Annotated in this window: 50 protein-coding genes (1 of these 50 running past the window's edge); 32 read left to right on the forward strand and 18 right to left on the reverse strand. The window is 72.2% G+C overall.

What is annotated here, in order from left to right; all coding sequences use genetic code 11:
* Window positions 1–452 precede the first annotated feature (452 nt).
* A complete protein-coding gene (gene pcrA / locus ABT297_RS16120) occupies window positions 453–2852 on the forward strand; it encodes a DNA helicase PcrA (RefSeq protein WP_350549510.1) in 2400 nt (799 codons plus the stop codon).
* Window positions 2853–2868: 16 nt separating this feature from the next.
* Here the strand turns inward: pcrA and ABT297_RS16125 are convergent, their stop codons facing one another.
* The gene (locus ABT297_RS16125; protein WP_350549513.1) at window positions 2869–3474 is read right to left on the reverse strand and encodes a M23 family metallopeptidase; all 606 of its coding nucleotides are present in this window, start codon (window positions 3472–3474) and stop codon (window positions 2869–2871) included.
* A 364-nt stretch (window positions 3475–3838) separates the two neighbouring features.
* Here ABT297_RS16125 and icmB point away from each other — a divergent pair, with 364 nt between their 5' ends.
* From icmB to ABT297_RS16145, 4 genes are all read left to right on the forward strand, one after another.
* Window positions 3839–4234 (forward strand): coenzyme B12-dependent isobutyryl CoA mutase small subunit, encoded by a 396-nt coding sequence (gene icmB / locus ABT297_RS16130; protein ID WP_350549516.1) that lies wholly within the window; start codon window positions 3839–3841, stop codon window positions 4232–4234.
* A 369-nt stretch (window positions 4235–4603) separates the two neighbouring features.
* The gene (sucC, locus tag ABT297_RS16135; RefSeq protein WP_350549518.1) at window positions 4604–5779 is read left to right on the forward strand and encodes an ADP-forming succinate--CoA ligase subunit beta; all 1176 of its coding nucleotides are present in this window, start codon (window positions 4604–4606) and stop codon (window positions 5777–5779) included.
* Window positions 5780–5784: 5 nt separating this feature from the next.
* A complete protein-coding gene (sucD, locus tag ABT297_RS16140) occupies window positions 5785–6672 on the forward strand; it encodes a succinate--CoA ligase subunit alpha (RefSeq protein ID WP_350549521.1) in 888 nt (295 codons plus the stop codon).
* A gap of 62 nt (window positions 6673–6734) precedes the next feature.
* Window positions 6735–8036, forward strand: a complete 1302-nt coding sequence (locus ABT297_RS16145; protein WP_350549523.1) for a cell division protein PerM — start codon at window positions 6735–6737, stop codon at window positions 8034–8036.
* A gap of 33 nt (window positions 8037–8069) precedes the next feature.
* Here ABT297_RS16145 and ABT297_RS16150 read toward each other — a convergent pair whose 3' ends face one another.
* Complete coding sequence (locus ABT297_RS16150) at window positions 8070–8663, reverse strand: DUF4190 domain-containing protein (RefSeq protein WP_350549526.1); 594 nt, start codon at window positions 8661–8663, stop codon at window positions 8070–8072.
* Window positions 8664–8895: 232 nt separating this feature from the next.
* Here ABT297_RS16150 and purN point away from each other — a divergent pair, with 232 nt between their 5' ends.
* The gene (gene purN, locus ABT297_RS16155; RefSeq protein WP_350549529.1) at window positions 8896–9510 is read left to right on the forward strand and encodes a phosphoribosylglycinamide formyltransferase; all 615 of its coding nucleotides are present in this window, start codon (window positions 8896–8898) and stop codon (window positions 9508–9510) included.
* Window positions 9503–11035 carry a bifunctional phosphoribosylaminoimidazolecarboxamide formyltransferase/IMP cyclohydrolase gene (gene purH, locus ABT297_RS16160; protein WP_350549532.1) on the forward strand — a complete coding sequence of 511 codons (1533 nt, stop codon included), beginning with the start codon at window positions 9503–9505 and terminating at the stop codon, window positions 11033–11035. Before purN ends, purH begins: the two co-directional genes overlap by 8 nt.
* Before the next feature lie 25 nt (window positions 11036–11060).
* Here purH and ABT297_RS16165 read toward each other — a convergent pair whose 3' ends face one another.
* On the reverse strand, window positions 11061–11981 hold the full coding sequence (locus tag ABT297_RS16165) for a serine hydrolase (protein WP_350549535.1): 921 nt from the start codon (window positions 11979–11981) through the stop codon (window positions 11061–11063).
* A 31-nt stretch (window positions 11982–12012) separates the two neighbouring features.
* On the opposite strand from ABT297_RS16165, the gene ABT297_RS16170 reads away from it, so the two are divergent.
* Entirely contained in the window at window positions 12013–12882 is an 870-nt protein-coding gene (locus tag ABT297_RS16170; RefSeq protein ID WP_350549537.1) for a bifunctional methylenetetrahydrofolate dehydrogenase/methenyltetrahydrofolate cyclohydrolase, read from the forward strand.
* Window positions 12883–13007: 125 nt separating this feature from the next.
* Here the strand turns inward: ABT297_RS16170 and ABT297_RS16175 are convergent, their stop codons facing one another.
* Window positions 13008–14570: a PQQ-binding-like beta-propeller repeat protein gene (locus ABT297_RS16175; protein WP_350549540.1), complete on the reverse strand. Its 1563-nt coding sequence runs from the start codon at window positions 14568–14570 to the stop codon at window positions 13008–13010.
* A 229-nt stretch (window positions 14571–14799) separates the two neighbouring features.
* On the opposite strand from ABT297_RS16175, the gene ABT297_RS16180 reads away from it, so the two are divergent.
* On the forward strand, window positions 14800–16248 hold the full coding sequence (locus ABT297_RS16180) for an MFS transporter (protein WP_350549542.1): 1449 nt from the start codon (window positions 14800–14802) through the stop codon (window positions 16246–16248).
* A gap of 81 nt (window positions 16249–16329) precedes the next feature.
* Here ABT297_RS16180 and ABT297_RS16185 read toward each other — a convergent pair whose 3' ends face one another.
* The 3 genes from ABT297_RS16185 to ABT297_RS16195 all read right to left on the reverse strand — a co-directional run bounded on the left by ABT297_RS16185 (window position 16330) and on the right by ABT297_RS16195 (window position 19715).
* Window positions 16330–17547 carry an NADP-dependent isocitrate dehydrogenase gene (locus tag ABT297_RS16185; RefSeq protein ID WP_350549545.1) on the reverse strand — a complete coding sequence of 406 codons (1218 nt, stop codon included), beginning with the start codon at window positions 17545–17547 and terminating at the stop codon, window positions 16330–16332.
* Window positions 17548–17868: 321 nt separating this feature from the next.
* A complete protein-coding gene (locus ABT297_RS16190; RefSeq protein WP_350549547.1) occupies window positions 17869–18795 on the reverse strand; it encodes a glycosyltransferase family 2 protein in 927 nt (308 codons plus the stop codon).
* The gene (locus tag ABT297_RS16195; RefSeq protein WP_350549550.1) at window positions 18792–19715 is read right to left on the reverse strand and encodes a sulfotransferase; all 924 of its coding nucleotides are present in this window, start codon (window positions 19713–19715) and stop codon (window positions 18792–18794) included. The genes ABT297_RS16190 and ABT297_RS16195 overlap by 4 nt, the downstream gene beginning before the upstream one ends.
* Before the next feature lie 80 nt (window positions 19716–19795).
* Between ABT297_RS16195 and ABT297_RS16200 the strand changes: the two genes are divergently transcribed.
* Window positions 19796–20611, forward strand: a complete 816-nt coding sequence (locus ABT297_RS16200) for a WecB/TagA/CpsF family glycosyltransferase (RefSeq protein ID WP_350549553.1) — start codon at window positions 19796–19798, stop codon at window positions 20609–20611.
* 37 nt (window positions 20612–20648) lie between these two features.
* On the forward strand, window positions 20649–21764 hold the full coding sequence (locus tag ABT297_RS16205; protein ID WP_350549555.1) for a Fic family protein: 1116 nt from the start codon (window positions 20649–20651) through the stop codon (window positions 21762–21764).
* On the opposite strand, the gene ABT297_RS16210 is transcribed toward ABT297_RS16205, so the two are convergent.
* From ABT297_RS16210 to mfd, 3 genes are read right to left on the reverse strand one after another with little or no spacing between them, the layout of a single operon-like run.
* Complete coding sequence (locus ABT297_RS16210) at window positions 21756–22703, reverse strand: nucleoside triphosphate pyrophosphohydrolase (protein WP_350549558.1); 948 nt, start codon at window positions 22701–22703, stop codon at window positions 21756–21758. The two genes, ABT297_RS16205 and ABT297_RS16210, sit on opposite strands and share 9 nt — an antisense overlap.
* Before the next feature lies 1 nt (window position 22704).
* Window positions 22705–22947, reverse strand: coding sequence for a hypothetical protein (locus ABT297_RS16215; protein WP_350549560.1), 243 nt, complete (start codon window positions 22945–22947; stop codon window positions 22705–22707).
* Window positions 22944–26534 carry a transcription-repair coupling factor gene (gene mfd / locus ABT297_RS16220; protein ID WP_502885576.1) on the reverse strand — a complete coding sequence of 1197 codons (3591 nt, stop codon included), beginning with the start codon at window positions 26532–26534 and terminating at the stop codon, window positions 22944–22946. The genes ABT297_RS16215 and mfd overlap by 4 nt, the downstream gene beginning before the upstream one ends.
* Before the next feature lie 294 nt (window positions 26535–26828).
* Here mfd and ppc point away from each other — a divergent pair, with 294 nt between their 5' ends.
* The 9 genes from ppc (at window position 26829) to ABT297_RS16265 (ending at window position 40646) form a co-directional block, all read left to right on the forward strand.
* A complete protein-coding gene (gene ppc, locus ABT297_RS16225; protein WP_350549566.1) occupies window positions 26829–29654 on the forward strand; it encodes a phosphoenolpyruvate carboxylase in 2826 nt (941 codons plus the stop codon).
* Between the two features lie 28 nt (window positions 29655–29682).
* Window positions 29683–31227: an adenylyl-sulfate kinase gene (gene cysC / locus ABT297_RS16230; protein WP_350549569.1), complete on the forward strand. Its 1545-nt coding sequence runs from the start codon at window positions 29683–29685 to the stop codon at window positions 31225–31227.
* Window positions 31228–31684: 457 nt separating this feature from the next.
* Window positions 31685–33592 carry a Wzz/FepE/Etk N-terminal domain-containing protein gene (locus ABT297_RS16235; RefSeq protein WP_350549572.1) on the forward strand — a complete coding sequence of 636 codons (1908 nt, stop codon included), beginning with the start codon at window positions 31685–31687 and terminating at the stop codon, window positions 33590–33592.
* Window positions 33589–34965 carry an O-antigen ligase family protein gene (locus ABT297_RS16240; RefSeq protein WP_350549575.1) on the forward strand — a complete coding sequence of 459 codons (1377 nt, stop codon included), beginning with the start codon at window positions 33589–33591 and terminating at the stop codon, window positions 34963–34965. The genes ABT297_RS16235 and ABT297_RS16240 overlap by 4 nt, the downstream gene beginning before the upstream one ends.
* Entirely contained in the window at window positions 34962–36170 is a 1209-nt protein-coding gene (locus ABT297_RS16245) for a hypothetical protein (protein ID WP_350549578.1), read from the forward strand. Before ABT297_RS16240 ends, ABT297_RS16245 begins: the two co-directional genes overlap by 4 nt.
* Window positions 36171–36172: 2 nt before the next feature.
* Window positions 36173–37045 (forward strand): sulfotransferase domain-containing protein, encoded by an 873-nt coding sequence (locus tag ABT297_RS16250; protein ID WP_350549580.1) that lies wholly within the window; start codon window positions 36173–36175, stop codon window positions 37043–37045.
* A 263-nt stretch (window positions 37046–37308) separates the two neighbouring features.
* Window positions 37309–38784 carry a lipopolysaccharide biosynthesis protein gene (locus tag ABT297_RS16255; protein ID WP_350549582.1) on the forward strand — a complete coding sequence of 492 codons (1476 nt, stop codon included), beginning with the start codon at window positions 37309–37311 and terminating at the stop codon, window positions 38782–38784.
* 14 nt (window positions 38785–38798) lie between these two features.
* Complete coding sequence (locus ABT297_RS16260) at window positions 38799–39545, forward strand: class I SAM-dependent methyltransferase (protein WP_350549585.1); 747 nt, start codon at window positions 38799–38801, stop codon at window positions 39543–39545.
* A 6-nt stretch (window positions 39546–39551) separates the two neighbouring features.
* Window positions 39552–40646, forward strand: a complete 1095-nt coding sequence (locus ABT297_RS16265; RefSeq protein ID WP_502885577.1) for a glycoside hydrolase family 26 protein — start codon at window positions 39552–39554, stop codon at window positions 40644–40646.
* A gap of 21 nt (window positions 40647–40667) precedes the next feature.
* Here the strand turns inward: ABT297_RS16265 and ABT297_RS16270 are convergent, their stop codons facing one another.
* Genes ABT297_RS16270 through ABT297_RS16290 form a run of 5 tightly spaced genes read right to left on the reverse strand, consistent with a single transcriptional unit; the run spans window position 40668 to window position 45172 of the window.
* Window positions 40668–42809 carry a peptidase domain-containing ABC transporter gene (locus ABT297_RS16270; protein ID WP_350549590.1) on the reverse strand — a complete coding sequence of 714 codons (2142 nt, stop codon included), beginning with the start codon at window positions 42807–42809 and terminating at the stop codon, window positions 40668–40670.
* Window positions 42806–42994 carry a hypothetical protein gene (locus ABT297_RS16275; protein ID WP_350549593.1) on the reverse strand — a complete coding sequence of 63 codons (189 nt, stop codon included), beginning with the start codon at window positions 42992–42994 and terminating at the stop codon, window positions 42806–42808. The genes ABT297_RS16270 and ABT297_RS16275 overlap by 4 nt, the downstream gene beginning before the upstream one ends.
* Window positions 42987–43973: a TIGR04500 family putative peptide maturation system protein gene (locus ABT297_RS16280; protein ID WP_350549596.1), complete on the reverse strand. Its 987-nt coding sequence runs from the start codon at window positions 43971–43973 to the stop codon at window positions 42987–42989. Before ABT297_RS16280 ends, ABT297_RS16275 begins: the two co-directional genes overlap by 8 nt.
* Window positions 43970–44971: an MvdC/MvdD family ATP grasp protein gene (locus ABT297_RS16285; RefSeq protein WP_350549599.1), complete on the reverse strand. Its 1002-nt coding sequence runs from the start codon at window positions 44969–44971 to the stop codon at window positions 43970–43972. Before ABT297_RS16285 ends, ABT297_RS16280 begins: the two co-directional genes overlap by 4 nt.
* A gap of 36 nt (window positions 44972–45007) precedes the next feature.
* The gene (locus ABT297_RS16290) at window positions 45008–45172 is read right to left on the reverse strand and encodes a hypothetical protein (protein WP_350549601.1); all 165 of its coding nucleotides are present in this window, start codon (window positions 45170–45172) and stop codon (window positions 45008–45010) included.
* 240 nt (window positions 45173–45412) lie between these two features.
* Between ABT297_RS16290 and ABT297_RS16295 the strand changes: the two genes are divergently transcribed.
* From ABT297_RS16295 to ABT297_RS16310, 4 genes are all read left to right on the forward strand, one after another.
* Complete coding sequence (locus ABT297_RS16295; RefSeq protein ID WP_350549604.1) at window positions 45413–47038, forward strand: DUF885 domain-containing protein; 1626 nt, start codon at window positions 45413–45415, stop codon at window positions 47036–47038.
* Window positions 47039–47133: 95 nt separating this feature from the next.
* Window positions 47134–48411 (forward strand): phosphopyruvate hydratase, encoded by a 1278-nt coding sequence (gene eno, locus ABT297_RS16300; RefSeq protein WP_350549606.1) that lies wholly within the window; start codon window positions 47134–47136, stop codon window positions 48409–48411.
* A 198-nt stretch (window positions 48412–48609) separates the two neighbouring features.
* The gene (locus tag ABT297_RS16305) at window positions 48610–49044 is read left to right on the forward strand and encodes an FtsB family cell division protein (protein ID WP_350549609.1); all 435 of its coding nucleotides are present in this window, start codon (window positions 48610–48612) and stop codon (window positions 49042–49044) included.
* Window positions 49041–49598: a DUF501 domain-containing protein gene (locus ABT297_RS16310; protein WP_350549612.1), complete on the forward strand. Its 558-nt coding sequence runs from the start codon at window positions 49041–49043 to the stop codon at window positions 49596–49598. The genes ABT297_RS16305 and ABT297_RS16310 overlap by 4 nt, the downstream gene beginning before the upstream one ends.
* A 55-nt stretch (window positions 49599–49653) precedes the next feature.
* On the opposite strand, the gene ABT297_RS16315 is transcribed toward ABT297_RS16310, so the two are convergent.
* Together ABT297_RS16315 and ABT297_RS16320 are read right to left on the reverse strand one after the other, a co-directional pair.
* Entirely contained in the window at window positions 49654–50406 is a 753-nt protein-coding gene (locus ABT297_RS16315; RefSeq protein WP_350549615.1) for a hypothetical protein, read from the reverse strand.
* 44 nt (window positions 50407–50450) lie between these two features.
* A complete protein-coding gene (locus ABT297_RS16320) occupies window positions 50451–50945 on the reverse strand; it encodes a cellulose binding domain-containing protein (protein ID WP_350549618.1) in 495 nt (164 codons plus the stop codon).
* 24 nt (window positions 50946–50969) lie between these two features.
* Between ABT297_RS16320 and ABT297_RS16325 the strand changes: the two genes are divergently transcribed.
* Both ABT297_RS16325 and ABT297_RS16330 read left to right on the forward strand, forming a co-directional pair.
* Window positions 50970–51473, forward strand: coding sequence for an amino-acid N-acetyltransferase (locus ABT297_RS16325; RefSeq protein WP_350549621.1), 504 nt, complete (start codon window positions 50970–50972; stop codon window positions 51471–51473).
* An 8-nt stretch (window positions 51474–51481) separates the two neighbouring features.
* Complete coding sequence (locus ABT297_RS16330; protein WP_350549758.1) at window positions 51482–52408, forward strand: Ppx/GppA phosphatase family protein; 927 nt, start codon at window positions 51482–51484, stop codon at window positions 52406–52408.
* 39 nt (window positions 52409–52447) lie between these two features.
* Here ABT297_RS16330 and ABT297_RS16335 read toward each other — a convergent pair whose 3' ends face one another.
* Window positions 52448–52870, reverse strand: a complete 423-nt coding sequence (locus ABT297_RS16335; protein ID WP_350549624.1) for a hypothetical protein — start codon at window positions 52868–52870, stop codon at window positions 52448–52450.
* Between the two features lie 156 nt (window positions 52871–53026).
* On the opposite strand from ABT297_RS16335, the gene ABT297_RS16340 reads away from it, so the two are divergent.
* The 6 genes from ABT297_RS16340 to ABT297_RS16365 all read left to right on the forward strand — a co-directional run.
* Complete coding sequence (locus ABT297_RS16340; protein ID WP_350549627.1) at window positions 53027–53671, forward strand: LppU/SCO3897 family protein; 645 nt, start codon at window positions 53027–53029, stop codon at window positions 53669–53671.
* 103 nt (window positions 53672–53774) lie between these two features.
* Window positions 53775–54098 (forward strand): PadR family transcriptional regulator, encoded by a 324-nt coding sequence (locus tag ABT297_RS16345; protein WP_350549630.1) that lies wholly within the window; start codon window positions 53775–53777, stop codon window positions 54096–54098.
* Window positions 54099–54306: 208 nt separating this feature from the next.
* Complete coding sequence (locus ABT297_RS16350; protein ID WP_350549633.1) at window positions 54307–55212, forward strand: HAAS signaling domain-containing protein; 906 nt, start codon at window positions 54307–54309, stop codon at window positions 55210–55212.
* 10 nt (window positions 55213–55222) lie between these two features.
* Window positions 55223–55924 carry a uracil-DNA glycosylase gene (locus ABT297_RS16355; protein ID WP_350549636.1) on the forward strand — a complete coding sequence of 234 codons (702 nt, stop codon included), beginning with the start codon at window positions 55223–55225 and terminating at the stop codon, window positions 55922–55924.
* A 23-nt stretch (window positions 55925–55947) separates the two neighbouring features.
* Window positions 55948–56682 carry a DUF4129 domain-containing protein gene (locus tag ABT297_RS16360; protein ID WP_350549638.1) on the forward strand — a complete coding sequence of 245 codons (735 nt, stop codon included), beginning with the start codon at window positions 55948–55950 and terminating at the stop codon, window positions 56680–56682.
* On the forward strand, window positions 56672–57209 hold the 5' portion of the coding sequence (locus ABT297_RS16365) for a hypothetical protein (protein ID WP_350549640.1). Its footprint extends 116 nt past the window's final position; the window shows 538 of its 654 coding nt (coding positions 1–538); the start codon lies at window positions 56672–56674; the stop codon falls past the right edge of the window. Before ABT297_RS16360 ends, ABT297_RS16365 begins: the two co-directional genes overlap by 11 nt.

Below are 57209 nucleotides of genomic sequence, written 5' to 3' on the forward strand. Positions count from 1 at the left end.
AGGGGCCGCGCAGCGCAGGCGAAAGTGTCCGCGGAGCGGGCATGGGGGGTCCGGGGTGGGAACCCCCCGGCAGCGCCGCGTCGGAGGCGCCGCCAAGCTAGGAACTGCGCCGCCAGGCTAGGAACTGCAGGGGCGGGGACGGCGCCCAGGGCGCAGGGGCCGCGCAGCGCAGGCGAAAGTGTCCGCGGAGCGGGCATGGGGGGTCCGGGGTGGGAACCCCCCGGCAGCGCCGCGTCGGAGGCGCCGCCAAGCTAGGAACTGCGCCGCCAGGCTAGGAACTGCAGGGGCGGGGACGGCGCCCTGGGCGCAGGGGCCGCGAAGCGCAGGCGAAAGTGTCCGCGGAGCGGGCATGGGGGGCTCCGGGGTGGGAACCCCCCGGCAGCGCCGCGCCGGAGGCGCCGCCAGACTAGGAACAGCCGCCAAGCTAGGAACAGCATAGACTCGCCCCTGCGATGCATGCTCTCTTCGAGGTTCCCCAGTCCCGCCCGCCGCAGCCCGAGGCCCCGGCGGCGCAGCCCAGACCGCCCAAGCGTGACCTGCTGGAAGGGCTCAACGGCCCACAGCGCGACGCGGTGACCCACGAGGGCCAGCCATTGCTCATCGTGGCCGGCGCCGGGTCCGGCAAGACCAAGGTGCTCACGAGTCGCATCGCCTACCTGCTGGCGGCGCGCAGCGTGCACCCCGGCGAGATCATCGCCATCACGTTCACCAACAAGGCCGCCGGCGAGATGAAGGAGCGGGTCGCCCGTCTGGTGGGCAACCGCGCCCGGCTGATGTGGGTGTCCACGTTCCACTCCGCCTGCGTGCGCATCCTGCGCGCCGAGCACGACCACGCCGGGCTCAAGTCTACGTTCTCGATCTACGACGCCGACGACTCGCGCCGGCTCATGCAGCTCGTCGCTCGCGAGCTCGACCTCGACCCGAAGCGCTATCCGGCCCGCGGCCTGGCCACCCAGGTGTCCAACCTGAAAAACGAGCTGATCGACCCCGAGGCGTTCGCCGCGACCGCGAAGGGGCCGGCCGAGCGGGCGCTGTCGGAGGCATACACGCTCTACCAGCAGCGGCTCACCGAGGCGCACGCGCTCGACTTCGACGACCTGATCATGCGGGTCGTACACCTGCTGCAGAGCCACCCCGAGGTCGCCGAGAGCTATCGCCGGCGCTTCCGCCACGTGCTCGTCGACGAATATCAGGACACCAACCACGCGCAGTACATGCTGGTGAAGGAGCTGGTCGGGGACACTGGCGAGCTGTGCGTGGTGGGCGACGCCGACCAGTCGATCTACGCGTTCCGCGGCGCCACGATCCGCAATATCCTGGAGTTCGAGCGCGACTACCCCAACGCGCACACGATCCTGCTCGAGCAGAACTACCGCTCCACCCAGACGATCCTGTCCGCGGCCAATGCCGTGATCGGGCGCAACACCGAGCGTAAACCGAAGCGGCTGTGGAGCGACCAGGGCGCCGGCGAGCAGATCGTCGGCTACGTCGCCGACACCGAGCACGCCGAGGCCGACTGGGTGGCGCGGGAGATCGACCGGCTGTCGGACAACGAGGGCGTGCGCCCCGCCGATGTGGCGGTGTTCTACCGGACCAACGCGCAGTCCCGCGTGTTCGAGGAGATGTTCATCCGCTTTGGCCTGCCGTACAAGGTCGTCGGTGGCGTGCGGTTCTACGAGCGCAAGGAGGTCCGCGACGCGCTGGCCTACCTGCGCGCCGTGGTCAACGAGGACGACACCGTCAGCGTCCGCCGGGTTCTCAACACACCGCGCCGGGGCATCGGCGACCGCGCCGAGGCGTGCGTCGAGGCGCTCGCGAGCCGCGACCGGATCTCGTTCGGCGCCGCGCTGCGTCGCGCGAGCGAGGCCCCCGGAATCTCCACCCGCGCGGTCAACGCTATCGGCGACTTCGTGACGCTGCTCGACGAGTTGCGGGTCTTGGCCGAGACCGCGATGCCGGAGGAGGTCCTGGAGGCGGCGCTGGAACGCTCCGGATACCTCGGCGAGATCGAGGAGAGCACCGACCCGCAGGAGGCCGGCCGGGTGGAGAACCTGCAGGAGCTGGTCAGCGTCGCCCGGGAATATACCGAGCGCACCGAGGCCAACGTCGCCGTCGCCGCCGAGCAGGGTGACGCGACCGCGGTGCCGGGGCCGAGCGTCGCAGGGTTCCTGGAGCAGGTCTCGCTCGTTGCCGACGCCGACCAGATCCCCAGCGACGATCCCGACCACACCGGGGTCGTCACGCTGATGACCCTGCACACGGCCAAGGGGCTGGAGTTCCCCGTGGTGTTCCTCACCGGGCTCGAGGACAGCGTCTTTCCGCACCAGCGGGCGATGAGCGATCGCAAGGAGTTGGAGGAGGAGCGGCGGCTGGCCTACGTCGGGATCACGCGGGCGCGGCAGCGGCTCTACATCTCGCGCGCCGTGACCCGGTCGGCGTGGGGGCAGCCGTCCTACAACCCGCCGTCGCGGTTCCTCGAGGAGTTGCCGCCGGAGCTGGTGCGGTGGGAGCGGACGGATGCGGCGTACACCAGCTGGTCCGGGCGGGCGGGTGTCGGCGGTCGCGGCTCCGGGGCCACGCAGGCGCGGACGTCGTCGTTCGTTGGCGGGACGCCGAAGGCGGCGCAGCTGGCGGCGAAGCTGGGTCTGGACGCCTCGAAGCTGTCCACGGCTTCCGAGCTGCAGCGGGACGTGCCGTCGCTGGCCGTCGGGGATCGCGTCAACCATCAGCGGTACGGGCTCGGACGGGTGCTGGCCGTCGAGGGGGCCGGGCCTCGGGCTCAGGCGCAGATCGACTTCGGCGATCAGGTGATGTGGATCGTCCTGCGGCACGCGGCGTTGGAAAAGATCTGAAAGAACGGGCGTCCGTTTACGAGTAGATCGCTTCCGTGTGTTTCTGGACGTCTACGCCATGTCTGCGCATAAATGCGAGAGGCTCTATCGGTTCATCGTTCTTTCTCACCTCGAAATGCAGGTGGGAGCCGAACGAGTGGCCCGTGTCGCCGACCAGGCCGAGTTTGTCGCCCGGTTTGACCGGTTGGCCCTCTCGGCAGAGCAGTTTCGAGGCGTGGCCGTAGACGGTCACGATGCCGCCGCCGTGGTCGATCATCACGTTGTAGCCGTAGCCGCCGTTCCAGCGGCACAGGATCACCCGGCCGGCGGCCACCGCGGTGAAGGGGGTGCCCTGCGCGGCGCCCAGGTCCACGCCGGGGTGGAGGCGGCCCCAGCGCTCGCCGTAGAGCGAGGTCAGCGTGTAGTCGTGCAGGGGGAGGATCCACACGTCGGGGGCGGGCTGGTCCGCCGTCTCCGATGTGCTGCGCGCGCCGGCGCGGCCGGCGCGGTCACTCGAGCGGCTGGTGATGTCGTCGTAGTTGCCGCTGGCCTCCATCGACAGGGCGTCGGTGTGCGGCTCCGGCAGCGCGGCGGCGGTGCCCAGGGCCACCACGGCGGAGCCCACCATCGCCGTCGTCAGCACGGCCAGGTAGCGGCCGCCCGGGGCCGGTCGGCGACGCCGGCCGCGGTAGTTCGCGCGCGCGTATCTTGCGGGCAACGCGGTGAACCTCCGATTCCGGCAAATGCGTGATCGCGAAAGAATCGCGGAGTGAAGAGCTTTCGGCGACCGAATGTCACGGTAGCCACGCGATAATCCGCGGCACAAGCCGATCGGTGCGCCGCGCCGTGCGGATGGCGCGATTGTGCCCGTCGGGTTGGTTGTGCGTAACCGCGGCGTCGCACGCTCGTTGGGCGGCGGCGAATCGTTCTGAGGTATCTTCGGCCTGGGCCTCGCAACGATGCGGGACCAGGTGGCCGCCGCCGAACGGCCGGGAAGGACCGTGAGGATGAGCACGCGGACCCGCGTCGTCGTCGCCAAGCCCGGCCTCGACGGACACGATCGAGGCGTCAAGATCGTTGCCCGGGCGTTGCGGGACGCGGGCATGGAGGTCATCTACACCGGCCTGCACCAGACGCCCGAGCAGATCGTCGAGACCGTCATCCAGGAGGACGCCGACGCCGTGGGGCTGTCGGTGCTCTCCGGTGCGCACATGACCCTCTTCCGGCGGGTCGTCGAGCTGCTGGCCGAGCGGGGCGCGGCCGACGTGACCGTGTTCGGCGGCGGGATCATTCCCGACGAGGACCTGCCCGAGCTGGAGCGGCTCGGCGTGGCGCGGATATTCACCCCCGGCGCGACGACGCAGTCGATCGTCGAATGGGCCCGGGAAAACATCAAAGGCTGATTGGCCGGCGACGATTCGGGAAAAGGTTGAGGGGCCGGACGCACCCCTCACACGTCCGGCCCCTCTATCGCACGATGCCCCGCCGCCACCCCTCGACCGACAGGGCATCGGCCGTCTTGGTGCCGGCCCTGCCCCCGAGGCTTTCCCCGTGGGCGGGCCGACACTGCTCTCAACGACGGATCGCCGGGGCGGTTACGCATGTGCCGGGCCGTCCTCCGGAAGTGAAAAACCGGGTCGACCCGGGGCGGAGTGGAATCGGGCACATCGGGAGCCCGCGCGGCACTCGGCCGGGCGGCCATGGTTAGGCTGCGATCGTTGAGCCGTCCTCGCGATGGGGCAGGCGGCACGGTTGACGGAACGGGACCAACTGTGGACCTGTACGAGTACCAGGGGCGCGCTCTCTTCGCCAAGCACGGGCTCCCCGTGCTCGGCGGCGGTGTCGCCGAGACCCCTGAAGAGGCCCGTGCGATCGCCGAGGAACTCGGCGGCCGGGTCGTCATCAAAGCCCAGGTGAAGGTCGGCGGCCGCGGCAAGGCGGGCGGCGTCAAGCTGGCGGGCGACGCCGACGAGGCGACCGCGCACGCGACCAACATCCTCGGCATGGACATCAAGGGCCACACGGTCCACAAGGTGATGGTCACCAATACGGCCGACATCGCCGAGGAATATTACTTCTCCTATCTGCTCGACCGTGCGAACCGCACGTTCCTGTGCATCGCCAGCGTCGCCGGCGGTATGGAGATCGAGACTGTCGCGCACGACGCGCCGGAGAAGGTGGCCAAGGTCGCCATCGACGCGGTGAAGGGCGTCGACGAGGCGACCGCTCGCAAGATCGTTCAGCAGGCCCAGTTCCCGGCCGACGTCGCCGACCAGGTCGTGTCGATCGCGGTCAAGCTGTGGCAGGCGTTCGTCGCCGAGGACGCCACGCTGGTCGAGGTCAACCCGCTCGCGAAGACCGCGGACGGCACCGTGCTGTGCCTCGACGCCAAGGTCACCCTCGACGCCAACGCCGACTTCCGTCAGCCGGAGCACGAGGGGTTCGAGGACAAGGCCGCGGCCGACCCGCTGGAGCAGGCGGCCAAGGAGAAGAACCTCAACTACGTCAAGCTCGACGGCAACGTCGGCATCATCGGCAACGGCGCGGGCCTGGTCATGTCGACCCTTGACGTGGTCGCCTACGCGGGCGAGGGGCTGGGCAGCAAGCCGGCCAACTTCCTCGACATCGGCGGCGGTGCCAGCGCCCAGGTCATGGCCAACGGCCTGGAGATCGTGCTCGGCGACCCCGACGTGAAGAGCGTCTTCGTCAACGTCTTCGGCGGCATCACCGCCTGCGACGCGGTGGCCAACGGCATCGTGCAGGCGCTGCAGCTGCTCAAGGACCGCGGCGAGGAGGTCACCAAGCCGCTCGTGGTCCGCCTCGACGGCAACAACGCCGAGGAGGGCCGCCAGATCCTCGACCAGGCCGCCAACCCGCTGATCGAGCGGGTCGACACGATGGACGGCGCGGCCCGCCGGGCCGCCGAGCTCGCAGCGAGTGGGGTGTAACGACCATGGCGGTATGGCTGACCGAGTCCAGCAAGGTCATCGTCCAGGGCATGACCGGCGCCGAGGGCTCCAAGCACACCCGGCGCATGCTCGCCGCGGGCACCAACGTGGTCGGCGGCGTCAACCCGCGCAAGGCGGGCCAGCAGGTCGACTTCGACGGCACCAAGCTCCCGGTGTTCGCCAGCGTCGCGGAAGCGATCGAGCAGACCGGCGCCGACACCAGCGTCATCTTCGTCCCGCCGGCCGGCACCAAGTCGGCCGCGATCGAGGCGATCGACGCGCGGATCCCGCTCGCCGTGGTCATCACCGAGGGCGTGCCGGTGCACGACACCGCCGTGTTCTGGGCCCACGCCCAGGCGGCCGGCAACCAGACGCGGATCATCGGCCCGAACTGCCCCGGCATCGCCAGCCCGGGCAAGTCCAACGCCGGCATCATCCCCGCCGACATCACCGGCCCCGGCAAGATCGGCCTGGTGAGCAAGTCGGGCACGCTGACGTACCAGATGATGTACGAGCTGCGCGACATCGGCTTCTCGACGGCCATCGGCATCGGCGGCGACCCGGTCATCGGCACGACCCACATCGACGCGCTCGCCGCGTTCGAGGCCGACCCGGAGACCGCCGCGATCGTGATGATCGGCGAGATCGGCGGCGACGCCGAGGAGCGGGCCGCCGAGTTCATCAAGGCCAATGTGCGCAAGCCGGTCGTCGGCTACATCGCCGGCTTCACGGCCCCGCCCGGCAAGACCATGGGCCACGCCGGCGCGATCATCTCCGGCTCGGCGGGCACCGCCGACGCCAAGAAGGTCGCGCTCGAGGCGGCCGGCGTCGCGGTCGGCAAGACCCCGACCGAGACCGCCAACCTCATGCGGGAGATTGTCACCGCGCTGTGAGTGCAAGTCCGGACGGCCGGGGTTAGTGACCGGCCGTCCGGACTTTGGCAGAGTAAGGGCCGATGCCGACCACCCCAGAGGACCCAGACGAAGGGGCGCAGACCCGGCTCGCCGACCGCGAGACCGTCCGACTGCCGATCCAGCGGCGTGCGGTTCGCGGAAAGGATGCCGCCCGCCGCCCGGACCGGCGTGCCCCGCTGGTCCTCGCCGCCGTGGTCAACTCGCTGTGGGCGGCGGTCGTCTCGCTCGTGCCGACCCTCGTCGTGGTCTGGCTCATCTTCGCCCTCGACAACGCCGGCGCCCCGCTCGCGAACGTCCTGCGGCTCGGCCTGGGCGGATGGCTGCTCGCACACTGGGTACCGCTGCAGACCGGCATCGGCCCGGTCAGCCTCGCCCCGCTCGGCCTGACCGCGGTGGCCGCCTGGCGGGTGTATCGCGCCGGCGTGCACACCTCCCGGGCCATCGGCGCCCGGGCCCGTCTCCGCGGCACGCCGTGGTCCCCGTGGCCGGCCGCCCGCGCCGGCGCGGCCGTCGGTGTCGTCTACGCCGCGCTCGGCGCCCTGGCGGCCGTCCTCGCCGAGCACAAGGGCGTCGAGGTGTCCGCGGTGCGGGCCACCCTCACCTTCGCCGCGTTCGGCCTGGTCGCCGGCTCGCTCGGCGCCTTCGCCGAGGCCCGCGGGATCGCGCGGCTGGCCGCCCGCACGCCCCAGGTCATGCGTGACGCGACCCGCACGGGGGCCGTCGCCGCGCTGCTCGTGCTCGGCGCCGGCGCGGCCACGACCGGCATGGCGGTCGCCTTCAGCGGCGGCGACGCCAGCCAGATCATCGACGACTACCACACCGGTATCGCCGGGCAGATCGGCCTCATCCTGGTGTGCGCGTTCTTCGCACCCGACGTGACCGCCTGGGCGGCCAGCTACCTCGTCGGGCCGGGCTTCACCATCGGGTCGGAGACCTTCATCAGCGCGGCGCACGTGTCGGTGGGGCCCCTTCCCGCGGTACCGCTGCTGGCCGGTCTTCCCTCGACGCCCGCCACCGGCTATGCACCGCTGCTGCTCGGCCTGCCGCTGGCCGCTGCCCTGGTCGCCGGGTGGCTGCTGGCCCGGCGGTCGCTGCGCAGCGACCCCGGGCGCTCCTGGTTCCCGCTGCTCGGCGCGGCCGTCCTGGCCGGCCCGGTCGCGGGCGTGCTGCTCGGGCTCTGCTGCGCCGCCGCCGGCGGCTCTCTCGGTGCGGGCGGACTCGCCGACGTCGGGCCGCAGTCCGGCGCGGTCGCGTTCGTCGCCACGTTCATGATCTCCATCGGCGCGCTGCTGTCCACGGCCGCGACCAAGCTCGCGCTCCGCGCGAAAGGGGCGCGCGAGTAGCTCGCGCGCCCCTTTGCCCGGGAACCGGGCCGATCAGTAGAGCGCCAGGCTGCTCATGTTGAGCGCGAAGACCAGGATCAGCCACAGCACCCCCAGGACGGTACCGATACCGCCGCAGATGAGGCCGGCGAGCGCCTGGCCGCGGTTGTTGGCCTCGCCCTGCTTCACCTTGTTCATGCCCAGGTAGCTGAGCACGACGCCGGCGATGCCCAGCAGCAGGCCGATGTAGCAGCACACGGCGGGGATCGAGATGATGCCCAGGATCATGCCGATGAGGCCGAGGGTGTTCTGCGGCTGCGCGGGCGCGCCGTAGCCCGGGGCGCCGTAGCCGGCGGCCGGGTAGGCTCCGCCGGAGGTCGGGTACGCGCCGCCCGACGTCGGGTACGGAGTGCCGGAGACCGGGGGCTGCTGCGCGTAAGGGTCCTGGTAGGCGGGCTGCTGCGGCTGCGCGTAGGGATCCTGGTACGCCGGCTGCTGCGGCTGCGCGTACGGGTCCTGGTATGCCGGTTGGCCGTACTGCGGCTGCTGCCCGTACTGTGGCTGCTGCCCGTACTGCGGCTGCTGACCGTAGGGATCCTGGTTGGGCTGCTGCCCGTACGGATCCTGGCCCGGTGGTGGGTAGCCCATGGCTGTGGCTCCTAAGGCTGGGGACGACTCTCGCTGCGACGGGTGGTTCGCACCAGGGTAATCCCGAGGGGATACAGAACCACGGCAGCCTACTTGTCGCGATCAGCTCTGCGCAGGAGGAAGCGGTTGTGTATCGACAACTGGACCACAGCGTCATGGCATTTGCCCGGTTTCATGCTGTAATGACGGGCAACCCGCCGCTGAGCAGGGCCGACCCGGTCGATACAGTTTCGTGGTGACAGTTCGGCTTGTGGTGCTCGTGTCCGGCTCCGGGTCAAATCTGCAGGCACTGCTCGACGCCGCCGAGGATCCGTCGTACGGCGCCACCGTCGTCGCGGTCGGCGCGGACCGGCCCTCGATCGAGGGGCTCGCCCGGGCGGAGCGTCGCGGCGTGCCCACGTTCGTCGTCCGGGTGAGCGACTTCGCATCGCGGGACGAATGGGACGAGGCGCTGCAGTCGGAGTGTTCCCGGTTCAAGCCCGACCTGGTGGTCTCGGCCGGGTTCCTCAAGCTCGTCGGCCCGCGCTTCCTGTCCGAGTACGAGGGCCGGTACATCAACACACACAACGCTTTGCTCCCGGCGTTTCCGGGTATACACGGCCCGCGCGACGCGCTCGCCTACGGCGTGAAGCTCGCCGGCGCCACGCTGCACTTCGTCGACAGCGGTGTCGACACCGGAGCGATCATCGCGCAGGTCGCGGTGCCGGTCCTCGACGAGGACACCGAGGACACGCTCCTGGAGCGGATCAAAGTAGCCGAGCGCCGCCAGCTGGTCGACACGGTCGGGCGGATGGCGCGCGAGGGCTGGACCGTCAACGAACGAAAGGTCAGGCTGGGCCGTGGCTAACCGCCGTCCCATCAGGCGCGCGCTCATCAGCGTCTACGACAAGACCGGGCTCGAGGAACTGGCGCGCGCGCTCGCCGCCGCCGGTGTGGAGCTGGTCTCCACCGGCAGCACCGCGGGCCGCATCGAGGCGCTCGGCCTGCCGGTCACGAGGGTCGAGCAGCTGACCGGGTTCCCCGAGACCCTCGACGGCCGGGTCAAGACCCTCCACCCGAAGGTGCACGCCGGACTGCTCGCCGACCTGCGGCTGGAGGCCCACGCGGCCCAGCTCACGGAGCTCGGCATCGAGCCCTTCGAGCTGCTGGTGTCCAACCTGTACCCGTTCACGGAGACGGTCGCGTCCGGCGCCTCCGACGACGAGTGCGTCGAGCAGATCGACATCGGCGGGCCGGCCATGGTCCGGGCCGCGGCCAAGAATTTCCACAGTGTCGCGGTGGTCACCTCGCCGGCTTCCTATGATTCGGTACTGCGGGCCCTCGCCGACGGCGGCTTCACGCTGGACGATCGGCGCGACCTGGCCGGCCAGGCCTTCGCGCACATCGCCGAGTACGACGTCGCCGTTGCCGCCTGGTTCGCCCGCGACGACCAGCGCTTCGCGGGCACGGCCCTGCGCAAGGCGGCGACGCTGCGCTACGGCGAGAACCCGCACCAGTCCGCCGCGCTGTACACGGACCCCGCCGCCGCGCCCGGCCTCGCCCAGGCCGAGCAGCTCGGCGGCAAGGAGATGTCCTACAACAACTACGTCGACGCCGACGCCGCGTGGCGCGCCGCGCACGACTTCGCCGAGCCGTGCGTGGCGATCATCAAGCACGCCAACCCGTGCGGCATCGCGATCGGCGCCGACGTGGCCGAGGCCCACCGCAAGGCGCACGCCTGCGACCCGGTCAGCGCCTTCGGCGGCGTGATCGCCGTCAACGCCCCGGTGACCCTCGAGCTCGCCAAGCAGATCAGCGAGATCTTCACCGAGGTCGTGGTGGCGCCGTCGTACTCCGACGACGCCGTCGAGCTGCTGACCGCCCGAGCCAATCTGCGGGTCCTGCGCGCGCCGGCCTGGTCGCCCGTCCCGCTGGAGCAGCGGCAGATCTCCGGCGGTGTACTCGTGCAGGCCGCCGACCGCATCGACGCGGATGGCGACGCCGTCGCCGACTGGAGGCTCGTCACCGGCGAGCCCGCCGACAAGGAGACGCTGCGCGACCTGGAGTTCGCCTGGCGCGCGGTCCGCGCCGTGAAGTCCAACGCGATCCTGCTCGCCTCCGGCGGCGCGACGGTTGGCGTCGGCATGGGCCAGGTCAACCGGGTCGACTCGGTGCGGCTCGCGGTCACCCGCGCGGGCGAGCGGGCGGCCGGCTCGGTGGCCGCGTCCGACGCCTATTTCCCGTTCCCCGACGGCGCGCAGGCCCTCATCGACGCTGGCATCAAGGCGATCGTGCAGCCGGGCGGCTCGATCCGCGACGAGCTGACCATCGAGGCCGCGCGCGCCGCGGGCGTGACCATGTACTTCACCGGCACCCGGCACTTCTTCCACTGACGCCGGTAGTCGTCGCCTTCCCCGGTCACGGCAGCGTGACCGGGGCGGGCACCTTCGCCCCGAAGTACGTCGCGACCGCGTCGCTCACCGCGTGCGCGCCCTTCTCCAGCGTGCCGCCCGGCTTCTGCTCGTACATGACGGCCACCACGTACCGCTCCCCGTCTCCGGCGAACCCGACCGTGTGCGTCATCCAGACGTTCTTGCCGTCGACCGGCTTCTGCGCCCAGCCGTCCTTGTTGCCCGGCTTGAGGTCCGAACCGGCCGCCCACACGCCCCAGTGCTGGTTGCCCGCGACCTTCCGCAGGGTCGTCACCAGGTAGGACCGGCTCTGCGCGTCCAGCTTCTCCAGGACGTACGACATCAGGCTCTGCAGGTCCTCGGCGCTGCACCGCAGGTTGCGCCAGAAGGTCTCGTGCCCGTCGATGACCGCGAGGCTGCCCATGCCGTACTTCGACCGGAAGCGCTCCAGCATGCCCGGCCCGTCGTACTTGTTCCAGAGCGCCGTCGCCGCGTCGTTGTCGGAGTTTATCAATGTCTTGTCGAGATTGGACCGATCCGTCGTGTCGAGCGTGATCTGCTTGGCCTGGTTACGCTCCAGCAGATCCGTGGCGATCGCGAGCTTGATCGTCGACGCCGTCCACGTGGTCGCCTTCGTGTCGCCGGCCTTCCACACCGCCCCCGTCGTCCGGTCCCGAACGATGATCCCGAACTTCCCCGGGAGCTTCTGCACGAACGCCGTCGCCTGCGCGTCCTGGCTCTTCGCGCTCGGCGCCGCCGACGCACTCCTGCTGCCCAGCCCGGCCGCCGCCTGAGGCTCCTCCTCCGCCTGCGGCCCTTGGCTCTCGGCCGCCACCGGCTGCGGGTCAGGGGTCGGGCTTTCATCACGGCCACACGCCGTCAGCGTGAACAGGGTGAAGAAGGCGACAACGCCGCGCCGGAGCAGCACGCCCTGCACTCTAGTGGCAGGATCGGAACCCGTGACGGCAACCATTCTCGACGGTAAGGCAACGGCGACCGCTATAAAGGGCGAGCTGCACGAGCGCGTCAAGGCACTCGCCGAGCGGGGCATCGTCCCCGGCCTGGGCACGATCCTGGTCGGCGACGACCCCGGCTCACACGCGTACGTCGCGGGCAAGCACCGCGACTGCGCCGAGGTCGGCATAGCGTCGATCCGCCGCGACCTGCCCGCGACCGCCACCCAGGCCCAGGTCGAGGAGGCGGTGCACGCCCTCAACTCCAACCCCGCCTGCACCGGTTACATCGTGCAGCTGCCCCTGCCGAAGGGCCTGGACGAGCAGCGCATCCTGCAGCTCATCGATCCGGACAAGGACGCCGACGGCCTGCACCCGACCAACCTGGGCCGGCTGGTGCTCAACATCCCCGCGCCGCTCCCGTGCACCCCCAATGGCATCGTCCAGCTCCTGCGCCGCTACGACATCCCGATCGCGGGCGCCGAGGTGACCGCGATCGGCCGCGGCACCACGGCGGGCCGCCCCCTGGGCCTGATCTTCACCCGCAAGACCGAGAACGCCACGGTGACCCTCTGCCACACCGGCACCCGTGACCTGCCCGCCCACACCCGCAACGCCGACATCATCGTCGTCGCCGCAGGCTCCGCCGGCCTGCTCACGCGCGACATGGTCAAGCCCGGCGCCGCGGTCCTGGACGTAGGCGTGACCCGAGTGGTCGGCGAGGACGGCAAGGCCCGCCTGGTGGGCGACGTGTCCCCCGACGTGGCCGAGGTGGCCGGCTACCTGGCCCCCATGCCCGGCGGCGTAGGCCCGATGACGAGGGCGATGCTCCTGGCGAATGTGGTGGACCTCGCCGAACGCCAAGCCGCCTCGTAACGCTCTGCCCCGGTTTCGCAATCCTGGCCCGCCCAGCCCCAGGCGCGGTCGATCCCGGCCGTGCCCTGGCTCGGGCCGTGCCGGCCGGGTTGCCGCAAGCGCGGTCGCGGCCATTCGGGCCGGGGTCAGGTGGCGCTCAGGTACAGCCGCGTGGCCTTCTCCTCTCGTGTGGCGACGACGGCGTGCGAGCCGGCGGCGGCGATCGAGATGTCCGGGCACCGGGAGGTGCAGGCGACGGCGCGCTCCTCCTCGGTCGATCCGTCGCCGGTCGACGCGGTGAGCAAGCGCAGGGCGCCCGACGAGCTGCGCCACAGCAGGTATGCGTGGCCGTCCGCCGCCGTGCCCGCCACCGGCTGGTATCCGCCCAGCCCCGCCAGGCCGACGTTCCACCGCGCGGCGCCGGTCCGGGCGTCGACGGCGGTCAGGTGCCCCTGGGCGCTGCCCGGATCGGCGTAGATCAGGCCCGCCTCCGTGGCCACGGCCAGCGTGCCGGCCGCGTCGTGGCGTGCGCCGACCGCGCCGGTGTTCGCATCCAGGTGCGTGGCCCGTCGCGGCGTCGCTCCGGTCAGCGTGACGAAGCCGGCCCCGGTGGGGTACACCCGAAGCTCCGTGCCACCCCGCTGGATCGCGTGCCACGACCAGCGCTCGGCGCCGGTCGCCGCGGCCAGGCCGACGGCCACGTCGTCGACGCCCTGTGCGCGGCACCGCAGCGCCACCGCGACGGTCTCGGCGGTCGCCGCCAGGTCGGTCACGTCGCACGCCGCGCCGTCGCGGGCCGGCGCCCACCGCCATCGCCGCGTGCCGCTACGCGCGTCGATGCCGAGCAGGTCCCCGGCGCCGGCGCCGACCCCGGACAGCACCGCCGTGCGACCCGCGGCGTGAACGGTCGCCAGTTTCCCCGATCGGTATCGCCGGGAGAACCGCTCCGCTCCCGTAGCCGCCTCCAGCGCCGTCACCAGCACCCCGTCTTCGGTGCCGAACGCGACCACGACCGCGTCGTCGACCAGGCCGGCCGCCTGGCTGGACAGGCCGGAGCGCAGATACTGCCAGGCCGTGGTGCCGCTGCCGAGCCAGACCGCCCGGATGCCGTCGCCCGCCCGCAGAATCGTCAGCTCACCGTGCACCCCCACGAGCTCGACGCCGGTGAACGGCAGCGGCCACGACTGCGCCTGGGCCGCGGGTGCGGCGCCGGCCGTCGTCGCGTCGACGAAGCGCCCCTCGCGGGCCCAGTCGACCGCGAACCCGGCGACGACCACCAGCAGGGCCGCCACGCCCCCGACCGCGGCCCAGGGTCGCCACTTCGCGCGGGGCAGCGCGCCGGCGCCGGTGACCGCGAGCGTCACCCAGCCCAGAACCAGCGCGGCCGATCCCGCGACCGTGACCGGTCCGCCGAGGCCGATGCCCGCGCTGCGCTCGACCAGCCGCGCGAGCGCTGTCGCGATCACCGCCGCGGCCGCGCCCGCCACCCCGGCCACCGCGGCGATCAGCCGGGACCTGCGCGGCTCCGTTCGCGCGTATGCCAGGCAGAGCGCGCTCAGCAGCGGACCGAGGAACGCGATCCCGGCGATCGTGACCAGGTCGGGATGTCGGCCACCGGCCAGCGTCCAGGGCAACGCCAGCCCGGCGATGGTCGCGACCATGCCGAGCCCCACGACGACGGAGCCTGCGGCGCGAACGAGGAGATTCACGAGGACAGGATGACGGGTGGCTACGACAGTTTTCGCCCGGGCCGGGTCGCGCCGACTCAGCGCGGTCGAGACGGGCCAGGCGAGTGCCGGCCGGGAGAGCGCCAGGCGATCGTCGCCGTTCTGGCGTGTCGCTGAGGCGTAGGCCCGGGAGGCGTACTGTGCCCGCGTCCGTAATCGTGGTCAGATGGGCGGCGCTGCGGCCGGGTCGGAGGCGTAAGGAGCTGCTGTCGTGGGTGGCGCTGGAGGTGGCCTGCGTGGCACCGGGGAGCCGGTGACGAACAGGTGGGCGGGCCTGGCAGCGTTGTTGGCGGGGTTCTTCGTCATTTTGCTCGATACCACGATCGTGGCGGTCGCGAGCCCGCGCATTCAGGAGGACTTGCAGGCCAGTGTTTCCGGGTTGTTCTGGGTGACGGCCGGGTATCTGCTGGCGTTCTCGGTGCCGTTGCTCGTCGCCGGGCGGCTGGGCGATCGCTACGACCCCAAGCGTGTGTTCCTGGTTGGGATGACCGGTTTCGCGGTGGCTTCGGCGCTGTGTGGTCTGGCGCCGTCGGTCGGCTGGCTGGTGCTGTTCCGCGTCGTCCAGGGGCTGGCGGCGGCTGCGATGGCTCCCCAGCCGCTCACGCTGATCCGCCGACTGTTCGGCGCCGACGAGCGCGGGCGTGCCCTCGGCCTGTGGGGCACGGTCGCATCAGCCGGGGCGCTGCTGGGTCCGCTGCTCGGGGGCTTGCTGACCGCAGCCCTCGACTGGCGATGGGTCTTCCTGGTCAACGTCCCGCTGTGCTGTGCCGCGTTGCTGATGGGGTTGCGCTGGATTCCCGGCAGCCGGGGTCACACCACGAGCCTCGACCTACCGGGGGCGTTGCTCAGCACCGCGGGTCTCGGCGTGCTCGTCTGGGCGCTGCTGGCATGGCGGGATGTTCCGGTGTCCGTGATCGTTGCGGCTTGCGTGCTGGCTGCGCTGCTGCTGGCCGGGTTCGTCGTCCGGGAGCGGCGGATCGGGCCGGTGGCGTTGGCCCCGCCGACGGTCTTCCGATCGGCTGGATTCCGCGCGGCCAGCGTCGCGGTGGCCTCGCTGGGGACGGCGGTCATCGCGATGGCACTGCCGACGATGCTGTACCTGCAGGACGTGCGGGGCCTGGGACCGCTGGAGGCCGCGCTGGTGATGACCCCGGATGCTGTGATCGCAGCGCTGGTGTCGCCGACAGCCGGTCGGTGGGTCGACCGCGCGGGACCACGCCGACCGGCGATCCTGGGGATGGCCCTCCTCACCGCGAGCCTGCTGCTCATCGGGCTTGTTGTCGTGCTGGGCGTCAACCCGTGGTGGACAGTGCCCGGAGCGGCTGTGCTCGGGATCGCGAATGCTGTTGCCTGGTCGCCGTTGTCGGTCGCCGCCATGGCCTCAGTCGACGCGGCCGCCGCGGGCGCGGCGTCCGGCATGTTCAACACGATCCGGCAAGTCGCGGCCGTCACCGGTGTCGCGGTGACCGGCGCGATCCTCGCCGGCTGGCGGGCATCGCCGACCGTGTCATTCAGCGTCGTCTTCGCGCTCATGACCCTGATCGCGATCGCGGGTGTCGCCGCTGCCATCCGGTTGCCGAGGATGTCGGCAGAAGGCGACAGCGACGATACCGAGACCGCGAGATCAGTACGCCACGACGGATCACCCGACGCGGCGTAATCCTGTTGTGGCAGGTGGGCGAAACGGGGCCGGCCCCGCACCAAAGGTGCGGGGCCGGCGGTGTTGCCGTGCGAAACCTCGTCAGGCGCTGAGGCGCTTCGCGAGGTTCTGGTCCAGCGCGTTCATGAACTCGTCCGTCGTGAGCCACGGGGCGTCGCGCGAGATGAGCAGGGCCAGGTCCTTCGTCATCTGGCCGCCCTCGACGGTGTCGATGCAGACCTGCTCCAGGGTGTTGGCGAAGTTCGTGACCTCGGGGGTGCCGTCGACCTTGCCGCGGTGGGCGAGGCCGCGCGTCCAGGCGAAGATGGACGCGATCGGGTTGGTCGAGGTCTTCTCGCCCTTCTGCCACTGGCGGTAGTGGCGGGTCACCGTGCCGTGCGCCGCCTCGGCCTCGACGGTCTTGCCGTCGGGGGTCATCAGCACGCTGGTCATCAGGCCGAGGGAGCCGAAGCCCTGGGCCACGGTGTCCGACTGGACGTCGCCGTCGTAGTTCTTGGCGGCCCACACGAAGCCGCCCTCCCACTTCAGCGCCGCGGCGACCATGTCGTCGATGAGGCGGTGCTCGTACGTGATGCCGGCCGCGGCGAACTCGGCCTTGAACTCGGTCTCGAAGACCTCGGCGAACAGGTCCTTGAAGCGGCCGTCGTACGCCTTGAGGATCGTGTTCTTGGTCGACAGGTACACCGGGTAGCCGCGGTCCAGCCCGTACCGGAACGACGCGCGCGCGAAGTCACGGATCGAGTCGTCGTAGTTGTACATGCCCATCGCGACGCCGCCGCCGGGGAAGTTGGCGATCTCGAACTCCATCGGGGCGCCGCCGTCGGCCGGGGTGTACGTGACGGTGACCTTGCCCGGGCCCGGGACCACGAAGTCCGTCGCCTTGTACTGGTCGCCGTGGGCGTGGCGGCCGATGATGATCGGCTTGGTCCAGCCCGGCACCAGGCGCGGCACGTTGGACATGATGATCGGCTCGCGGAAGACCACGCCGCCGAGGATGTTGCGGATCGTGCCGTTCGGCGAGCGCCACATCTTCTTGAGCGAGAACTCCTCGACGCGCGCCTCGTCGGGCGTGATCGTCGCGCACTTGACGCCGACGCCGTACTGCTTGATGGCGTTCGCGGCGTCCACCGTGACCTGGTCGTCGGTCTCGTCGCGGTACTCGATCGACAGGTCGTAGTACTTCAGGTCCACGTCGAGGTAGGGCAGGATCAGCTGCTCGCGAATCTGCTTCCAGATGATCCGGGTCATCTCGTCGCCGTCGAGCTCGACGACAGGGTTGTTTACCTTGATCTTCGCCATCGGCCGGGCGCTCCTCTCGCGCTGCTTTCCGGGGGTCTACACCGCCGTCTGGGCAGTTCTCGCTGATTCCAGCTCTGTTCGCCGCGCTCCACCGGCCGGACGGACGCGGCTTCGCTTAGCAGTACGAGCGTACTGCATCCCCCGGCGACGACCGTGTCGACCCCACTCCGGTCAAGTCTGCGCCGACCGCTACCTCGAATATCATGAAATGTCCGATAAATCCGGTCACGGAGCGGCCGGATTTATCGCAGTCGCCGATGCGATCGACCCAGCCACCCCAGAGCGGGTCTGATAAAGCGGACATTCCGGGCCGAGTGGGCCTTAGATCCCCCGGCCCCTCCGGTGGAGGGCTCCGAGCACGCTTTCGACCTTGACGACGCCGGTCACCGCGGCGAGGGCGATCGCGGCGCGCGGCTCGCGCCAGTTGGAGCGCATCGCGGCCTTCGTCCAGCGCCACGCGTCGCGGCGGTTGCCGGTCGCCGCCGACCAGCATGCGAGCTGCCCGTAAACGCGGCCGGCGCCGGTGGTGGACGCGGCGATCTCCGGGTGCCGCGCCATCATCCAGCGCAGCGAGGCCATTTTCGTCGCGTACTCGTACGCGAACATCGACGTCCGTCCCCACAGTACGCGCACGAGCGGCTCGTCGACGTGCACGATCTCGCCGCGTTTGGCGGCGCGCAGCAGCAGGTCCCAGTCCTCGTTCTGGCTGCCCGGCGCGTCCTCGGCGACCGGGCCCATCTCGTCGCGGGCGAACGCGGCCCGGCGCACCAGGAACGTCGAGGAGTGCAGCATCGCCATCCGTGAGCGGACCAGGTCGTCGAGGCCGACGAGCGAGGCGCCGGCCAGCCGCGGGGTGAGCCGGTCGTCGAACTCGACCTCGATCGCCGAGGTGCAGAACTCCGCCTGCGGCCGCTGCTGCAGCGCGTGCACCTGGCGGCGCAGCTTGGTCGGCAGCCACACGTCGTCGTCGTCGCAGAACGCCACCAGGTCCGTGTCCAGCGCCAGGACGCCGGTGTTGCGGGCGCCGGCCAGGCCCGGCCTGCGCAGGTTGGGGAGCACGTCGAGCGGGCGCTCGCCGCCCCGGCACAGGCTCGCGTCGGTGTCGTGCTGGTCGAAGACCACGATGGTGCGGACCGGGCCGGGGTAGTCCTGGGCCACGATCCCGGCCACGGCGCGGCGCAGCAACACGGGCCGGTTCCGGGTGGGGATGACGACGCCGATGCTCGGCCAGTGCGCGGCCGTCCTCATTGGGCGCCTCGATAGCCGTACGCGCCGAGCAGCGGCGCGGTCAGCGCGCTCACGACCCGCCGCTGGCCCCCGGGCAGGGCCGTGCGCCAGGCGTCGTCGCGGCGCAGCGGCACCGGGCCGACCTTGAAGCGCATCGGGTTGCCGGCGGCGCTGTGGCAGGGGCCGAGCTCCGCCACGCCGTCGCGCAGGAAGGGCAGCTCGCCGGGGTTCACCCCGACGAACCGGGACAGTTCGCGCAGCGTGGCGTCCGGCCGGTCCAGCAACTCCTCGTAGCGGACCCGCTGGACGGGCACCCCGCACCGGTGCAGCACCGACAGCGCCGTGTTGTGGGCGTTCCACAGCAGGGCCGAGCGCCCGGGGGAGTACCGCGTCATCTCCTCGGTGTTGTCGGTCTCCGGCCGGGCGACCTTCTTCGTCCAGGAGTACGCCACGCCGCGGCTGTCCCGCACCATGTGCACGACCCGCAGGTCGATGCTCGGCGCGAAGCGCAGGCAGTAGGCGAGCGCGGCGTGCTTGGAGGAGTCGACCAGCACGTCGGCGCCGGAGACGATCGCGGCGGCCTCGTAGAGCCGGGCGTACCAGTCCGCGTACTCCTCGACGAGCAGCCGATGCGCGGGGGTCATCCGCACGCTGGCCAGCCGCGGGATGTGCCGGGTCCGCTCCACCGCGTGGCGCAGCGCGAGCACCCGCCACACGTCGACGTGGTGCCAGCCGCCGAACGCCTTCTCGCCGACGGCCTGCCAGAAGTCGCACCCGGAGAAGTGCTCGCCGCACGCGCAGCGTTCGTCGCCGGCGATGTCGCGCTCCCACAGATGCACGACCTCGCCCAGCGGGCACACGCCGGGCAGTTCCCCCAGTAGGCGTTCGAGCAGCGTGGTGCCGCTGCGGCCCAGCCCCCCGAGGAACAGTACGCGTACCAAACCGTCCTCCTTGGTCGTTTTGGTAGATATGTCAGCTTCGCTGGCATCTGGTAGGTCTAACGACGAATCGCGGAAGAACGATGCTGCGCAGCTACACCCACACCCGGCGGGTCCCCGTTGGGGGCCTGGCCATCGACCCGCTCACCGAGGGCGAGGTCGTCGCCCGCGTTCTCGACGCCCTCGATCGGGGCCGCGGGGGCTGGATCGTCACCCCGAATGTCGACATCCTTCGTCGGGTCGCCCGCGACGCGGCCCTGCGCGCCCAGCTCGCCGCCGCGGATCTGGTCGTCGCCGACGGGGCCCCGCTGGTCTGGGCCGCCCGCCTGGCCGGCCGCGCGCTGCCGGCCCGCGTTGCCGGCTCGGACCTGATCTGGTCCCTGTCACGCGGCCTGGCCCTGCGGGGCGGCAGCGCCTACGTCCTCGGCGGCGCCCCGTCCGCCGCCGGCGAGCCCGACGGCGCCCACCGCGCCGCCGCGCGCCTGGCCGCCGCCTGCCCCGGCCTGCGCATCGCCGGCGCGCACTGCCCCCCGTTCGGCTTCGACCGCCGTCCGCGGGTGCTGCGATCGGTCCGGGCCAGGGTCATCAAGGCCAAACCGCAGATGGTGTACGTCGGGATCGGCTTCCCCCGCCAGGAGCACCTGATCGCGTCCCTGCGCGCCGAGCTGCCGTCGACGTGGTTTTTGGGCTGCGGCGCCGCGGTGAACTTCGTGGCCGGCGACGTGCGCCGCGCCCGTCCCGCGCTGCAGAAGGCGGGGCTGGAGTGGCTGGACCGCTTGGCCCGCGAGCCGCGCCGCCTGGCCCGCCGCTATCTGCGCGAGGACGCCCCGTTCGCCGCCGCGCTACTGGCCCGCTCGCTGCACCACCGTCTGACCCACCGCCCCGCCCACCGCGCATAGTGCGGTAATAATTTCTGCATTCTGCTAGCATCATGAGATGCTCTACGTGTCACCGCGGCTCGCCGGCGAGGACAAGCGGGTCGTGGACGAGCTCGATCGCATGCGGGACAACCTGCGGTACCAGGTCGCCACGCCGCACCGGTGGACCGGGCAGCTGCGCCGCCGGTTGATGGCGCGGGGCATCAAGGGTTCGAACTCGATCGAGGGCTACGACGTCACGATCGACGACGCCATCGCGGCGACGTCGGGCGACGAGCCGCTGGACACCGAGCCCGACGTCTGGGCCGAGATCACCGGCTACCGCGACGCGTTGACATACGTGCAGCAGCTCGCCCACTCCGCCGAGTTCCACTTCGACTACATGCTGTTCAACAGCCTGCACTTCATGCTGCTGAAGCACCATCCGGACAAATGGCCCGGCCGCTTCCGCCCGGGCGGTATCTGGATCACCGACCACTCGACCGGTGAGGTGGTCTACACGGGTCCGGACGCCGACCAGCTCAAGCGGCTCATGCAGGATCTGAGCGACTGGCTGGAGGACGGGGATCTCGACGCGCCGCTGTTCGTCCGTGCCGCGATGGCGCATCTCAACCTGGTTCGCATCCACCCGTGGCGGGACGGCAACGGCCGCATGTCCCGCTGCGTCCACACGCTGGTCCTCGCGCGGGATGCGATCCTGGCGCCGGAGTTCTCCTCCATCGAGGAGTGGCTGGGCAGCGCCCGCAATACGGTCGCCTACTACGACGCACTGCGGGAGACGGGGCGGGACAGTTGGCGGCCGCACGATGACACGCTGCCGTGGGTGCGGTTCTGTCTGCGGGCGCATCACATGCAGATGCAACGCGTACGCCAGCGGCTCGACCGGGCCGGGCGGCTCTGGGAGATGATCGAGGGGCTCGGGCTGCCGAGCCGGACGGTCTCGGCGCTCTACGCGGCGGCGTCCGGCGGCAGGGTGCGGCGCACCGCGTATCAGCGTGACGAGGCTCTGACCACCGACCAGGCGACCCGCGACCTGCGCATGCTGCTCGACCGCGGCCTGTTGGAACAGCGCGGGCAGACGCGCGGGCGCTACTACGTCGCGGCCGGGCCGATCCGCGCCATCGCCGAGAGTCTCGGGCGGCCGGCGCCTTTGCGGGATCCCTACCTAGACTGAGCGGCGCTCGGTGGTGCGGACCGTCTCGATGTAGGCCAGGGCTGCCTCGCGCAGGGCGGCCTCGGCGTCGGCGTCCGTGGCGCGGGCCTCGGCCACCGCGGCGAACAGGCGGCCGCCCAGGGTGTCGGGGGCCGGTGGAGGCACGTCGAGGCCGGCCCGTTCCACGCGCTGCAGAAGCTTCGCGGCCAGCGCCAGGGCCGGCTGGGAGAGGGCGACGCCGTCGACCGCGGAGCCGCGGGACTTCTCGGCCTTCTTGATCTGCTCCCAGTTGGCGATGATCTCGTCGATGCCGCCGACCTCGGTGTCCGCGAAGACGTGCGGGTTGCGCCGGATGAGCTTGTCGACCAGGTCGCCGGCCACGTCGTCGACGGTGAAGCCGGCAGTCTCCTCGGCCAGCCGGGCGTGCAGGACCACCTGCAGCAGCACGTCGCCGAGCTCCTCGCGCACCGCCTCGGCGTCGTCGTCGCGGATGGCGTCGTACAGCTCGTACGCCTCCTCGAGCAGGAACGGCGCCAGGCTCGCGTGCGTCTGCGCCCGCTTCCACGGATCGCCCGCGTCCGGGTGCATGAGGCGGTCCATGACCGTGACGACGTCGAGCAGGCGGGCGCCCGGCGGGTCCCAGGAGCCGTAGAGCAGCTCCAGCTCGGCCAGGCCCGGCTCGCGGGCCAGCCGCAGGCCCAGCTCCCGGGCGAGGCGCTCGTCGCCGTCGGGGGCGGCCAGCCAGACCACGGTGCCGTGCTCGGCGATCGCGGCGACCAGCGCGTCGGCCGTGGCGGGCGTGACCGTGACCGCCGCGCCCGCGGCCCGCAGCGCGGCCGCCTGCTCGGACTCCTGCGCCGTGAGCACCGGGTGCGCGCGGACCAGGTCCCACGCCTGCGCGGTCAGCACCCCGGCCGGCAGCCGGGGCGACGTCACCAGCAGCACCACTTTGCCCGACACGTCAGCCCTCCTCGGCGGGGAACGAGATACCCATAGGCGCACCCTCGACGAAGACCGGGAACACCGGTTCGTAGCGCGGGTTGAGCTTCCGGGCCGAGACCACGATCGCATCGGCCTCGGCGACCGTGACCGTGCGGTCGTCCACGTGCCCGGCCACGCCGGGCGCCGAGCGGCACGCGCCCAGCGCCGAGCCGGCGAGCACGGCCGGCGCCGCGACCGCCGCCGTGCCATGCGACCGGCTCACGACTTGGCCGCGACCGGCTCGCCGAGGACCGAGGTCAGCAGCTCGGCCGCCCAGTCGAGCAGTTGCGTGTCGCGCATCGGCTCGCCGCCGACCCGCCGGGTGGACGGCCGCGGCAGCGACACGGTGTCGGCCGCCGCCTTGTAGACGGCCTCCGGGTAGAGCCGCTTGAGCCGCATCTGCTTGGAGTCGGGCAGCTGCAGCGGGCCGAAGCGCACGTGCTTGCCCTGCAGCGACACGTCGGTCAGCCCATAGGCGCGGGCCAGGAACCGGAACCGGGCCACCGCCAGCAGGTTGGCCACCGGCAGCGGCGGCTCGCCGTAGCGGTCGCGCATCTCGGCCACGATCTCGTCGAGTGCGGTGCCGTCCTTGGCCCCGGCGATCTTGCGGTAGATCTCCAGCCGGAGCCGCTCCGCCGAGATGTACTCCAGCGGCAGGTGCGCGTCGACCGGCAGGTCGATCTTGACGTCGGGCTCCTCCTCCTCGGGCCGCTCGCCCTTGAACTGCTGCACCGCCTCGCCGACCATGCGCACGTAGAGGTCGAAGCCGACGCCCTCGATGTGCCCGGACTGCTCGCCGCCGAGCAGGTTGCCCGCCCCGCGGATCTCCAGGTCCTTCATCGCCACATACATGCCGGCGCCGAGCTCCGTGTGCTGCGCGATCGTCGCCAGCCGCTCGTGCGCGTGCTCGGTCAGCGGCTTTTCGGGCGGATACAGGAAGTAGGCGTAGGCGCGCTCCCGGCCCCGGCCGACCCGGCCGCGGATCTGGTGGAGCTGGGCCAGGCCGAGCAGGTCGGCGCGCTCGACGATCAGGGTGTTGGCGTTGGGGATGTCGATGCCGCTCTCCACGATCGTGGTGCAGACCAGGACGTCATACTCCTTCTCCCAGAAGCCCACCATGATCTTCTCGAGGGCATCCTCGGTCATCTGGCCATGCGCGACCGCGACGCGCGCCTCCGGGACCAGCTCGCGCAGCCGCCGCGCCGCCCGTTCGATCGACTCGACCCGGTTGTGCAGGTAGAACACCTGCCCGTCGCGCAGCAGCTCGCGGTGGATCGCCGCGGCCACCTGCCTGTCGTCCTGAGCGCCGACGAACGTGAGCACCGGGTGGCGCTCCTCGGGCGGCGTGGCGATCGTCGACATCTCCCGGATGCCGGTGATCGCCATCTCCAGGGTGCGCGGGATCGGGGTCGCCGACATCGTCAGCACGTCGACGGAGGCCCGTAGCTGCTTGAGGAACTCCTTGTGCTCGACGCCGAAGCGCTGCTCCTCGTCGACGATGACCAGGCCGAGCTGCTTGAACCGGGTCGCGGTCTGCAGCAGCCGGTGGGTGCCGATGACGATGTCGACGGTGCCGTCGGTGACCTTCTCCATGGTCAGCTTCGTCTCCGTCGGCGTCTGGAACCGCGACAGCTGCCGCACCTCGACCGGGAACTGCCCGACCCGCTCGGAGAAGGTGTTGAAGTGCTGCTGGGCGAGCAGCGTGGTCGGCACCAGCACGGCGACCTGCTTGCCGTCCTGCACCGCCTTGAACGCCGCGCGCACCGCGATCTCGGTCTTGCCGTAGCCGACGTCGCCGCAGATCAGCCGGTCCATCGGGACCGCCTTCTCCATGTCGGCCTTGACCTCCTCGATCGCGGCCAGCTGGTCGGGCGTCTCGTGGTAGGGGAACGCGTCCTCCAGCTCGCGCTGCCACGGCGTGTCGGGGCCGAAGGCGTGGCCCTGGGAGTTCTGCCTGACGGCATACAGCTGGATGAGCTGCGCGGCGATCTCGCGGACCGCCTTGCGCGCCCGCGACTTGGCCTTCTGCCAGTCCGAGCCGCCCATCTTGTGCAGCGTGGGCGCCTCGCCGCCGACGTAGCGCGACAGCTGGTCGAGCTGGTCGGTCGGCACGAACAGCCGGTCGCCGGGCTGGCCGCGCTTGGACGCCGCGTATTCGATCACCAGGTATTCGCGGTCGGCGCCGTTGACGGTGCGCTGGACCATCTCGACGTATCGGCCGATGCCGTGCTGCTCGTGCACCACGAAGTCCCCGGTGCGCAGCTCCAGCGGGTCGATCTGGTTGCGCCGCCGGCTGGGCATCTTGCGCATGTCCTTGGTGGACGCGCCCCGCCCGCCGGAGATGTCGGCGCCGGTGACGACGGCCAGCCGGGCGTCCTCGTCGAGGAACCCGAGCTCGAGCGAGCCGGTGACGACCGCGATGGCGCCCGGCTCGGGCGCCCGCTCCAGCGACTCGACCAGCGACACGCCGAGATCGGAGCCGCGCAGCACCTCGGCGGCGCGCTGGGCCGGCCCGGTGCCCTCGAACACCAGGGCGACCCGCCAGCCGTCGCCGGTCAGCCGCTTGAGGTCGTCGACGACCCGGGCCGTCTCCCCGTGGTAAAGCGGCACCGCCTGCGCGGCGATCGTGATCGACACCGCGTCGTCGGAGACCGTGACCTCCCGGTCCTCGCCGAGGCGCCAGGGCTCGTCCGCCTCGCGCGTCGTCTCGGCGGCCGCGAACGGGCTCAGCGACCACCACGGCTGCCCGAGCGAGGCGGCCGCGGCGCGCACTTCGCCGAGGTGGCGGAACGCCGCCGCGCCGAGGTCGATCGGCGCCTTGCCGCCGACCGCGGCCGCGGCCCAGCTGGCCTCCAGGAACTCATCGCTGGTGCGGACCAGGTCGTGGGCCCGGGTGCGGATGCGCTCCGGGTCGCACAGCAGCACGTGGGTGCCCGCCGGCATGGTGTGCAGCACCAGCTCCAGCGAGTCGGTGCCACCCAGCAGCGCCGGCGCGAGTGACTCCATGCCCTCCACGGGGATGCCGCCGGCGAGCTTGTCGAGCATCTCGGCCAGCTGCGGGTGGTCGGTGGACAACGCCGCCGCCCGGGCCCGCACCTCCTCGGTGAGCAGCAGCTCCCGGCAGGGCGGCGCCCACAGCCGGTCGGCCTTCTCGATCGTGCGCTGGTCGGCCACCGCGAACGACCGGATCTCCTCGACCTCGTCGCCCCAGAACTCCACGCGCAGCGGGTGCTCCTCGGTCGGCGGGAACACGTCGAGGATGCCGCCGCGGACCGCGAACTCGCCTCGCTTGGTGACCAGGTCCACCCGGGTGTAGGCGAGCTCGGCCAGCCGGACGGTCAGCGCGTCGAGATCGGCCGAGCCGCCCGGCCGCAGCTCGATCGGCTCCAGGTCGCCCAGGCCCTTGAGCTGTGGCTGCAGCACCGAGCGGACCGGCGCGACGACCACCCGCGGGCGCGGCGCCTCCGCCGTCGGGTGGGCGAGCCGGCGCAGCACGGCCAGGCGCCGGCCGACCGTGTCGGAGCGCGGGGAGAGCCGCTCGTGCGGCAGCGTCTCCCAGGACGGATACACCGCGACGGAGTCCGGCTCCAGCAGGCAGCCCAGCGCGCCGGCCAGGTCCTCGGCCTCGCGCCCGGTCGCGGTCACGGCCAGCACCGGCCGCTCGGCGGCGATCACGGCGGTCACGAAGGCGCGCACGGCCGGCGGCCCGGTCAGGTCGACCTGGTCGGCATGCCCGGCGCGGGCGAGGTCACGCGCGCGGGCGAGGGCGGGATCGTCGAGGGCGGCGGCGGTGAGACCGGCAAGCTTCATGGTGATTTGCACCCACTACTTCTGGTGTCGACGCTGCACGGCAAACAACCCCGCGCCCGGACAGGGCGGGGGTGGTCGATGCAGGTACCAGACTATCCGGCGGGTATGACAGAAAAGCCGGGGGCGAAGCCACGTGAACACCGGGTGAGATCTTGAGATGTGACTCACCGCGGCGCTACGGCGCGTTCCCGAGCCGATACGATGCCGTGGAGCAATTCGGGAGAGACCGACACGGACAGAAAACGGACAGCGCCGTCCCCAGCCGAGGAGAGAGACTTGGGAGGGGACAGAAACATGTCTGCTGAGACCCACGAAGCGTCGGCCGCCGACGCCGCACTGCGCGCCGACATCCGCCGGCTCGGCTCCCTGCTGGGCCAGAGCCTCGTCCGCCAGGACGGCCAGCAACTGCTCGACCTCGTCGAGGAGGTCCGGGCGCTGGTCCGCGCCGACCCGGAGGCGGCCGCCGAGCGGTTGCACGGGCTCGACGTGGTGACGGGCACGCAGCTGGCGCGCGCCTTCTCGACGTATTTCCACCTCGCCAACATCACCGAGCAGGTCCACCGCGCCCGCGAGCTGCGCCGGATCCGCGTGCGCGAGGGCGGCTGGCTCGAGCGGGCCGCGAAGCTCATCGCCGACCGCGGCGTCGGCGTTCGCGAGATCGGGTCGGTCGCCTCCAAGCTGGCCGTCCGCCCGGTGTTCACCGCGCACCCCACCGAGGCCGCGCGCCGCTCGATCCTGACCAAGCTTCGCGCCGTCGGCGACGAGCTCGACGCCGAGGCCGTGGCCACCGCGCTGGACGGCTCGGCCGAGCCGGACAAGACCCGCACCGCGCGCACCGACCGGCACCTCGCCGAGCTGCTCGACCTGCTCTGGCAGACCGACGAGCTGCGCCTGGAGCGGCCGGAGCCCAGCGACGAGGCCCGCAACGCCGTGTACTACCTGGCCGACCTGGCCGAGGGCGCCGCACCGCAGGTCCTCGACGACCTCTACGAGACGCTGCGCGATCTCGGCGTACAGCTGCCGCCGACGGCGCGACCGCTGACCTTCGGCTCGTGGATCGGCGGCGATCGCGACGGCAACCCGTTCGTGACCCCGGCGGTGACCCGGGACGTGCTGCTCATCCAGCATGAGTACGGCATCCGCATGGCCGAAAGCGTGATCGACGGCCTGATCGACGAGATCTCGGTCTCCAAGCGCCTGCGCGGGGTGTCGCTGGACCTCTCCGCGAGCCTCGCCGCCGACCTGGACAACCTGCCGGAGCTGCCGGCCCGCTACCGCCGGGTCAACATGGAGGAGTCCTACCGGCTCAAGCTGCGCTGCATCCGGCTCAAGCTCGACCACACCCGCACCCGCCTGGCCACCGGCACACCGCACAAGCCCGGCCGCGACTACCTCGGCACCGGCGAGCTCATCGCCGACCTTGAGCTGATGCGGGCGTCGCTGGCGCGCAACGGTGGCCAGCTCGCCGCCACCGGCAAGCTCGCGTCCGCGATCCGCACGCTGTCCGCGTTCGGCCTGCAGCTGGCCACGCTGGACGTGCGCGAGCACGCCGACGCGCACCACGAGGTCCTTTCCCAGCTGTACCGCCGGGTAGGCGAGGTCGACTACGGCGCGCTGGACCGTGACGCGCGCCGCCAGCTGCTCGTCGACGAGCTCAACGGGCGCCGGCCGCTGGCCACCCGCGACACCGGCCTCACCGACAGCGCGCGCAAGACGTTCGACGTGTTCGCCGCGATCCGCGAGGTGCAGGAGCGCTTCGGCCCCGAGGTCGTCGAGACGTACATCATCTCCATGACCCAGGGTATCGACGACGTGCTGGCCGCGGTCGTCCTCGCCCGCGAGTGGGGCCTGGTCGAGGTCAGCGCCGGGGGCGGCTTCGGCGGCGCCTCGATGGAGTCGGCCCGCGCCCGCATCGGCTTCGCGCCGCTGCTGGAGCAGGCGCGGGAGCTGGAGCTGGCCGGCGAGCTGCTCGACGACCTGCTGTCCATCCCGGTGTACCGCGCCATCGTCCGTGCCCGCGGCGACGTGCAGGAGGTCATGCTCGGCTACTCCGACTCCAACAAGGACGCCGGCATCACCACCTCGCAGTGGATGATCCACAAGGCCCAGCGGCAGCTGCGCGACGTCGCGGCCCGCCACGGTGTGCGGCTGCGCCTCTTCCACGGCCGTGGCGGCACCGTCGGTCGCGGCGGCGGCCCCACCCACGAGGCGATCCTGGCCCAGCCGTGGGGCACGCTGGACGGCGCGATCAAGGTGACCGAGCAGGGCGAGGTCATCTCCGACAAGTACACGCTGCCCGCCCTGGCCCGGGAAAATCTCGAGCTCACGCTGGCCGCGGTGCTGCAGAGCGCCCTGCTGCACACCGAGCCGCGCCAGCCCGCCGAGGCCCTGGCCCGCTGGGACGCCGCGATGGAGACCGTCTCCTCCGCCGCGTTCGCCAACTACCGGGCCCTGGTGGAAAATCCGGACCTGCCGGCGTACTTCTGGGCGGCCACCCCGACCGAGCTGCTCGGCGCGCTCAACATCGGCTCGCGTCCGGCCAAGCGGCCCAACGCCGACGCCGGCCTGTCCGGTCTGCGGGCCATCCCGTGGGTGTTCGGCTGGACCCAGTCACGCCAGATCGTGCCCGGCTGGTTCGGCGTGGGCAGCGGCCTGAAGGCGGCCCGCGAGGCCGGCCTCGCCGACGTGCTGCGCGAGATGCACGAGAAGTGGCACTTCTTCGCCACGTTCCTGTCCAACGTCGAGATGATGCTGGCCAAGACCGACTTGGAGATCGCGTCGCGGTATGTCGAGACGCTCGTGCCCGATCCGCTGCGGCCGATCTTCGACGTGATCAGCGAGGAGTACGAGCGGACGGTGGCCGAGGTGCTCGCCATCACCGGCGAGGCCGTGCTGCTCGACCGCCAGCCGGTGCTCCAGCGCACGCTCGGCGTCCGCGACAGCTACCTGCAGCCGCTGCACCATCTGCAGGTGACGCTGCTCGGACAGTATCGCGCGAGCAAGACCGCGGACAGCGGCGCCTGGCCCGGCGGCCGGCGATCCACGCCGGATCCGGCGCTGGAGCGGGCCCTGCTGACCACGATCAACGGCATTGCGGCGGGCATGCGTAACACCGGATGACCGCTGTGGCAGGCTTGCGGACGTGTCTGTGAACGGTTGGGTAGTCGATGGTTGGGCGTTGCCGGACGAAGTGTTACGGGACGCCCCGACCCATACGCCGAAACCGTCCGAGCTCGCCGACCTGGAGCTGCTGCTCTCGGGCGCGTACGCGCCCCTGACCGGCTTCCTGGGCTCGGCAGATCTCATCGCGCTGCGCCGCACCGGCCGGCTCGCCGACGGCACGACGTGGCCGGTGCCGGTGACCCTCGAGGTGCCCCGCAGCCTCGCCGAACAGCTCGACGTGACCAATCCGCTGCGGCGGGTGCTGATCCTCGCCGATCTCGAGGGTGCGCCCGTCGCGGCGCTGGACGCGGTCGAGCTCTACCCGGCACGCCAGACCACGCTCGGCGCCGCGGGCCGCGTCCGCCGCCTCGGCGACGGCGGCCACGGCGCGTTCCGCCGGATGCGCCGGACCCCGGCGGAGGTGCGCGGCTCGCTGCCGCCGGGCCGCATCCTCGGCGTCATCGCCGACCGCCCCCTGCACCGCCCCCAGCTGGCGCAGATCGCCCGCGCCGCCCGCACGCTCGCCGCGCACCTGGTCGTCCTCGTGCCCGTCGACGACCCGGGCCCCGACGGCCTGGCGCCGGAGGCGCTCGTGCGCTGTGTGCTGGCCGCCCGCGACCGGATGCCGGCCTCGACGATCGTGGCCCTGCCGCTGCCCCGCCACGACGGCGACGACATCCGCGACGCCATGCTGCGCACCCGGGTCGCCGCCGCGTACGGCGTCACGCACCTGCTCGCGTCGAGCGAGTCCATGCTCTCCGGCGGCGGCCTGCGGGTGCTGGTACCCCGCGAGCTCGCCTACGACGGCCGCGACGGCCAGTGGCGCTCGCTCGACGACATCCCGCCCCGGTACCGCCGCCTCCCGCTGACCTTCGCCGAGATCGACGACCACCTCGACCGCGGCACGATCCTGCCCGAGTGGCACACGCCCCCGGCCGTGGCGCGCGAGCTCGCCCGCGCCCGCCCGCCCCGCCGCCAGCGTGGCCTCGTGGTGTTCTTCACCGGGCTGTCGGGCTCGGGCAAGTCCACGATGGCCACCGGCCTGGCCGACGCGCTGCTGGAGACCGGCGAGCGCACCGTGACCCTGCTCGACGGCGACATCGTGCGCCGGCACCTCTCGGCCGGCCTGGGCTTCTCCGCCGAGGACCGCGACACGAACATCCGCCGCATCGGCTGGGTCGCCGCCGAGACCGGCCGCCACGGGGGAGTGGCGATCTGCTGCCCGATCGCCCCGTATCGCGACGCCCGCGCCGCGGCCCGCCAGTTCGCCCACAACGCGGGCGCGGGCTTCGTGCTCGTGCACGTCTCGACCCCGCTGGCCGAGTGCGAGCGCCGCGACCGCAAGGGCCTGTACGCCAAGGCCCGCGCCGGCCTGATCAAGGGCATGACGGGCATCGACGACCCGTACGAGGAGCCGCGCGACGCCGAGCTCGCGATCGACACAACGAACCTGTCTCAGGGCGAGGCCGTCACGACGGTCCTGCGCTATCTGGGCAGCCACGGCTGGCTGGACCCTCGCCCGATCCCCTAACGCCACGCAAGGCCAGGGCCGTGTGGGCACCGGTCGCGCACAAAAGGGATGTTCCGGTCGACGGGCGAAAAATCGGCATAAGAGCGACCGTCAATTGGCTGGCAGCGGCAGCCCGCGAGCAGCCTCGGCGCCCACAGTGTGCGGGCTCTCCATGATCACGGGGCGAACGTGCTGCTCCTTGTGCATTTTTACTCCGTGTTCATCGAGAACATGATGGTCGGTCGACGCGGATCGCAGGCGCGGCCCGCGCCGCCCGAACTCGGCTTCTCGCGATGCCAAGCGCCCAATTGGCGGTCACTCTCAGTCGGAAAATATGGCGTCGAGCGTGGCAGCTCGGCCCGCGGACAACAAGCGCGGCGTCGCGAGGGTGGGTGAACCCGGGCGAATCGGCCATCACGCCGACGCGGCCGATGGCGTTAGGGCCTGGAGAACCTGACGCCGAAGGGGCCGCCGCTTCATGGACGCCAACCGCCTGCACACCGCCGAACCCGACTCCCCGGGCGTCGATCTGCTCGGCATGGCCCGGCGCCATTGGTGGCTGGTGCTGGTGCTCGTCCTCGCCGCGGTGGCCGCCGCCGCGCAGTTCACCACGATGCAGACCAAGGTGTACCAGTCCTCGACGTCCGTGCTCGTCTCGCCCATCGGCAACGGCCAGGACGCCAACTCCACCAACGGGCGCACCAAGGGTGACATCAACCTCGACAACGAGGCCCAGCTCGTCAGGTCGACGACCGTGGCCACCGACGCCGCGGCGCTCATGCGCTCCACCACGCCGCCGGACACGTTGGCGGCGAGCGTGCGGGCCGAGGTACCCCCGAACACCACCTTCCTCGTGATCACGTTCTCCGCCGAGTCGGCCGCGGCGGCGCAGGCCGGGTCGCACGCGTTCGCGGAGGCGTACCTGCGCTACCGCGAGGAATCGGCCAAGGCCGACGTCGCCGGGCGGATCGCGATCCTCAACGACAAGATCAACCAGCTGAACGCGGGGCTGACGCAGATCAACGGCAAGCTGGCCACGCTCAAGCCGAGCGACCCCAACCGGCCCAACCTCGAGAGCCAGCGCAGCACGGCGACCTCGCAGATCAACACGCTCTCGGGACAGCTCAACCAGCTGCTGACCACGACGGTGAGCGCCGGGAAGATCACCCGGGACGCGGACCTGCCGAGCGCGCCGGTCAAGCCCAACCGGCTGCTCAACCTGGCCAGCGGTGCGATGGTCGGGCTGCTGCTCGGCGTCGGCGCGGCGATGCTGCGCGAGCGGCTCGACCAGCGGGTCCGGCGCTCGTCCGACCTGCCGCGCCGGGTCGACGTGACGGTGCTCGCCGCCGTTCCGGGACGGGTCAAGCCGCGCCTCGACGACGTGTTCGCGCCGTTCGGCGCCGGGGGGCGGATCTTCAACCGGCTCCGCAACGAGGTGCTCGCGAGCATCCCCGCGCCGGCCGGTGGCGACGCCCGGGTCGTGCTCGCCGGGCAGGTCGTGGTCATCGCCGGCGCGAGCCGCGGTGCCGCCTCGACGGTCGTGGCGGCCAACCTCGCCGCCGCGTTCGCGCGCACCGGCGCGGAGACCGTGCTGGTCTGCGCCCATCTCCCGGACAGCCTCGTCGACACCGCGTCGGTCAACCGCATGCTCGGCGTGCGGGCGGTGCCCGGCCTGTCCGACGTGCTCGCCGGGCGGTTCTCGCTCAGCAGCGCCACCCAGCGCGCGCCGCGGCACCCGAACCTCAGCGTCGTCACCACCGGCGGCACCGCGAGCGCCGGCGGGCTGCTGCAGTCGCAGGCACTGCGCGACACGCTGGCCACGCTGCGCGAGCGCGCCGCGTACGTGGTGGTCGAGGCGCCCTCCACCGCGACCAGCGCCGACGCGCAGAGCCTCGCCGCGCTCGCCGACGCGGCGATCGTCGCGGTCGAGCTGCGGCGCACCCGCAACACCGAGATCGCCGACGCCGCCGACCAGCTGCGCCGGGTCGGTACCCCGCTGCTCGGCGCGGTGGTGCTGCCGAAGCTCGCCGCGCCGCGCACCGTCGACGAGCTGGAGGCGCCGGCCGCGGCGACGGTCGCCGACGACCTGACGACGGTGCTCGACAAGCTGCCGCCCAAGGAGTCGGTGCGGCCGGAGGAGCCGGTGGTCGCCAAGCGGATCCGCACCACGCCGGCGGCGCCCCCGGCACCGGCCCCGGCGAGCGGGCCCGGCCACGGGGTCAACGGCACCGGCGGCGCTAAACCCGGCAAACCGGCCACCGCGACGGCGGCCGTGCCCACGGTGCCCGCCCCGTCCCCGCCGTCGAAGCGACCGACCCGCACCATCTCGGTCACCCGCGTCCCGGCCGAGACCCCCAGCGAGAACGGCGCCGACAAGCGGCGATGACGACCCTCACGAGCCACCCCTCCGCCGAGGTCGCCGCGGCGCCCAGACCGTCACGGCCGGCCCACCGGCTGCGCGCCTGGCCGCTGACCGGGATCCTGCTGCTGTACCCACTGTGGTGGGCGCTCGGCCTCGGCGTGCTCATCTTCTTCTTCGCCGCCGTGCCGATGCTGTGGGCACTGGTGCGCCACCGTGCCGCCGGCCACGTCGTCAAGCTGCCGCCGGCGTTCCTGCTGTGGCTGCTCTTCCTGGCCGCCGTCGGGTTCGGGCTGTTCACGCTCGGCGCCGACCCGGTCGGCACGATCCCGGGGACCGCGGCGAGCCGGCTGGTGTCCTACACGTTCCGCCTCGGCGGCTACTGCGCGCTGACGGTGCTGCTGGTGTACGCGGGCAACCTCGAGCGTCGCGCGCTGAGCCAGGAGCGGCTCGTGCGCCTGCTCGGCTGGCTGTTCACGATCACCGTGGCCGGCGGGCTGCTGGGCATGTTCGCGCCGCGCTTCGAGTTCACCGCGCCGTTCGAGCTGCTGCTGCCGTCGCACGTGCGCAACGACGGCTTCGTACAGTCGCTGGTGCACCCGACCGCGGCGCAGATCATGAACCTGCTGGGCGGGGAGACGCCACGGCCGGGGGCGCCGTGGGGGTACACCAACACCTGGGGCAACAACGTGTGCCTCCTGGCCGGATGGCTCGCCGTCGCCGGCTTCTGCCTGACGCGCCGGAAGCTGGTCAAGATCTTCGCCGCGGTCACGCTGCTGGTGGCGCTGCTCCCGATCGTCTACTCGCTCAATCGCGGGCTGTGGATCGGCCTCGGCGCGATGGCCGTGTACGTGGCCGTGCGCCTGGCGCTGCGCGGCCGGGCCGCGGCCCTGGGCCTGGTCGCCGTGACCGGGGCCGCGGTGGCCGTGGCGCTCGCCGTGACACCGCTCGGCGACGTGGTCAACGCCCGGGTCGAGGACGGCAAGTCCAACGGCGTGCGCATGTACACCACCCAGAAGGCCGTCGACGGCATGCGGGAGTCGCCGCTGATCGGCTTCGGCTCGACCCGCAGCACCATCGGCGGGCGCAACTCGATCGCGGTCGGCGAGAGCGCGGGCTGCGGGCGTTGCGGCAACTTCACCATCGGCGGCAACGGCCAGCTGTGGCAGTTGCTCTACGCGCACGGGCTGCTCGGCACCCTGACGTACACCGGCTTCTTCCTGGCCGCCCTCTGGCGGTTCCGGCGCGACGCCTCGCCCATCGGCCTGGCCGGCGGCGCCGCGCTCGTGTCCAGCTTCACGGCGATGTTCTGGTACAACGCGCTGGTCACCCCGCTGGCACTGACGTTCCTGGCCTATGCCGTTCTGTGGCGCAACCAGCAGAGGGGTTTCCAGCCATGAGTCCGATCAAGACCGCGCCGGCCGCGCTGCGAGCCGACGACGAGCGGCTGCGCGCCCGGTACGTCGAGGAGGTGCTCGCCCTGCTCTACCCGGGCACGGGGGAGCGCCAGGTGGAGTACCTCGTCGTCCCCAACGCCCGCCGGCCGCGGCTGCTCGTCCCGGCCGACGACCGCCGGGTCGCCGCGGCGGCCGTGCGCCGCTACGCCGAGCCGCAGTCCCGCCTGGCCCGGCTCAAGCGCGACACGGTCGTGGCCGCGCTGCGCACCGGCCTGTCCGGCCTGCTGCTGCGCGACCGGCTGCGGGTCCGCGCGGCCGAGGACACGATCGACGCGTACCTGGGCCGCACCCTCGGCACCGAGCTGCGCCTCAGCGTCCACATCGGACCAGCGCGGGCCAACCGCAAGCCGGTGCTGCAACTGCTCGACTCCGCGGGCCGGACGCTCGCCTTCGCCAAGCTCGGCACCTCGGCGCTGACCCGCGCGCTGGTGCGGGCCGAGGCCAACGCGCTCGCCGCGGTCGGCGAGGCCGGCCTGACGTCGGTACGCGTCCCCGAGGTCCTGCACGCCGGGCGCTGGGGCGAGCACGAGGTGCTGGTCCAGTCGGCGCTGCCGGTGTGGCGGCCGCGGTCGGCGCTGACCGCCCCGCGGCTTGCCGGCGCGATGCTGGAGGTCGCGCGCTGCTGCGGCACGAGCCACGGCGCCCTCGACGGCAGCGGGTACTGGACGCGCCTGGGCGCCCGGCTGGCCGCGATCGCCGACCACGCCGAGGGCGCGGCGCTGCGGACGGCGGCGGAGCGCATCGCGCGCGCGGCCGGGCGGGTCGAGCTCTCCTTCGGCTCGTGGCACGGGGACTGGGCACCGTGGAACATGGCGAGCCTGGCCGACGCGGTGCTGGTCTGGGACTGGGAGCGGTTCACGCCCGGCGTGCCGATCGGCTTCGACGCGCTGCACCACGCGCTGCAGGTCGGCATCGGCCACTCACCCTCGGCCGGGCAGGCCGTCAACGAGCTCGTCGCGGCCGCGCCCGGCCTGCTGCTGCCCTTCGGCGTGGTGCACCGCCAGGCGGTCGAGGTGACCGCCCTGCTGTACCTCATCGACCTGGCCACCCGGTACGTCACCGACCGTCAGGCGGAGGCCGGCGCCCGGCTGGGCGTGCTCGGCAGCTGGCTGCTGCCCGTCCTTGTCGCGCGAGTGGAGGCGCTGTAACCATGCCCCTGCCGGTACCCGAGACGATGAAGCGCATCGTCCACTTCGGATCCCGCAACTACGGCCACCTCACCGCGAGGCGGCGGATGCTGCCGTCGTTCCTCATCTGCGGCGGCCAGCGCTGCGGCACGACATCGCTCTATCGCGCCCTGGCCGCGCACCCGGCCGTCATCAAGGCCGTGCTGCACAAGGGCGTGCACTACTTCGACGTCGGCTACCACCGGGGGCTGCGCTGGTATCGCGGCCACTTCCCGCTGCAGCGGCGGGCCGAGCGGGTGCGCACCGAGTTCGGCGTGCCCGCGCAGACCTTCGAGTCCAGCCCGTACTACATGTACCACCCGCACGCGTTGGCCCGCATCGCCGCCGACCTGCCCGGGGTACGCCTTGTGGTGCTGGTTCGCGACCCGGTCGAGCGGGCGTACTCCCAGCACGCCCACGAGGTGGCCCGCGGCTTCGAGCCCGAGGTCGACTTCGGCCGCGCGCTGGAGCTGGAGGAGGCCCGGCTGGCGGGGCAGCGGGAGCGGCTGCTCGCCGACCCGTTCGCGTACAGCTTCTCCCACCAGCACCACGCCTACCGGGCGCGCGGCGAGTACATCGAGTACATCGAGCCGATGGCCCGCCTGCTCGGCCGCGACCGCGTGTACGTGGTGGACAGCACCGAGTTCTTCACCCGGCCCGAGCCCGTCTACGACGCCGTCGTGGACTTCCTCGGCCTGCCGCACGTGAACTCCTACCCGGCCTTCGAGCGGCACAACGCCCGGCCGCGCAACCGTCTCGACGACTCGATCGCGTCGCGGCTCGCGGAGCACTACGCGCCCTACGACGAGCGGCTCGCGGACTGGCTGGGCTTCCGGCCCTCGTGGATGTCCCAGTGACCGGTCCGGAGCGAAGCGGAGGGGCCGGGCATCGGTTGGCTCAGCCTTTAGGTCACGCAACCGAGGAGCGAAGCGGGGAGGGCGTGTGACCGGTCCGGAGCGAAGCGGAGGGGCCGGGCATCGGTTGGCTCAGCCTTTAGGTCACGCAACCGACGAGCGAAGCGAGGAGGGCGTGTGACCGGTCCGGAGCGAAGCGGAGGGGCCGGGCATCGGTTGGCTCAGCCTTTAGGTCACGTGACCGACGAGCGAAGCGAGGAGGGCGCGTGACCGAAACGCTGGAGCGGCCCGCGATCGAGTCGCCCGGCGGGATGCTGCGCGGCGCGGTCCGCGGCGGCATCGCGAACCTGGCCGGCGCGGCGTGCACCGGCCTGGCCGGGGTCGGCGTCACGTGGCTCGCCGCGCGGGCGCTGGACCCGCACGCGGCGGGCGCGTTCTTCGCCGCCACGGCCACCTTCGGCCTCGGCGTCACCGTGGGCAAGCTCGGGGTGCAGACGTCGCTGGTGTACTGGCCCGCCCGGATGCGCGCGGTCGGCGACCTGTCCCGGTTCGCCGAGTGCCTGCGGGTCGCGATGATCCCGGTGGCGTTCGCCGCCGTGTTCGTCGCGGCCGGGCTGTGGTTCGCCGCCGGCGTGCTGCCCGGCCGGCCCGACCTGATCCGGGCGCTCGCGCTGTTCCTGCCGGCGGCCGCGTTCACCGACGTGCTGCTGTCCACGACCCGCGGGCTGCGCGCGATGCGCCCGACGGTGCTGCTCGACCGCGTCATGCGCCCGGCCGCGCAGCTCGCGCTGCTGGCGCTGGTGTGGGTGGCCGGCTGGGGCGAGCAGGTCTTCGCCGCCCTCTGGGCCGTGCCCTACGTGCCGACCGCGCTGCTCGCGGGCTATGCGCTCGCGAAGCTGTACAGCCTGACGAAGCCCGAGAAATCAGCGGTGACCGACTTCACGCCGCGGCGGTTCTGGGGCTTCACCGCACCGCGCGCGGTCGCGAGCCTGGCCCAGATGGCCCTGCAGCGCATCGACGTCCTCATGGTCGCCGCGCTGGCCGGCCTGGCCCCGGCGGCCATGTACGCGGTCGCCGGCCGGTTCGTGATCCTCGGCCAGTTCGTCAACCAGGGCGTGTCGCAGTCGGCCCAGCCGCGCCTGGCCGAGCGGCTCGCCGTGCGCGACGCGGCCGGCGCCAACCTGCTCTACCGGCAGGCCACCGCGTGGGTGGTGCTCTTCTGCTGGCCGATGTACCTGCTCGTGTTCACCTACGCCCCGCAGTACCTCCGCCTCTTCGGCGAGCACTACGAGAACGGCGTCGGCGTGGTGCGTGTGCTGGCCGCCGCGATGCTGGTGGCGACCGCCTGCGGCATGGTCGACGTCGTGCTGGCGATGGCCGGGCGCACCTGGTGGAACCTGGCCAACGTCGGGCTGGCCCTGCTCGTGATGCTCGGCGTCGACGCGGTGCTCATCCCTCGAAGCGGCGCGCTCGGCGCGGCCGCCGGCCTGGCGGCCGCGGTGCTCGTGAACAACCTCGTCCCGCTCGTGCAGGTCGTGCACGGGCTGGGGCTGCACCCCTTCGGCCGGGCGACGCTGCTCGCCTGTGCCATGGCGGCCGGGTTCTTCGCCGCGCCCCAGCTTCTGCTGTGGGCGCTGCACCCCGGGCTGGCCGTGAGACTCGCCGCCACCGGGGCGGGTGCCGTCGCGTACTGCTGCGCGGCGGTGCGGTTCAGAACAGTCCTGATGCAAGGAAGAACCTGATTCATGGGGGGACGATGAGAACGGACTACGCGGAGGTCTTCCAGTCGGAGGCGGCGGTCGACAAGTACGAGCGCGTCGTGTACGCGCCGGAGACCTATGCCACGGCGGTGAGCGTGCGGCAGCGGGCGTTCCTGCGCCGGCTGGTGCGGCGGGAGTTCACCGCGCGGCGCCCGATCCAGCACGACTTCGCCTGCGGGACCGGGCGGGCGATCAAGCTGCTGCACGGCGTGGTTCGGGCCGCGCACGGGTACGACACCTCGGAGCAGATGCTCACGAAGGCCCGGGAGGCGGGCGTCTACGCGAAGCTGCACACAGTGCCGGAGGACGGGGCGGTGCCGGAGCCGGCCACGGTGGAGGGGCCGGCGCTGGTGACGGTGTTCCGGCTGCTGCTCAACGCCCCGAAGGAGGTGCGCGACCGGGCGATCGCGTTCGCGGCCCGGATCCTGCCGGAGTCGGACTCGGGGCTGCTCGTCGTGGAGAACCACGGCAACCGCTCGTCGCTGCGCCATCTGCGGCACCGGCGCCATCGCGGCAACGCGTGGTTCGCCGAGCTGCAGCACTCGGAGGTCGAGCAGCTGCTGGCGCGGCACGGCTTCGAGGTGATCGACCGGCGCGGCTTCGCCGTGTTCCCGGCCGGGGCGTACCGGCGGGATTGGCTGCGGCCGATGGCCCGGCGGGCCGACGACCTCGCCACCCGTTCGCGCCGTCTCTCCGGGATCGCCACGGACGTTCTCTATGTGGCAAGACGCATTCCCAAGTAAGTCCCGTTGCCGGAGAACCTCGAGCAAACACCGCGGAGCGAACGCATGAAGCGGATCGTGCTGACGATCGGCGTGGTGGTCGTGACCGTCGCGGCAGCCGCGGCGGTGACGTTGGCGGTGCTGGATCGCGGCAGAAGACCGGAGCCGCCGGCGGCGGGCCCGTCGTCCACGGTGGACACCGGGACGCCGCCCGCCATCGCGACCTCGCAGGGCCCGTTCCGGGCGGGGCCGGTCGGGCCGCCCGGGCACGGCTCATACCTTGGCGCATGGGTGCGGCCAGAGCGCCTGACCGAGTCGGGCCGGGTGACCGCGATGACGGCGTGGGAGCAGTCGCTGGGCCGCAAGATGGCGATCGTCAACACGTATCGCCGCTTCGACGAGAAGTTCTTCAACGACTCCGACCGCCAGTTCACGGTCCGCGGCAGCACCCTGATGCTGTCGTGGGCCGGCGGCGACACGCGGATGGTCACGATGGGCCGCCACGACGAGCTGATCCGGGAGCGCGCCCGCGAGCTCAAGGCCTTCGGCCATCCGGTGCTGATGCGGTACCGCTGGGAGATGGACCGCCCCAACCTCCGCGCCCAGATGTGGTCCGGGCCGGACTACGTCGCGGCGTGGCGGCATGTGCGCGACATCTTCACGCAGGAGGGTGCGACGAACGCGTCCTGGGTGTGGTGCCCGACCGCCGAGGGCTTCCAAGGCGGCTACGCGGCCGACTTCTACCCCGGCGACGACGCGGTCGACTGGACGTGCGTCGACGTGTACGCCGGCACGAAGTACGCCACCATCGGCGCGCTCATGCGGCCGTTCCTCGAGTTCTGCGCCGGGCGCCCGAACAAGCCGGTGATGATCGGCGAGTTCGGCATCGCCCGCAGCTGGGGCACCGCGCAGCGGGCCGCGTGGCTGCGCGACGCCTCGGCGACGTTCAAGGCCAACCCGCAGATCCGCGCGGTGCTGTACTTCGAGTCCGACCCGCTCAACAACAAGGGCCCTACGAACCAGTTCATGGTCTCCGACGACCCGGACGTGCTCGCCGCGTTCCGCTCGTCGCTCGCGCAGGACGCCTACTACCGGCCGATGACGACCTCAGCACAGCGGTAGCCGCAGACGCGCGATCCTCGCTCAGGCCCGCCCGGTCGCCTGGAGGGTGGCGAGGTCCGCGTAGTGCCCGCCCCGGGCGAGCAGCTCGTCGTGGCTGCCCTGCTCCACGATGCGCCCGCCGTCGAGGACGTAGATGACGTCCGCGTCGCGGACCGTGCTCAGCCGGTGCGCGATGACGATGCGGGTCTGTGGCAGCGTGGCGAGCTCCTGCTCGATGTACGCCTCGGTGGCCGGGTCGAGGTTGCTGGTCGCCTCGTCCAGGAGCAGCAGGCGCGGCCCGGGCAGCAGCGCCCGAGCCAGGGCGATCCGCTGACGCTGGCCGCCGGACAGGCCGCCGCCGTCGACCAGCAGCGTGTCGTACCCCATCGGCATCGCCGCGATCTCCTCATGGATGCCGGCGGTCATCGCGGCGGCGGCCACCCGGGGCAGCGGCGCGCCCGGGTCGGTCAGGCTGATGTTCTCCCGCACGCTGCCGGTGAACAGGGTCGGGTCCTGGATCACCACACCGAACTGGCGGCGCAGCGCGCGCACGTCGAGCGTCGCCGCGTCGTGCCCGCCGTGGAACACCTGCCCCTCGGTCGGCTGGTACAGCCCCAGCAGCAGCCGGGCGAGGGTGCTCTTGCCCGAGCCGGACCGGCCGACGAACGCCACCTTTTGCCCCGGCTCGATCGTGAACGTCACCCCGCGCAGCACCCAGGGCGCCCGCGGGTCGAACCGGAAACCGAGGTCGCGCACCGCCACCCGGCCGTCGAGGGCCGGCACCTCCCGGCCACCCGCCTCCGGCTCCTCGACCAGGATGTCGTCGAGGCGGGCGAGGTGTGCGCCGGTCTGCTGCAACTGCTGCAGGTTGTCCACAATGGACGACAGTGGCGCGAGCGCGGCGGTGGCGAGCGCGCCGAGCGCCAGCATGGTGCCGAGGCTCAGCTCGCCGTGCAGGACCCGCTGCGCGCCGATGAGCAGCAGCAGCGCGGGCGCCAGGTACTGCAGCGCCCCGAGCGCGGTCTCCAGACCGCCACGCACCAGGCCGTGCCGGGTGCCGGCGTTGAGCTGCCTCGCGAACAGGTACGACCAGCGCTGCACGGCGCGTTGCTCGGCGCTGGCCGCCTTGAGCGTCTCGATGCCGCCGAGCGCCTCGATGAGCTGGGCCTGCGCCTTGCCCGAGGCGTGCAGCTCCCGCTCGGCGAGTTCGCCGACCCGGCGCCGGGTCGCCAGCAGCGCCGCCAGCTGGGCGCAGGCGAGCGCGGCAAGGCAGCCGCCGAACACCGGGTCCCGCCACAGCACCAGGCCGAGGTAGCCCAGCGCCAGTGGCGCGTCGAGCAGCGTCGACAGCACGTGGCCGGAGAGGATGTCCCGCAGCGCCGCGACGCTCTGGGTGCGCATCACCAGGTCGCCCGTGCCCCGCTCGGCGAAGAAGCGGTACGGCAGGGCGAACAGGTGCCGCACCACCCCGCCGGTGACGTCGTTGTCGGCGCGTGAGCGCAGCGCCAGCAACAGCCCGGTGCGCAGGAAACCGAGCACGGCCTGGGCCGCGACGGCGACCGCGACGGCGAGTGCGAGCGGCGCCAGCAGGTCGGTGGAGCCGGTGGGCAGCAGCCGGTCCACCAGCAGCGCGGACAGGGCCGGCACCGCGAGGCCTAGCAGCTGCAGCAGCAGCGAGGCGAGCAGCACCTGGGCCAGCACCCAGCGGTAGCGGCGCAGCGCGGCGGTGAGGAGCTGCCGCCGCCAGGGCGACGTGTCCGGTTCGCCGTCGCCGGGCCGGAAGTCCGGGCCCGGTTCGAAGCCGATGACGACGCCGGTGAAGCTGGCGTCGAACTCCTCGCGGCTGAGCCGGCGCCGGCCGGAGACCGGGTCCAGCAGGTGGACCCACCGGCGGCCCCAGCGCTCCAGCAGCACATAGTGGTTGAAGTTCCAGTACAACATCGCGGGTGTCGGTACCGCGGCCAGCTCCTCGGGCCGCAGGGAGAACGCCCGTGCGTGCAGCCCGTAGCCGGTGGCCGCTTCGACCAGGGCCAGGGCGCTCAGCCCGTCGCGTGACACCCCGAGGTCGGACACCACCTGCCGCACCGCGGTGCGCCGGCCGTGGTAGGTGAGCACCATGGCCAGGCAGGCGGCGCCGCAGTCGGCCGCCTTGACCTGCCGCAGCTCCCGCAGACGCCGGCTCATCGCGTCACCGCGAGCACCAGCGGGGCCAGGCCGGCCAGCAGGAGCAGTCCCGCCAGCCATAGCGCCGCGAAGAGCCGGCCGGGCAGCACGCGCAGGTGCTCCTCCTCGACCCGGCCGGCGTCCGCGTGTTGACGCACCGCGGCCGCCAGGAAGACGCCGTTGCGGGTGATGCTCAGGTCATCCACGGGGGCCCCAGTTCCACTCGATCCTCGCTTCGGCCCGGCGTTCGGCCAGCCAGTCGGCGAACAGCCGGCGTGACACTGCCTCCCTGGTGGCGGGCCGCACGCCCAGTACCGATGCGACGAGGAACCGGTCGCCGAGCGGGACCGGCCCGTTGCCGGCGACCGCCTCGGCCAGCTCGGGTCCGAGGTCCGCGCGCGTCACGGTCACCAGGGCCGGCGCCGGGCCGCTGCCGGCGGCGAAGTCGGCGGCCGCGGCGGCAAGCAGGTCGGGAGCCTCCGTCAGCCGGGCCAGCCGTGCCGCCGCGGCGGCGTCCGGGTGCTCGACCCGCACCAGCCGCAGCTGGTCGTAGCGGTGCGAGTCGGCGGTGAGCTCGGCGTCGACGCGGCCGGCCGTGACCCGCTCCCGCAGCCGTGCCACCTGCGCCTGGTGGACCACCAGGTCCTCGAACTGCCGGTCGCTGAGGCGTTCGCGGCGCATCCACTCGCGGGTCGCCTCGGCGGTGAGCAGGCCGCGGGCCCGCCGGAACGCGTCGGCGGCGTCCTGCAGCGCCGCGTCGTCGAGCTCCTCGCCGCCGGCGTCCAGCACCTCGCGCACCAGGCACGTGTCGACGAGCCGGTCGCGCAGCGGCGCTTCCCGCCACAGCACGTCGAGGAAGCCGATCGCGTCGGCCACCTCCAGCTCGACGCCGTTGACCCGCACCAGCAGCATCTCGCCGCCGCGCTGCACGCCGCGCAGCGGCCACGGCAGGGCGTCGTCCGGGCACCACGACAGCGACACCACGCCCGCGTCGGTGGCAGGTTCCCGGACGAGCAGGTCGTAGTGCAGCGACCCGTCGTACTCTTCGCGCTGCCACAGCAGGCGCAGCGCCGCGCCGGGGTGCCGGTCGCGCAGCGCTTCGACGCGGGTGCGGGCCTCGGCCGGCTCGACCTTCTCGGCGGTCGCCGCGCTCAGCAGCCCGACCGCCTCCGCCAGCAGCGTCATGCCGGCACCTCCACCGGACGCACCTCGCCGGTGAGCAGCAGGTCGGCGACCGCGGCGGTGATGGGCAGCCCGGTCGCCAGCTCCAGCCAGTCGTACTGCCCGTTGGGGTTGATCTCCAGGAACACGTAGCGGCCCTCCGGGGTCAGGATCAGGTCGATGGCGCCGTAGCTGAGGCCGAGCCGGCGCACCAGCGCGCGGCAGCGCTCCGCCACGTCGCCGGGCAGCCGGTGAACGTGCAGCGGGGTGTTCTGGTGGTCGTAGCGGCGCCAGTCGTACCGCGTGTGGCGGGTGGCCTGGGAGTGGATCTCGACGGCGAAGACGGCGTCGCCGACAACGGTCACGCGCAGCTCGACGTCCTTCGGCACGTACGCCTGGACGATCATCGGCGCCAACCGCAGCGCGGCGACGTATCCGAGGTCGCGGTTGCTCACCGGCTCGGTGTAGCGGCCCATGGGCGCCTCGGCGGTACCGCGCGGCGAGCGGTGCAGCGGCTTGGTGATGATCTTCCCGTCGTGCGTGTCGTAGAAGTCCAGCAGCCGGTCGGGGTCGGCGGTGATCAGCGTCGGCGGTACCGCGAACCCCAGCTCGACCGCGACCGCGAGGTGGTACGACTTGCGGTCGGCGCGATCGATCACGTCACGGGTGGCGGGCACCTGGCGGCAGGCCAGCGAACGCCACACGCCGTCGAGGTAGGTCTTCACCTCGCCGGCCAGGTGGGCCCGCACCTCCGGGTCGCCGACGGTGTGCGGTGGCACCGGCGCGGTCGGGCGCCGGTGCCACACACACGTCAGACCTTCCAGATCGACGCCCCGGCCGTCGAGACGCAGCCACCGGCGAACGCGGCCGGTGCCACCGGCGGTCATCTCCACCTGCGCATCCGCCGGCACGGCTCCCGGATCGAGCCGGAGCACCTCAGCTCCTCGGGAGGTGAGCAGCGCCGCGACCCGCTCGGCGGTGACGTCGTCGGCGGCGGTGAGGACGAGGATCTGTGCGGTCATGGCGATTTATCGTTCAGTGCTTCGTCCGTTGCCCGGTCAGTCGCTCATGCCGTCGCCGGAACACGACCAGCCGCCGCTGCCCTTCGTGCAGACCTGGCTCTTCGCCCCGCCGCTGATCTGCCGCAGCTCGTCCTCGCGCAGCTCCAAGCCGGTCTTGGCCAACTGGTCGAGCCTGATGCGCGTCGTGGCCTTCTTCAACATCGGAACAGCTCCTTCTTCTCGGTGACACCGGACCGTGCGGTTCGGTGATCACCATTGGAGCCGCGGTGACTTAAGACCCACTTGCGACCGTCTTGCAGTACTGTGTCGCCAACTGGACGGCAACCCGGGGTATCACGTCGCGGTTGTGGCATAAGCGCCGCGGCGTGCGGCGGTCACCGGGATGCCGCGGAGAGTCGGAGGCGGGCCGCCCGCCGGCCGGGCAGACGATAACGTCAAGGCATGTCCCAGGATTTCGTGCCACTGGCCGAGCACATCGCCGACGCGCTGCTCGAGTGTGCGCCCGGGCTCGCCGCCAGCGCGGGCGATCACCGCTTCGACGACCGGCTCCCCGACTACTCCGCCGACGGGGTGTCCGCCGACATCGAGATGCTGCGCGACGCCTCCGCGGCGCTGAGCCAGGTCGACGTCGACGAGCTCGGCGTGCAGGACCAGGTCGACCACGCGGTGCTGCTCGCCCGGGTCGAGCGGATGCTGTTCGAGCGGTCGGAGATCCGCGAGCACGAGTGGAACCCGCTCGTGCACAACCCCGGCAGCCTGCTGCACGGGCTCATCTCGCGGCCGTTCGCGCCGGCGGAGGAGCGGCTCGTGTCGATCGCCGCGCGGCTGTCGGCGATTCCGGACTCGCTAGCGACGGCGCGGGCGGTGCTGGGCGACGCGCCACGGGTGCACGTGGAGACCGCGATCGGGCAGTTCGCCGGGACCGCTCGGCTGGTGCGCGAGGAGTTCGGCGAGCTGTTCAAGGAGGCGCCTGGCCTGGCCGAGGTGGTCGCGCCGGCGCAGGAGCGGGCCGCGGCCGAGCTCGACGCCTTCGCGCAGTGGCTGCGCGGGCGGCTGGAGCCTGCCGGGGAATCGGCCGAGCGCGACCCGCGGCTGGGCCGGCGGCTGTGGGAGGCGCGGCTGTGGCACACGCTGGACACCGAGCTCAGCGCGCGAACGGTGCTCGAGCGCGCCGAGGCCAACCTCGAGCGGGTGAGCGGCGAGCTGCGGGCCGTGGCGGCGGAGCTGACCGGTGGGGCGGAGTCGACGCGGACGGTGCGGGAGGCGCTGGCCCGCGCGGCCGCGGACGTGCCGGACAACGACACGATCGTCGAGCTGGCGAAGGTGTCGCTGGACGAGGCGACCGCGTTCGTGCGGGACCACGATCTGGTCACGCTGGTCGACGACCCACTGGTGATCATGGAGATGCCGGAGTTCGCGCGGGGGGTGGCGGTGGCGTACTGCGACCCGCCGGGCCTGCTCGAGCCGGCCGAGCTGCCGACGTTCTTCTGCATCTCGCCGACCCCGGCGGACTGGTCGGCGGAGCGGGTGGCGTCGTTCTATCGTGAGTACAACAGCCACATGCTGCGCGACCTGACCGTGCACGAGGCGACGCCGGGGCACTTCCTGCAGTTGGCGCACGCGCGCCGGTTCCGGGGTCGCACGCGGGCGCGGGCGATCGGCTGGTCGGGGCCCTTCGTGGAGGGTTGGGCGGTCTACGCCGAGGAGCTCATGGCCGGCCGCGGCTTCGGCGGCCTTCCGGTGCGCCTCCAGCAGCTCAAGATGCAGCTGCGGATGAGCATCAACGCGATCATCGACCAGCGCGTGCACTGCGACGGGATGACCGAGGACGAGGCGATGGCGCTCATGATGGAGCGCGGCTTCCAGGAGGAGGGTGAGGCGGCCGGCAAGTGGCGGCGCGTGCTGCTGAGCTCGACGCAGCTCTCGACGTACTTCGTGGGCTACACCGAGGTTCGGCAGATCGCGGATGAACGTCCGGCGAACGTCACGCTCCGCGACTGGCACGACCGGATGCTGGCGCACGGCTCGCCCCCGCCCCGCCACCTGCGCACGCTGCTGGAGCTTTAACCCGAAGCGCATGCAAGATCCGCCCGGACGATAGGCTCAGAGGTGCCGCACCGTGGCGGCCGACCAAACTTTTTTCTGCAGGGAGTGACACGACAGTGGCCACTATCGAAGCAATCGGCGCGCGGGAGATCCTCGACTCGCGGGGCAACCCGACGGTCGAGGTCGAGGTCGTTCTCGACGACGGCACCCTGGCCCGGGCGGCGGTGCCCTCGGGCGCCTCCACCGGCGCCTTCGAGGCCAACGAGCTGCGCGACGGCGACAGCAAGCGCTACCTCGGCAAGGGCGTGGAGAAGGCCGTCGACAACGTCAACGAGCGCATCGCCGAGGCCGTCCGCGGCTTCGACGCCACCGAGCAGCGCCTCGTCGACCAGGCCATGCTCGACCTCGACGGCACCCCGGAGAAGTCGGAGCTCGGCGCCAACGCGATCCTCGGTGTCTCGCTCGCGGTGGCCAAGGCCGCCGCCGACTCATCCGGCCTGAGCCTGTTCAAGTACCTCGGCGGCCCCAACGCGCACGTCCTGCCGGTGCCGATGATGAACATCCTCAACGGCGGCGCGCACGCGGACTCCAACGTGGACATCCAGGAGTTCATGATCGCGCCGATCGGCGCCCCGTCGTTCCGTGAGGCGCTGCGCACCGGCGCCGAGGTGTACCACACGCTCAAGTCGGTGCTGAAGAAGAAGGGCCTGGCCACCGGCCTGGGCGACGAGGGCGGCTTCGCCCCGAGCCTGCCGACCAACGCCGCCGCGCTCGATCTGATCGCGGAGGCCGTGGAGAAGGCCGGCTACTCGCTGGGCAGCGACATCGTGCTCGCGCTCGACGTGGCCGCCACCGAGTTCCACAAGGACGGCGCCTACGGCTTCGAGGGCGGCAGCAAGTCGTCCGAGGAGATGATCGCCTACTACACGCAGCTCGTGGACGCCTACCCGATCGTCTCCATCGAGGACCCGCTGTCCGAGGAGGACTGGGACGGCTGGAAGGCGATGACCGACGCGCTCGGCGGCCGCATCCAGATCGTCGGCGACGACCTGTTCGTCACCAACCCGCAGCGCATCGCCCGGGGCATCGCCACCCAGACCGCCAACGCGGTGCTGGTGAAGGTGAACCAGATCGGCTCGCTCACCGAGACGCTCGACGCCGTCGACCTGGCCCACCGCGCCGGGTTCCGCACGATGATGAGCCACCGCTCGGGCGAGACCGAGGACACCACGATCGCCGACCTCGCCGTCGCCGTGGGCAGCGGCCAGATCAAGACCGGCGCGCCGGCCCGCTCCGAGCGGGTCGCGAAGTACAACCAGCTGCTGCGTATCGAGGACGAGCTCGACGACGCGGCGCGCTACGCCGGGCGCGGGGCCTTCCCGCGGTACCGTTAACCGTTCTTGATGGCCCGCGGCCCGCGCGTGATGCGCGGGCCGCGGGTCGCGCGGACCTTGGGGGAGGGCATGCAGCAGCGCACCAGGCCGAGCGGGCCGGGTGGGCCGGGTGGACGCGGCGCGGGGTCCCGCGGCTCGGCGTCCAGAGGCCAGCGTGGCGGCCCGCACGCCGGTGCGAGTCGCGCGCCCTCCCGCCCGATGGTGGCCCGGCGGGCTGCCACGACCGGCGGCGCGGCGATGCGCACCCGCGCGCCGCAGCCGCGCCGGTTCACCAGCCGGGCGGTGCTGCTCAGCATCGTCCTGCTGGTGTTGCTGCTCGCCTACGCCTATCCGGTCCGGGTGTATCTGGCCCAGCAGGCCGAGATCCAGGCGCTGGAGGAGAGCCAGCACCGGCAGGCCGCCAAGGTCGCCGAGATGGAGGCGCGGGCGAAGAAGTGGGACGATCCCGAATACGTGATCTCCCAGGCCCGCCAGCGGCTGCACATGGTGCTGCCTGGCGAGAAGCCGTGGTTGGTGGTCGATCCGGCCAACAGCCGGGAGGCCGATCCCACCGATCTGCCGGGGGCGCCGAAGCCGCCCCGGCCCTGGTACGGCAAGCTGTGGTCGAGCGTCGAGGCGGCGGGCAAGCAGTGACGGAGTTCGACAGAGTGGATGCCGGGGAGCCCGTGAGGGCCACCGAGGAGGATCTCGCGGTGGTCGCGGCGCAGCTCGGCCGCACGCCCCGGGGCACCCGCGCGGTCGCCCACCGCTGCCCGTGCGGGCTGCCCGACGTCGTGGAGACCACGCCGCGGCTGCCCGACGGCACGCCCTTTCCGACGCTGTTCTACCTCACCTGTCCCCGGGCGGTGCACGAGTGCAGCCGGCTGGAGTCCTCCGGGCTGATGCGCGAGATGGGCGCCCGGCTGGCCGCGGACCCGGAGCTGGCCGCGCAGTACCAGCGCGCGCACGTGGACTACCTGCGCCGCCGGGAGCAGGTCGGGCACGTCGAGGAGATCGCCGGGGTGTCCGCGGGCGGCATGCCGACCCGGGTGAAGTGCCTGCACGTGCACCTCGGCCACGCCCTCGCGGTCGGTCCGGGCGTCAACCCCTTCGGGGACGAGACCCGTGAGCTCGCGGGCGAGTGGTGGAAGGCGGGGCCGTGCGTCTCGATCGACGGGGCGGCCTCACTCGACGCTGGTGACGACTGAGCGCATGAGCTGACCACCGGGAGCCCGTGGTGTCCACGAGCTCCGGGCGGTGGCGTCATTTGTTCGGTGCGGGCGGAGCGGTGCCCTCGATGATCTGGGCGCCCTTCGGCGGTGCGAACGCCTGCGCGTCGACCTTGTCGCTGTACTTGGTCAGCTCCACGCCGAGCGGCTTGTCGTCCGTGCCGACCCCCTTGAACCGGGTGAGCAGGCCGCTCTCCGAGACGCAGACGTGGAACTCCTTCGCCGTGACCGCGTTGGGGTCGGCGTCGCGAGGGATGCCCGTCACATCGAGACAGTCGCTCTTGAGACCCGCGATCGTCTCGGTGTTCTCGGCGATCTTGACGCCCGGCACGACGGCGGCGGCGATCATGAGCGCCACCGCCATCTCGGCGTTGACGAAGCCGCCGCCGGCGACCGCCGAGAGGTACGCGGACTGGTCGGACTTCGACAGCTGTCCGGTCTGCACCGGGCTCTTGTGGCATACGAGCTTGGCGCCGGGCTTGCCCGAGCAGTTGTACAGCGTGTCGTCGGTGAGGATGAACCGTCCCGCGGTGCCCAGGTAGGCGGCCTTCGGCGGCTGCTGCACAACGGTGGTGGTCTTCCCGTCGTCCTTGGAGCCGTCGATGTTCTTGTAGTCGGCGGTGAACGTCAGCTCACCGGACTTGCCGAGCCGGTCGGAGAGCTTGGAGATCGCGTTGACGTTGTCGACGGCCTGCTTGACCTTGCCGAGCACGCCGCAGCCCAGCGCGCCGGCGCCGAGCACGATTGCGGTTGCCGTGGCGAGCAGCCGGGATGCGGTTCGGTTCATGTCGCACAATGTGGGGGCCGCCGGGCCGTCCTGGCAACCATGTGTCAGCAGGGCGACCCGTTCACCGAGCAACTCGTCGGCTGCGCGGCCGCGCCCTTGGCCTCGAAGCCCATCCGGATGGCCCCGCCGGCCTCGAGATAGGTGTTGTACGCCTGCGAGTGCATCACGAGCCGGCCCGGCTGCACCTCCGCCTTGGCGCCCCAGGTCGAGGTCACGTCGACGCTCTGGGGCAGCCCGAGCTGGACCGTCCAGCCCGTCAGCGGCTGGCTGCTCAGGTTGGTGAGCGTCACCTCGGCGTTGAAGCCGTCCTTCCACTGGCTGCGCACCGAGTACGCGGCCTTGACCGTCCCGGGGGCGGCCGTGCCACGGGCGCTCGGGGTGTTCTTCGCCGCCGCGCTCGGCCCGGCGGTGCCCACCACCCTCGCCGGTCGCGGGTTATCGTCGCCCTTGGTCACGTACAGGACCGTCATCGTGCAGGCCAGCACCGTCATCACCGCAGCGGTGACCATCAGCACCCGGTCGCGTGTCAGATGCCACATCCGCGCGCCACTACCCTTACGGCCATGGAGGTAACCGTTCGGCGGGCGCGAACCGCCGACGTGCGGGGGATCCGGCGGCTCGTCGCGATGTACGTCGCGGACCGGCGGCTGCTGTCCAAGCCCACCGTCGCGCTCTACGAGGCCGTCCAGGAGTTCTGGGTGGCTGAGCGGCAGAGCGACCGCACGATCGTCGGCTGCGGCGCCCTGCACGTGATGTGGGAGGACCTGGCCGAGGTTCGCACGGTGGCCATCGACCCGATGCTGCGCGGACACAAGATCGGGCACCGGATCGTCGCCGAACTGCTGGACGCGGCCCGGGAGATCGGCGTGCGCCGGGTCTTCGTGCTGACGTTCGAGACGCGCTTCTTCGGCTCGTTCGGCTTCGTGCCGATCGACGGGACCCCGGTCACCCATCAGGTGTACGAGGAGCTACTGCGCTCCTACGACGAGGGTGTCGCGGAGTTCCTCGACCTGGAGCGGGTCAAGCCCAACACCCTCGGCAACCACCGGATGTTGCTGCATTTGTAGGCTTACCGATCGTGAAGCGAGTGGCGGCGATCGACTGCGGCACCAACTCTGTCCGGCTCCTGATCGCGGACATCGACGAAATGTCGGAAATCTCGGACTTGACCCGTCAGATGCGGATCGTCCGGCTCGGCGAGGGCGTCGACCAGACCGGCCGGCTGGCCCCGGCGGCCATCGAGCGGACCCGGCTCGCCCTCGCCGACTACGCGGCGGACATCGCGAAGTCGGGCGTCGACGCGGCCCGCATGGTGGCCACCAGCGCCTCCCGCGACGCCGAGAACGCGGCCGACTTCCGCGCCATGGTGTTCGACACGCTCGGCTTCGAGCCCGAGGTGATCACGGGAGACGAGGAGGCCCGGCTCTCCTTCGCCGGGGCGGTGCGGGGCCTCGCGGCGCAGTCGCCGTTCCTGGTGGTGGACATCGGCGGCGGCTCGACCGAATTCGTGCTGGGTGCCGTGGGGGCCGCCGACGACGTCGACGCGGCGCTCAGCGTGGACATCGGCTGCGTGCGCATGACCGAGCGCCACCTGCGCGCCGATCCGCCCACGCCGGAACAGGTGGCGGCGGCCGAGGCCGACATCACCGCCGCGGTCGACCGGGCGCTCGCCGCCGTGCGTGGTGCCCGGGCCCGCACGCTGGTGGGCCTGGCCGGCTCGGTGACCACGGTGGCCGCGCTCGCGCTCGGGCTGCCGGAGTACGACCCCCGTCGCATCCACCGGGCCCGGATCTCCGCCGCCGACGTCGCCAAGGTCACCGCCGACCTGCTGGCGAAGACCGCGGAGCAGCGCCTTGCCAGCCCGGTCATGCACCCCGGCCGCGCCGACGTCATCGGCGCGGGGGCGCTGATCCTGCGGATCATCGTCGAGCGTTCCGGCGCGGATTCGGTCATCGCGTCCGAGTCGGACATTCTCGACGGAATCGCCCTGTCGCTCGCGTAGTCGTCGCTGTCGGGTTTACGTCAGCGCTGCTCAGCGGGGTCAGCCGGTCCGGCGGACCTCGGCGCGGGACTGCTCGCGGGGCTTCGCGTCGTCGCGGGACCACCACCAGCCGTAGGTAAGGATGCCGTCACTCGGCATCGTGATGATGATCTTGGCCAGCAGGGCGCCCTCGTAGGCGTTGAACACCCCCGGCTCGCTCTGTACGAATCGGGTCACGCCGGGGAGCTCCAGGCACGTGACGTGCAGTTCCAGCCGACCGGCCTCGCTCGCGGTGAGGATCGTGTGCTCGACGTGCTGCAGTCCCTTGCTGTCGCTGACCGCCTCGTAGTCCAGCGTGATCGCGTTGCCGCGCACCACGGAGGTCACCTTGATGCGGGCGACGAAGGGCCCGGACTCCAGTCCGTCGCCGCGTCCGCGATACACACCGGGTGCCGCGGCGAGTCGTTTCAAGAGATCGGTCACGGCGCTCACCGTAGTACGGGCGCGCTCGATGCTGTGCACCTTGGTCCTCTACCGCTATCGTGAGCCGGTCCAGCGGGCCAATGGCCGGTTTGCCAAGCTCAAACCCCCTTTTGCCCGTTAGGGTGATCTCTGCGGCATACCCCCGGAAGGAAACGCATGTCTGATCAGTACCCGCCGCCCGGCAGCTATCCGCCTCCAGGTGGCGGGGGTTACCCGCCGCCGGGCGGTGACCAGCCCCCGGCATACGGTCCGCCGGCGTCCGGTGCGCCCTATGGCCAGCCGTCGTCCGGTGGGCCCTACGGCCCGCCGACGTCGGGCTCGCCGTACGGCCAGCCCCCGGCCTACGGCGCACCCGCCCCGGGCGCGCCCGGCGCTCCGTTCGGCGCCCCGCCGCCGCCTCCGAAGAAGAGCAGCGCCGGCAAGATCATCCTGATCATCCTCGGCGTCATCCTGGTCCTGGTGCTGGTGTGCTGCGGCGCCACCTTCCTGTTCGCCAAGGACACCTGGAACGACCTCGTCGACAACGTCAAGACCAACCCGGCGATGGCCAAGGTCGGCGACTGCCTCGCCGGCGACGACATCACGGAAGAGGCGTCGAAGAGCGTCGACGTGAAGATCGTCAAGTGTGACGACTCGACCGCGAAGTACAAGGTCTTGGGCATCCCGGGCGGTGTGAGCAAGGCCGACGCGCTCGCGAAGGAGACGAAGGTCTGCGCCGCCTACCCGGACACCCAGTACGTCCTGTGGCAGGGCACCGACGTCAAGGACGGCTCCGCTCTCTGCCTGGAAGACGCGAAGTAATCCAGTAGTACCTCGCGAGGCGGTCCGCTGGGCGGGCCGCCTTTTGCGTGCCCGGGTGTTCCGCTCTTGATACTACTGTGCATTGCGTACTACTCTGCTTGCCGTGGACACCACCCAACTGCTGAAGGGGGTGCTCGACCTCGCCGTTCTCGCCGTGCTGCGGGATGAGGACGGTTACGGGTACGACATCCTGCGCCGACTGCGCTCGGCGGGCCTCGACGACGTCGGTGACGCGTCGGTCTATGGCACTCTCCGCCGGCTGTTCCAGGCCGGGGCGCTCACCACCTACGTGGTGCCGAGCGAGTCCGGTCCGCATCGCAAGTACTACGCGCTCAACGCCGCCGGCCGGGCCCAGCTCGCCCAGTCCGGCAAGGTCTGGCGCGGCTTCGCGCGGACGATGGACCAGCTCATCGGGGAGAGCGCATGACCGGTCCGGGGCGAAGCGGAGGTCTCGGCGTGACCGGCCCGCAGCGGAGCGGAGGGGCCGGTCACTGGCTGGCTCAGTGTTCAGGTCATGCAACCGACGAGCGCAGCGAGGGGGGGCGCGTGATCGGCCCGGAGCGGAGCGGAGGGGCCGGTCACTGGCTGGCTCAGTGTTCAGGTCATGCAACCGACGAGCGCAGCGAGGAGGGCGCATGACCGCGCCGAGCAGCAGCAGTCTGGAGATCGACTACTACCTGGAGCGGGTCGGGGCCGCGCTCGCCGACCTGCCGCCGGACGTGCGCGACGACCTGATGGAGGACCTGCCGGCGCACTTCGCCGAGGTCTTGGAGGAGCGGGGCGGGTCGCTGGTCGAGCGGCTCGGGCCGCCGGCCGCCTACGCCGCCGAGCTGCGCGCCGCGGCCGGCCTCGACGCGGCGACCCGGCCGAGGCTCGGCCGTGCGGCCCCGGAGCTCTTCGCGGCCCGGCTGCGGGTCCTGGACCAGCGCGCCGGCCGGCTCATCGGCTACGGGCGGGCCACCGACTTCCTGCGGCTGCTGCGCCCCGCGTGGTGGATCGCCCGCGGGGTCGGCCTCGTGACGCTGATCTTCGCGTTCGACATCATCCCCACTGACCGCTTCAACGGTCCGATCGGCTGGGTCCTCATCGCGATCGCCGTGGTGGTCTCCGTGCGCGTCGGCGCCACCGGCCGCCCGCACCTGCCGCGCTGGGCCGGCCGCGGGGTCATCGCGGTCGCGGCGATCGGTCTGCTGATCGTGATGGTCAACGCCGGCAGGATCTTCGACTCCCGCGACTACTCGCCGAGTCCGGCGGTGTACTCCCCGTATTCCAGCGTCACCGACGTCTACCCGGTCGACATGAACGGGCGGCCGATCGAAGGCGTCGCACTCCTCGACCAGAACGGTAACCCGATCGTCCTCGGCGACCCGTGGCGGTGCGCGACCAACGACCAGCCGCCCCCGGAACCGCCGACCTACCCGATGTGCGTGCGGCCCCGGCCAGAGCCGACCGCGTCGCCGTCGGCGTCAGCGTCGGCCTCTCCGTCGGCCTCTCCGTCGGACTCGCTGCCGGCTTCGCCGTCGGCTTCCTCGTCCGGCTAACCTTCGGCGGGTGGGAGACGCCCGCGATGCCTTGGACCGGCTCGACGCTGAGATCTGCGGCTGCCGCCGCTGCCCGCGCCTGGTGGCGTGGCGCGAACAGGTGGCGGCGGCCAAGCGGGCGGCGTTCCGCGACGAGGAGTACTGGGGGCGCCCGGTGCCCGGCTTCGGCCCGCACCGGGCGCCCATCGCCATTCTCGGCCTCGCCCCGGCCGCCCACGGCGGCAACCGCACCGGCCGGATCTTCACCGGCGACCGCTCCGGCGACGTGCTGTTCGCCGCCCTGCACCGCGCCGGCCTGGCCAGCCAGCCCACCAGCACGTCGCGTGACGACGGGCTGACGCTGACCGCGACGAGAATCTTCGCGGCCGTGCGCTGCGCGCCGCCGGACAACAAGCCCACCCCGCGCGAGCGCGACACCAGCGCGCCGTTCCTGCACCGCGAGCTGCGCGAGATCGCCCCGGACCTGCGGGTCGTCGTCGCCCTGGGCGCGTTCGCGTGGGCCGCCTTCTGGCCCGCGCTCCGCGCCGTCTACGGTGTAGCACCAGCGCGGAAGGTTCCGTTCGGTCACGGCGCCCTGTGGCGGACCGACGGCGCTCCCGCGTTGCTCGGTTGTTACCACGTAAGCCAGCAGAACACCTTTACCGGCAGGCTCACGCCAGGAATGCTGGACGAGATTTTCGCCCGGGCGAAGCAGCTCGCCGGGCTCACATAGAGCGACGGGATGCCCTCGACATCATGGACCGCACCTTCAACCGCTGGTTGCCGGTCCTGGGCGTCGTAGCCGTGCTCGCCGTCGCGGCCCTCGCGGCGTCGATGTCCTCTCCCGAGGTCACAAAAGTGCCGGTCCCGCCGCCGAACACGGCCCCGCCCTCACCGGTGGTGCGGACCACGCAGATCGACTTTGACGCGGGCCCGCCGAGCACCCGCGCGCCCGGGACGGGCGAGCTGCCGGCCTGGCTGACGTACGTGGCCATGGCCCTGTGCGTGGTGCTGGTCGCGGTCCTCGTCGGCAGCCTGGTGTGGTTTCTGCTGCGCCACCGCGCCCCGAAGCGGCCGTCGCGGCTGTTCGTCGAGCCGGAGCAGCCCAAGCCGATGGCGGGCGCCGACGCCGGCGAGGAGGTCATGGCCGCGGTCGAGGCCGGCCTGGTCGACCTCTCCGACACCGACGCCGACCCGCGGCGGGCCGTGATCGCGTGCTGGGTGCGGCTGGAGCGCGCCGCCGCCGCGGCCGGCACCCCGCGCCTGGCCGGCGACAGCCCGACCGAGCTGGTGACCCGGCTGCTGGCCGCCCACCAGGTGAGCCGCCCGACGCTGGAGGGGTTCGCCGAGGTGTACCGCGAGGCCCGCTACGCCACCCACCCGGTCGGCGAGCGCTCGCGCCAGGACGCGATCGACGCCCTGCGGCAGATCCGCGCCGAGCTGTCCGGCATCGGCCGGGCCGTGCCCGAGGGCGTGCCCGATGGCTCGTGAGCAGGAGCGGGTGGTCGGCCTCGAGGAGCTGTTCGAGGGCGGCCGAGCGGCCCAGCGCCGCGACCCGCGCCCGGCACGCCGCCCGTCGCGGCCGTTCGACACGCGCTGGTGGGTGCGCCGGCTCTTCGTCGCCGTCGCGCTGACCACCGTCGGCTGGTTCGTGCTCTGGATGACCGGTTACGTGGTGTCGTACCCCCTGGTGCTTTTGTCCATCGTGGCCATCCAGGTGATGCGCCAGGTGCTGGCGCAGGTGCACGCCGACGAGCTGCCCGCCGCGGTGACCGGCGTCGGCCTGGAGCCCGTCCGCGAGCCGCCGGAACGGGGGGACCGCCCGGCCCGCCGCGAGCTGCGCGACGCGATCCCGTCCGGCGACGGCATCCGGCTCGCCGTGTCCAGGTGGGACGACCGGTTCGTGTGGGGCGAGCGCGACCCGGGCCGGTTCGCGGCCGTCGTCGTACCCCGCTTCGCCGACCTCGTCGATGCCAGGCTGCGCCAGCGCCACGGCATCACCCTGGCCGGCGCCCCCG

Origin of the sequence: Dactylosporangium sp. NPDC000555 (assembly GCF_040300025.1) — a bacterium.
Classification (GTDB): domain Bacteria; phylum Actinomycetota; class Actinomycetes; order Mycobacteriales; family Micromonosporaceae; genus Dactylosporangium.

What these genes read in the sequence shown, in the direction of transcription:
- ABT297_RS16145 (WP_350549523.1), top strand. Translation starts at nt 6,735, where the DNA reads ATGCCGACCACCCCAGAGGACCCAGACGAAGGGGCGCAGACCCGGCTC.
- ABT297_RS16280 (WP_350549596.1), bottom strand. Translation starts at nt 43,973, where the DNA reads ATGACGCTGCTGGCGGAGGCGGTCGGGCTGCTGAGCGCGGCGACCGCC.
- icmB (WP_350549516.1), top strand. Translation starts at nt 3,839, where the DNA reads ATGAGCACGCGGACCCGCGTCGTCGTCGCCAAGCCCGGCCTCGACGGA.
- ABT297_RS16245 (WP_350549578.1), top strand. Translation starts at nt 34,962, where the DNA reads ATGAGTCCGATCAAGACCGCGCCGGCCGCGCTGCGAGCCGACGACGAG.
- mfd (WP_502885576.1), bottom strand. Translation starts at nt 26,534, where the DNA reads ATGAAGCTTGCCGGTCTCACCGCCGCCGCCCTCGACGATCCCGCCCTC.
- pcrA (WP_350549510.1), top strand. Translation starts at nt 453, where the DNA reads ATGCATGCTCTCTTCGAGGTTCCCCAGTCCCGCCCGCCGCAGCCCGAG.
- ABT297_RS16270 (WP_350549590.1), bottom strand. Translation starts at nt 42,809, where the DNA reads ATGAGCCGGCGTCTGCGGGAGCTGCGGCAGGTCAAGGCGGCCGACTGC.
- sucD (WP_350549521.1), top strand. Translation starts at nt 5,785, where the DNA reads ATGGCGGTATGGCTGACCGAGTCCAGCAAGGTCATCGTCCAGGGCATG.
- ABT297_RS16320 (WP_350549618.1), bottom strand. Translation starts at nt 50,945, where the DNA reads ATGTGGCATCTGACACGCGACCGGGTGCTGATGGTCACCGCTGCGGTG.
- ABT297_RS16260 (WP_350549585.1), top strand. Translation starts at nt 38,799, where the DNA reads ATGAGAACGGACTACGCGGAGGTCTTCCAGTCGGAGGCGGCGGTCGAC.
- ABT297_RS16285 (WP_350549599.1), bottom strand. Translation starts at nt 44,971, where the DNA reads ATGACCGCACAGATCCTCGTCCTCACCGCCGCCGACGACGTCACCGCC.
- ABT297_RS16235 (WP_350549572.1), top strand. Translation starts at nt 31,685, where the DNA reads ATGGACGCCAACCGCCTGCACACCGCCGAACCCGACTCCCCGGGCGTC.
- ABT297_RS16315 (WP_350549615.1), bottom strand. Translation starts at nt 50,406, where the DNA reads ATGAACCGAACCGCATCCCGGCTGCTCGCCACGGCAACCGCAATCGTG.
- ABT297_RS16295 (WP_350549604.1), top strand. Translation starts at nt 45,413, where the DNA reads ATGTCCCAGGATTTCGTGCCACTGGCCGAGCACATCGCCGACGCGCTG.
- ABT297_RS16200 (WP_350549553.1), top strand. Translation starts at nt 19,796, where the DNA reads ATGCTGCGCAGCTACACCCACACCCGGCGGGTCCCCGTTGGGGGCCTG.
- ABT297_RS16340 (WP_350549627.1), top strand. Translation starts at nt 53,027, where the DNA reads ATGTCTGATCAGTACCCGCCGCCCGGCAGCTATCCGCCTCCAGGTGGC.
- ABT297_RS16185 (WP_350549545.1), bottom strand. Translation starts at nt 17,547, where the DNA reads ATGGCGAAGATCAAGGTAAACAACCCTGTCGTCGAGCTCGACGGCGAC.
- ABT297_RS16205 (WP_350549555.1), top strand. Translation starts at nt 20,649, where the DNA reads ATGCTCTACGTGTCACCGCGGCTCGCCGGCGAGGACAAGCGGGTCGTG.
- ABT297_RS16150 (WP_350549526.1), bottom strand. Translation starts at nt 8,663, where the DNA reads ATGGGCTACCCACCACCGGGCCAGGATCCGTACGGGCAGCAGCCCAAC.
- ABT297_RS16290 (WP_350549601.1), bottom strand. Translation starts at nt 45,172, where the DNA reads ATGTTGAAGAAGGCCACGACGCGCATCAGGCTCGACCAGTTGGCCAAG.
- ppc (WP_350549566.1), top strand. Translation starts at nt 26,829, where the DNA reads ATGTCTGCTGAGACCCACGAAGCGTCGGCCGCCGACGCCGCACTGCGC.
- ABT297_RS16305 (WP_350549609.1), top strand. Translation starts at nt 48,610, where the DNA reads ATGGTGGCCCGGCGGGCTGCCACGACCGGCGGCGCGGCGATGCGCACC.
- ABT297_RS16250 (WP_350549580.1), top strand. Translation starts at nt 36,173, where the DNA reads ATGCCCCTGCCGGTACCCGAGACGATGAAGCGCATCGTCCACTTCGGA.
- ABT297_RS16190 (WP_350549547.1), bottom strand. Translation starts at nt 18,795, where the DNA reads ATGAGGACGGCCGCGCACTGGCCGAGCATCGGCGTCGTCATCCCCACC.
- ABT297_RS16240 (WP_350549575.1), top strand. Translation starts at nt 33,589, where the DNA reads ATGACGACCCTCACGAGCCACCCCTCCGCCGAGGTCGCCGCGGCGCCC.
- ABT297_RS16360 (WP_350549638.1), top strand. Translation starts at nt 55,948, where the DNA reads ATGGACCGCACCTTCAACCGCTGGTTGCCGGTCCTGGGCGTCGTAGCC.
- ABT297_RS16325 (WP_350549621.1), top strand. Translation starts at nt 50,970, where the DNA reads ATGGAGGTAACCGTTCGGCGGGCGCGAACCGCCGACGTGCGGGGGATC.
- ABT297_RS16350 (WP_350549633.1), top strand. Translation starts at nt 54,307, where the DNA reads ATGACCGCGCCGAGCAGCAGCAGTCTGGAGATCGACTACTACCTGGAG.